Genomic DNA, 55,521 nt, shown 5'->3' with positions numbered 1-55,521 from the left:
CGTCGGCGTCGCGGATCGTCGACAGCCGGTGCGCGATCACGAAGGACGTACGGCCGTGCGCCAGGCGGGCCATCGCCTTCTGGATCAGCACCTCGGTCCGGGTGTCGACGGAGCTGGTCGCCTCGTCGAGGACCAGGATCACCGGGTCGGACAGGAACGCCCGCGCGATGGTGATCAGCTGCTTCTCGCCGGCGCTGACGCCCGTGCCCTCGTCGTCGATGACCGTGTCGTACCCGTCCGGCAGCGTCCGGACGAACCGGTCCGCGTGCGCGGCCCGGGCCGCCGCCTCGATCTCCGCCCGGCTCACCTCCCGCGAGGCGCCGTACGCGATGTTGTCGGCGATCGTGCCGCCGAACAGCCAGGTGTCCTGGAGCACCATGCCGATCCCGGCCCGCAGGTCCTCCCGCGACATCCGCGCGATGTCCACCCCGTCCAGGGTGATGCGGCCGCCCGTGACCTCGTAGAACCGCATCAGCAGGTTCACCAGGGTGGTCTTCCCGGCGCCGGTCGGACCGACGATCGCCACCGTCTGCCCGGGCTCCACCGTCAGCGACAGGTCCTCGATCAGCGGCTTGTCCGGCTCGTAGCGGAACGCCACCTTCTCCAGCGACACCCGGCCCTTGAGCTGCTCCGGCCGGTGCGACTCCGGGGCATCCGGCTCCTGCTCCTCCGCGTCGAGCAGTTCGAAGATCCGCTCGGCGGAAGCCACGCCCGACTGCACCAGATTCGCCATCGAGGCGACCTGCGTCAGCGGCATGGAGAACTGCCGGGAGTACATGATGAACGCCTGCACGTCGCCGATCGACAAGGCGCCCGAGGCGACCCGCAGACCGCCGACCACGGCGACCAGCACGTAGTTGATGTTCGAGACGAAGAACATCACCGGCTGCATCACACCGCTGTTGAACTGGGCCTTGAAGCCCGCCTCGTACAGCGCCTCGTTCTGCTCGGCGAAGTCCCGCGCGGACTCCTCCTGCCGGCCGAAGATCTTCACCAGGGAATGCCCGGTGTACATCTCCTCGACGTGCGCGTTCAGCTTGCCGGTGGACTTCCACTGCTGCACGAAGTGCGGCTGCGAGCGCTTGCCGATCCGCGCCGCCGCGACCACCGACAGCGGCACCGTCACCAGCGCGACCAGCGCGAGCAGCGGCGAGATCCAGAACATCATCACCAGCACGCCGACGATGGTCAGCAGCGAGTTGATCAGCTGGCCCATCGACTGCTGCATGGTCTGCGAGATGTTGTCGATGTCGTTGGTGGCCCGGCTCAGCACCTCGCCGCGCTTGGCCCGGTCGAAGTACGACAGCGGCAGCCGCGCCAGCTTCGCCTGGACGTCCTCGCGCAGCCGGTACACCGTCCGGTTGATCACCTTGATCGACATGCGGGTCGACACCAGCATCAGCAGACCGGCCGCCACGTAGATCACGAGGACCAGCAGCAGCACCTCGCCGACCGCGCCGAAGTCGATCCCCTGCCCGGGGGTGAAGTCGACGCCGGACAGCATGTCCGCCACGCCGTCGTCGCCCTGGGCGCGCAGCCCGGCGACGGCCTGCTCCTTGGTGACGCCCGCGTCCATCTCGCGGCCGATCACGCCCGCGAAGACCAGGTCCGTCGCCCTGCCGAGGATCATCGGGCCGACCACCGAGCCCGCCACGCTGAACACACCGGCGGCCAGCATCAGCCACAGCGCGCCCCGCTCCGGCGCCAGCTGCTTCAGCAGCCGCTTGCCGGAGCCCTTGAAGTCCATGGACCGCTCACCGGACTGGCCCATCATCATGCGTCCGCCAGGACCGGCCATCAGGCAGCCTCCGCCTCGGTCAGCTGGGAGAGCACGATCTCCCGGTACGTCTCGTTGTCCGCCATCAGTTCGTGGTGCCGTCCGGCGCCCACGACCCGGCCCTCGTCGAGGACCACGATCCGGTCGGCCTCACGGATGGTCGACACCCGCTGGGCGACGATCACCACGGTCGCGTCCGCGGTCTCCCGCGCCAGCGCCGCGCGCAGCAGCGCGTCCGTCTCGTAGTCGAGCGCCGAGAACGAGTCGTCGAAGAGGTAGATCTCCGGGCGCTGCACCAGCGTCCGCGCGATCGCGAGCCGCTGCCGCTGGCCGCCGGAGACGTTGGTGCCGCCCTGCGCGATCGGCGCGTTCAGGCCGTGCTCCAGCTTCCGTACGAAGTCCGCCGCCTGCGCCACCTCCAGCGCGTGCCACAGCTCCTCGTCGGTCGCGTCCGGCTTGCCGTAGCGCAGGTTCGTCGCCACCGTCCCGGAGAACAGGTACGGCTTCTGCGGCACCAGGCCCACCGTCCGGGCCATCAGCTCCGGGTCCAGCGTCCGCACGTCCACGCCGTCGACGAGGACCTGCCCGCCGGTCGCGTCGAACAGCCGCGGCACCAGGCCCAGCAGCGTGGACTTGCCGCTGCCGGTCGAGCCGATGATCGCGGTGGTCTCGCCCGGCCGGGCCACCAGCTCCACGTCCCGCAGCACCGGCTCCTCGGCGCCCGGGTAGCGGAAGTCCGCGCCCCGGATCTCCAGATGGCCGCGCCGTCCCAGCTCCCGCACCGGCTCGGCCGGCGGGACGACGCTGGACTCGGTGTCCAGCACCTCCTGGACGCGCTCGGCGCACACCTCCGCTCGCGGCACCATCATGAACATGAAGGTGGCCATCATCACGGCCATCACGATCTGCATGAGGTAGGCGAGGAAGGCGGTCAGCGCGCCGATCTCCATGGCGCCGCTGTCGATGCGGTGCGCGCCGAACCAGACCACGGCCACGCTGGAGACGTTCACCACCGTCATGACGGTCGGGAACATCAGCGCCATCAGCCGGCCCGTCGCCATCGAGACGTCGGTCAGCTCCTCGTTCGCGCCCCGGAAGCGCTCGCTCTCGTACGTGTCGCGGACGAAGGCGCGGATCACCCGGTTGCCGGTGATCTGCTCGCGCAGCACCCGGTTCACCGTGTCCAGCCGCTCCTGCATGGTCCGGAACAGCGGCCGCATCCGCTTCACGATCAGCGAGACCGCGATGCCCAGCACCGGCACCACCGCGAGCAGCACCGCCGACAGCGGCACGTCCAGCGAGAGCGCCATCACGATGCCGCCGACGCACATGATCGGCGCGGAGACCATCAGCGTGAACGCCATCAGCACCAGCATCTGCACCTGCTGGACGTCGTTCGTCGTGCGGGTGATCAGCGAGGGCGCGCCGAACTGCCCCACCTCGCGCGCCGAGAAGGACTGCACCCGCGCGAAGACCGCGGCGCGGACGTCGCGGCCGAGCGCGGAGGCGGTGCGAGCCCCGTAGTACACGGCGCCGACGTTGCAGGCGACCTGCACCACGGACACGGCGATCATCACCGCGCCGAAGCGCAGGATGTAGCCGGTGTCGCCCCGGACGACACCGCGGTCGATGATGTCGGCGTTGAGGGTGGGCAGGTAGAGGGTGGCGCAGGTCTGCAGGAACTGCAGCAGCACCAGCAGGGCGATGGGTTTTCGGTACGGGCCGAGGAAGGTCCGGAGGAGTCTTATGAGCACGGGTTCTACTATCGCCCGCGCCCCGGAGGCGTTACGACTCGGTTTTCCCCAGGCACGGCGGTAAGTCCTATGGTCCTACCGCCGTCGGGGCCCGCCCCGCCGTCCTACGCGAACGCCCCCGGATGGATCTGCTCCCGCGTCGCCGCGTACTGCTGCCGCACCGCCTGACCCACCGCCAGCTCCTCGCCCGGTTCGAGCACCTGCGCCGCCGCGCCCTGCCAGGCCGGCGGGGTCTGCGGCGACAGGGTGCCCTGCGCCACGCCCAGCGCCCACGCCGCCTGCCGGGCCGCGCCCAGCGCCGCGTAGTCCGCCGGCTGGGGGACGACCGCCTGCGCGCCGAAGACCGCCGGGGCGATCGCCTGGACGGCCGGCAGCTCGGCGGCCGGGCCGAGCAGGAACACCCGGCGCACCTCCACCCCCCGCCCGCGCAGCACGTCCATCGCGTCGGCGAGCGAGCACAGCATGCCCTCGAACGCGGCCCGCGCCAGGTGCTCCGGCTTCATCGACTCGCGCCGCAGCCCGCTCAGCGTGCCCGCGGTGTGCGGCAGCTGCGGGGTCCGCTCGCCCTCCAGGTAGGGGAGCAGCACCAGGCCGGAGGAGCCCGGGGTGGACTTCAGGGCCAGCGCCGACAGCTCCGCCAGGTCCTCGCAGCCGAGCAGGTCCGCGGTGCCTCGCAGCGCCCGCACCGCGTTGGAGGTGTGCACCACCGGCAGGTGCATGCCGGTCGCGTCGGCGAAGGAGGTGATCATGCCGCGCGGGTCGGCCAGCGCCTCGTGGTGCACGGCCATCACGGAGCCGGACGCGCCGAGCGAGACCACCGCGTCGCCGTGCCCGAGGCCGAGCCCCAGTGCGGCGGCCATGGTCTCCCCGGTGCCGGCGGAGATCAGCAGGCCCTCGGGCGTGGTGCCGGCCGCGTCGGCGGGGCCGAGCACCTCCGGCAGCGCCGCCTGGTGGCCGAGCGCCAGCTCGACCAGGTCCGGCCGGTACGCGCCCGTCGCCGCCGACCAGTAGCCGGTGGCCGAGGCCGCGCCCCGGTCCGTGGTGCGCCGCACCGGGCGGCCCAGGAGCTGCCAGACCAGCCAGTCGTGCGGCTGCATGAGGGCGGCGACCCGGGCCGCGGCCTCGGGCTCCGTCCGCGCCAGCCAGCGCAGCTTGGCGACCGGCTGCCCGGACTGCGGTACGCAGCCCACCGCCTCGGCCCAGGCATGGCGGCCGCCGAGCGCCTCGACGAGATCCGCCGCGGCGATCTGCGCCCGCTTGTCGTTGCCGACCATCGCGGGGCGCACCAGGCCGCCGGTGCGGTCCAGCGGCACGACCGCGTGCTGCTGCGCCGAGACGCCGATGGCCTGCACGCCCTCCAGGAGCCCGCCGCCCGCCGCCTCGCCGAGCGAGAGCAGCCAGGCCTGCGGATCGACGTCCGTGGCCTTGGGCTCGACGGGATGCGGGGCGTAGCCCTGGCGCAGTACGGCGCCCGTGTCGCTGTCGCAGACGACGATGCGCGTGAAGTCGGTAGAGCTGTCCAGACCGGCGACTATCCCCATGCTCACGATTCTGCCGCACGCGCGGCCGGTGCTGTGACGCGCGTGGACCCGGCCCGTCGCCGGACCGGGTCGTGAGCCGCCGGAGCCGCTAGGTGTTGCTGGTGCCCCAGTCGTCGTCCAGGTCCTCGCCGGAGCGGCGGCGCTGCGGCCGGAGCCGGTCGGTCACCGAGGCCGGCAGCCGGTCGCCGACCTTCTCGCTCACGGCGTGGTACGCCTTGCCCGCCGCCTGGCGGCCGGTGGTGGCGGCCGACTCGCAGGCGTTGCGCACCGCGGGGTTCGCGGCCAGGGCCTGTGCGGACTTCTTCATCTCCTCGTAGCGCTCGCGTCCGGCCCGGGAGCCGAGGACGTAACCGAGGGCCAGTCCCGCGACGAACGTCAGCTTGTACCGCATGGCTGCGACCTTCCCTGGAGCGTCGTGCGTCCCTGGGGGATACCGATTGGCGGAGCACCCCCCTGCTTGCGCTAATGTATGTGTCGCAGCGAGCGAGCGCCGCCCGGGAACACCCCAGGTGGGTGAGTTCGGTGCAACGCAGCAATCCCCTGTAGCTCAATTGGCAGAGCAGCCGGCTGTTAACCGGCAGGTTACTGGTTCGAGTCCAGTCGGGGGAGCGCGATCCCCTGTAGCTCAATTGGCAGAGCATTCGGCTGTTAACCGGAGGGTTGCTGGTTCGAGTCCAGCCGGGGGAGCCAACGGAAGAGGACCCTTCGGGGTCCTTTTTCGTTTCCCCGGGAACCGCGCGGCCCGGCCCGAAGTCCTCATGGTCGAGCATCGCCGAGCATCCGGAGCAGGAGATCGTATGAGCGGCTATGCTGCGGCAGACGGCGCGCACACATGTACGCGCCACGCCGTGGAGGGGCGGTAGCTCAGCCGGTTAGAGCAGCGGACTCATAATCCGTCGGCCGTGGGTTCGAGTCCCACCCGCCCCACCGAGCGGTTCGCCTACAGAACCGTTTCTATCTGCGGAAACATCAGGACCCCGGGCGCCGCGCCAGCGCGGCGCCCCTGGTTCATCCGTCCGGACGAGACCCGGGCCCGGGGCGTCGTGGGCGCGTAGGAATACTGGACCCGATCCGCCGAGCGCAGTGTCACCGGACGAGGTTCAGCATGCGAGACACCGTCTTAGCCCCCACCGTCCCGGCCCCCGCATGACGGGCATGGCCGACCTCGGGCTCACGCCCGAACAGGAACGTCTGTACCGCCGGCTGCTGCGCGAGCCGCGCACCCCGCCGGACCCCGCGGCCGACGGCCCGGTTCTCGTGCAGCTGCGGGAACTGGGGCTGGTGGACGCCGAGTCGACCCCCGTGGCCCCGGCGGCGGCCGTGGAACTCCTCGTCCGGCGGCGCGTCGAGCAGACCCGGCGCCAGCTCGCCCGGCTCACCTCGGCCTGGGAGGTCGTCGCGGAGCTGTCGGAGGAGCAGCGCCGGGGGCGGCCCCTGCAGATGATCGAGCACATCCAGGACGGGGCCGCCGTCACCCGGCGGCTCAGCGGGATGCTCGACGACGAGCCGCGCGAGTTCATGTACATGAAGTCGCACGCCCGCTTCCCCGACCCCGGGGACGACGGCGCCGGCGACGACCAGTCGCGGTTCGCCCGGGCCCTGACCCGGGGGCTGCGCAGCCGGACCCTGTTCTCCGCGTACGCGCTGCGCGACCCCCAGCAGGCGGACTGGGCGCGCTCCTGGCAGGCGCGGGGCGACCTGCACCGGGTCACGACGGAGCCGGTCCGGCACCTCGCGATCGTCAACCGCGAGGTCGCCTTCGTGCAGGCCGACCCCGCCGACCCCCGGGCCGGGGCGCTGCAGATCCGCCATCCGGGGGTCGTGGACCTGCTGGCCGAGTACTTCGACGGCCTGTGGAACCGGGCCCGGGAACTCGACGAGCTGCCGCTCACGCCCATCGAGCAGGAGGTGCTGCACGCCCTCGTCCACCACGGCATAGACGAGGCCGCCGCCCGCTCGCTGCACATCTCGGTGCGCAAGTTCCGCGCGCACGTCGCCGATCTCATGGCCCGGCTCGGGGCCGCCTCCCGCTTCCAGGCCGCCGTTCGCGCGAAGGAGCGGGGCTGGCTCTGACGGGAGGCGGCCACCGGCCCCCGCGTCAGTACGTGAGGATGCCCGGGTCCGAGACGCCCGCCGTGCCCGTCTCGACGTGGCCGGCCAGCCGGCGCAGGTACTCCGTGCTGGTCGAGGCGGTGACCGTGACGTCGTACCAGCGGGACGAGGCCGTCAGGTCCACCGTGTGGGCGATGGCGGCGCCGGGCGCGACGGTGACCGTCCGGGGCTCGCCCGCGTACGCGTTCCTGATCGTCAGCGTCGCCGCCGCGGTGGTGCCGTTGGTGAGCGTGAGATCCAGGTGGCCCGTGGTCGCGTTGTGGCGGGCCCGGACCTCGGGGACGGCCGTCCTGCCGGGGGAGCGGAAGCGGCGCAGGAAGCCGTTCGGCCCGTGGACGGTGAGGTCGGTGAGGCCCTTGGAGTACTTGGTGTTCCAGGTGTCCGAGAGCGACGCGCCGGCCGCGGTCGTGTACGTCCACGGCGCGTCGGTGCGGTTCGCCGAGGTCACGTAGAACTGGGCGCCGGCCTCGGGCCCGCCGCTGAAGGCGAGCCGGAAGGTGCCGGCCCCGGCGTCGGCGGAGCCGTCCACGTACGGGGCGTACTTCAGCGGCCGGGTGGGCTTGGCGCCCGGCTCCTGGCGGGGCATCGTGCCGACGGCCGGGGCGGTGGCCAGGAAGTCCGGGTGGCGTTCGCGGTCCGGCGGGTAGTAGCCGTCGGTCGGGGGCAGCGCGGCCGGCGCGGTCTGCGTACGGCCGAAGTCGAAGGCCGAGGTCAGATCGCCGCAGACGGCACGGCGCCAGGGCGAGATCTGCGGCTCGCGGACGCCGAAGCGGGCCTCCATGAAGCGGATGATCGACGTGTGGTCGAAGGTCTCCGAGCAGGTGTAGCCGCCGGTCGACCACGGCGAGACGACCAGCATCGGCACACGCGGCCCCAGGCCGTACGGACCGGCCACGTAGCCGGTCTTCCCCGGGAACCAGTCCAGCGTCGTGGGGGTCGTCGAGAGGCCCTGCGCGGCGGAGGCCGGGACGTACGGCGGGACGACGTGGTCGAAGAAGCCGTCGTTCTCGTCGTACGTGATGAACAGGGCCGTGCGGGCCCACACGTCCGGGTCGGAGGTCAGCGCGTCGAGGACCTGCGCGATGTACCAGGCGCCGTAGTTCGAGGGCCAGTTGGAGTGCTCGCTGAAGGCCTCGGGCGCGGCGATCCAGGAGATCTGGGGCAGCCGGCCGGCCTGCACGTCGGCGCGCAGGACGTCGAAGTATCCCTGGCCGTTCTTGTTGTCGGTGCCGGTGCGGGCCTTGTCGTACAGCGGGTTGCCGGGCTGCGCGTTGCGGTACGTGTTGAAGTACAGCAGCGAGTTGTCGCCGTAGTTGCCGCGGTACGCGTCGTTGATCCAGCCCCAGTGGCCCGCGGCGTCCAGGCCGTCGCCGATGTCCTGGTAGATCTTCCAGGAGACCCCGGCGGCCTCCAGGCGCTCGGGGTAGGTCGTCCAGCCGTAGCCCAGCTCGGCGTTGTTGAGGACGGGGCCGCCGCCCGTGCCGTCGTTGCCGGTGTGCCCGGTCCACATGTAGTACCGGTTCGGGTCGGTCGAGCCGATGAACGAGCAGTGGTACGCGTCGCAGATGGTGAACGCGTCGGCGAGCGCGTAGTGGAACGGGATGTCCTGGCGGGTGAGGTAGGCCATCGTGGCCTTGGTCTTGGCCGGGATCCACTGGTCGTACCGGCCGCCGTTGAAGGCCTTCTGGCCGCCGGCCCAGTCATGGTTGAGGCCCTGGAGGAACTCCATGCCCAGGTTGTCGCTCGACGGACGGAAGGGCAGCGTCACCTTGCTGCCGTCGGCCTGGTGCCAGACGGACTTGCCGCTCGGCAGCGTCACGGGGCGCGGGTCGCCGAAGCCCCGGACGCCCTTCATCGCCCCGAAGTAGTGGTCGAAGGAGCGATTCTCCTGCATCAGGACCACGATGTGCTCGATGTCCTGGATGGTGCCGGTCGAGCCCTGTGCCGGTATGGAGGCGGCGCGCGCGATGCTGTCCGACAGCATGCTCAGCGCGGCGGCTCCGCCCGCCAGTTGCAGGAACCGGCGGCGATTCAGTTCGGCCATGGGGGGTGCTCCTCCATCGGATGAGAGCGGACGGGGCGTGCGGGTGCGGACGCCGGCCGGGCCGGCGTCGGGCGCCCCAAGGAGAGCGCCCGTGGACCACCGCCGGGCGGCCGTCCCATGGCTTCCCGTCGTACGGCCGGAGAATCCCCCGTACTCGCACAGGATCGAGCATGCGCGAACGCCCTTTGTGCGCGGAAAGCGCACAAAGGGCGTCGGAACGTCTCGTGGTGAGGTGCCGTCAGGCCGCGGGCGTCACTCGATGACCAGGTCGACCTGGATGTTGCCGCGGGTGGCCTTGGAGTACGGGCAGAAGGCGTGGGTCTTCTCCAGGAGGGTGCGGCCCGGCTCGCCCTGGAGGTGGTCGGGGAACTCGGCGCGCATGACGACCGCGAGGCCGAAGCCGTTGTCCGCCGCGTCCTTGCCGATGCTGACCTCGGCGGTCACCGAGACGTCAGAGATGTCGATCTTCTCCTGGCGGGCGATGACGCCCATGGCGCTGGCGAAGCAGGCCGCGTAGCCGGCGGCGAAGAGCTGCTCGGGGTTGGTGCCCTGTCCGTTGCCGCCGAGGGCCTGGGGGTGGGCCAGCGGGAGGTCGATGTGGCCGTCGGAGCTGACGGCACGGCCCTCGCGGCCGCTGGCGGTGGCGACGGCGGTGTACAGCGCGTTCATGGAGGAATCCCCTCGTCGGAGTGCGTGGCGGTGCGGCGGTTCCCGTGGTGCGTCGGGCGGGTGTCGCCCTTCATTGATAGCGCACGATTAAGTTGTGCACAACTTAATCGTGCGTATGTGACGTACGCTGGGGTCATGGAGATGACGCCGGCTGCCGTGCGGGACGAGGACTTCCTCCGGCTCGACCACCAGATCTGCTTCTCGCTGCACGCGGCGACCCGCGCGTTCAACGGGATCTACCGCGACGCGCTCAAGGACCTCGGGCTCACCTACCCCCAGTACCTGGTGATGCTCGTGCTCTGGGAGCACGGCGAGCTGCCCGTGAAGGGCATCGGCGAGCGGCTGCGGCTGGACTCCGGCACGCTGTCGCCGCTGCTCAAGCGGCTGGAGGCGGCCGGCTACGTCGAGCGCCGGCGCAGCGCGGCGGACGAGCGCTCCGTCACCGCCCGCCCCACCGACGCGGGCCTCGCGCTGCGCGAGCGCGCCCTCGGGGTGCCGCGACGGATCGCCGCCGCGACGGGCCTGCCGCTGGAGGAGATCCGCGAGCTGCGCGACCGTCTCCACGCGCTGTCGGCGCGGCTGGACGCGGTCGACCCGGAGCTGCTGACGGCGGACGGGGACGCGATCTGCCGCTGAGGGTTCGCCCCCGGGTCGGTTTTCGGCCGAGCGGGCCCGGGCGGTACGGGGCGGTGTGCCAGACTCCGGCCGCATGGACCATGATCCCCATGCGGCCGGGCTCACCGTCGGCCACGGCGACGCCGAACTCGGCAAGCTCCTGGAGAAGGGGCTCGACGCCTACAACTTCCCCGCGACCGGCACCACGCCCGAGGACCAGGGCGAGCTGTCCGTGAAGGTGCTCGACGACTCGGGCGAGCTGATCGGCGGCCTCACCGCCTGGACCTGGGCGGGCCTGCTCGGCATCGACATGCTCTGGGTCCGCGAGGACAGCCGCCGCGACGGCTGGGGGAGCAGGCTGCTGCGCGCGGCCGAGGCGGAGGCCCGCAGGCGCGGCTGCGACCGCGCCTGCGTGTCGTCCTTCACCTTCCAGGCCCCCGACTTCTACCGCCGGCACGGCTACGTCGAGACCGGCCGCACCCTGGGGATCCCGGGCGGGGCCGAGGACGTGCACCTCTTCAAGCCCCTGCTGCCGGAGGCCGGGGAAGCCGAGGAGCAGAAAATGTAAGGAGCCATATCCGGGTCCAGTCCTATACTCGGCCCATGTCCTCGATCACCCTCCGGCGGGCGACCGCCGACGACGCGCGGCGTCTCACCCAACTCGTCCGCAAGTCCGGCGCCTACCGGGGCGACTACGCCGCGATGGTGGCCGGCTACGTGGTCGGAGGCACGTACATCGAGACCCACGCCGTCCACGTCGCCGTCGACGAGGACGACCGCGTCCTCGGCTTCTACGCGCTGCTGGTGGACGAGGCCGAGCTCGACCTCGCGTTCGTGGCCGACGAGGCCCAGGGCCGCGGCATAGGCAGGCGGCTGATGGACCACATGCGCGGCGAGGCCCGCGCGGCCGGGCTCGGCTCCGTGCGCGTCGTGGCGCATCCGCCCGCGGAGGACTTCTACCTCCGCACGGGCGCCCGCCGCACCGGCACCGTCGAGCCCTCCGGCCACGTCCACTGGGCCCGCCCCGAGCTCCGGTTCGACGTCGCGTGAGCGCCACGGAGCAGAGCCGGAAGGACGCGGGCGACGAGCGGCGGAGGATCTTCGCCGACCTCACGCCGCTGAGGACCTCCCCGGACTACCGCCGCCTGTGGTTCGGCAACACCGTCTCCTGGGTCGGCCAGGGCATGACCGCCCTCGCGATCTCCCTCCAGGTCTACGACATCACCCGCTCGCCCTTCGCGGTCGGGCTCGTCGGCGTGTTCTCCCTCGTCCCGCTGATCGTCTTCGGCCTGTACGGCGGGGCCATCGCCGACACCGTCGACCGCCGCAGGCTCGGCCTCGCCAGCGCCACCGGCTCCGCCGTGCTGTCCGTCGCCCTCGCCGCCGCCGCGTTCGCCGGTTTCGAACGGGTCTGGTTCCTCTACGGGATCGTCGCCCTGCAGTCCGTCTGCGCCGCGCTCAACGCCCCGGCCCGCTCGTCGATGATCCCCCGGCTGCTGCCCGCCGAGCAGTTGCGCGCCGCCAACGCGCTGAACTCGATGACGACGACGTTCGGCACGCTCGTCGGACCCAGCCTCGGCGGCCTGCTCGTCGGGTTCGGCGGCTACCAGACCGCGTACACCGTGGACGCCGTCGCGTTCACCGCCGCCCTGTACGCGATGTGGCGGCTGCCGGCCATGCTGCCGGAGCGGACCGGCGCCAAGCGGGCCTCCGTCCTGGACGGGCTGCGGTTCCTCGCCACCCGGCCCAACCTGCGCATGACGTTCCTCTCGGACTTCTGCGCGATGATCCTCGCCCACCCCCGGGCGCTCTTCCCGGCCGTCGCCGCGCTCTGGTACGACGGCGACGCGCGCGTCACCGGCCTGCTCGTCGCCGCGCCCGCCGCCGGCGCGCTGCTCGGCGGGGTGATCTCGGGCTGGCAGGGCCGCATCCGGCACCACGGGCAGGCCATCCTCGTCTCGGTCGCCTGCTGGGGCACCGCCATCGCGGCCTTCGGGCTGACCCGCAACCTCTGGCTCGGGCTGCTGCTGCTCGCCCTCGCCGGGTACTCCGACACCGTCTCGATGATCTTCCGCAACACGATGATGCAGGTCGCCGCCCCGGACGAGATGCGCGGACGGCTCCAGGGCGTGTTCATCGTGGTCGTCGCCGGCGGACCGCGGCTCGGCGACTTCCTGGCCGGCTCCGTCGCGGACCTGACCTCGCCGGCCGTCGCCATCACCGGCGGCGGCATCGCCTGCGTCCTCGCGGTCGGCCTGCTCGCCCTGTACGCGCGGGGCTTCCGCCGCTACGACGCGCTGCACCCGACGGCCTGAGCAGAGGGCTACGGCGGCCCGATCGGCGGGTCCGGGCGGCCGAAGCCCCCTCGAACGGGCCATCCTGTGCCCCCATCAGACGCGAGCGTTTGCCTTCGGCATGTGCCCGGACGAGGCTCCGAAGTGAGCAACCCCGCTCGTCAGGAGGATTTCATGCGCAAGATCATCGTCACGTTCGCCCTGGCCGCCGCCGCCACCCTGGCCGGCTCCGGCACCGCCCTCGCCGCCCACGACGACCCGTTCGCGGTCGAGGTCGAGGCCCCGGACGTGGTCGTCGCGGACCACACCGTCGTCGTCTGCGGCGACTTCAGCGTCTGCACGGGCGACGTCGGCTGACCGTTCCGCGCCACGGCCGGAAGCCCCCTCACACCGAGGGGGCTTCCGGCTGTCCGACGATCCCCCGCACCGTCCCCAGCTCCACCAGGTCCTGCGGGCGCAGGCGCAGTTGGTCCGCCGTCGCCGGGACCTGCCCGGGCGGGCGCTTCAGGATGGCGGCGGCGAGCTCGGGGGCGATGACGGAGAAATAACTGTCCGGCGCGGCCCAGGTGTTGCCCGGCGCGGCCAGGGCGAGCGCCCCGCCCGAGCCGCCCTCGCCGATCAGCAGCGAGGTGACCGGGACCCGGGCGGCGGCGATCGCGGCGAACGCCTCCGCGATCGCCGGGCCCGCGCCGGCCCGTTCCGCCTCGGCGTCGTTGGCGGCGCCGGGCGTGTCGATCAGCGTCAGGACCGGGATCCCGAGCCGGTCGGCGAGCCGGATCAGGCGCGCGGCGGTGCGGAATCCGGCCGGCCTCGTCGCCCCGCCGTTCTGCGCCGCGTACGCCACGACCCGGCCGTCGTGGATCCCGAAGCCGCACTCCACGCCGGGGTCCACCCCGCCGGCCCGGTCCCCGGACACGGCCGCCCGCACCTCGAAGTACGCGTCGAGATACGCCCCGGCCCGCGCCCGCGACCCGGCGCGCGCCCGCCGTACGGCCTCCCACCCGGTCCCGGGCGCGGAGCCGTGCCCGCCGAGCGCGTGCGGCGGGGGAGCGGGGGCGACCGGGGCCGTGCCCGGGGCGGACGCGGCCAGCAGGCGGAGCCACAGCGACAGGGTGGGACGGAGCGCCTCCGGCGGGACCACGGCGTCCACGTGGCCGTGCGCGAACTGCTCCTCGGCCGTGTAGGCCGCCGGGTCGGCGTCCGCCGGGCGGACCCGCGAGCCGGCGAAGGCCACCTGGGCGCCCGGCAGGGCGAGGGTCACATCGGCGCCGGCGCCCAGCGTGGCCCAGCCGCCACCGGTGGACGGGTCGCGCAGGACCGCCACGTGGGGGACGCCCGCCGCCCGCAGCCGTACCGTCTCCGCGGCGACCCGCTGCAACTGCGCGAGGGCCACCATCCCCTCCTGCATCCGGCTGCCGCCCGTCGCGACCAGCGACACCAGCGGAAGCCGGCGCTCCACCGCCGCGCGGTACGCGGCGACCAGCCGGTCGCCCGCCGCGCGCCCCAGCGAGCCGCCGAGGAAGCCGAACTCGAAGGCCAGCAGCACGCACCGCCGTCCGCCGACCGTCGCCGTGCCCCACAGCACCGACTCGTCCTCGCCCGTACGCCGGGCCGCCCCGGCGCGCGCCGCGCCGTAACCGGCCCACGCGAGGGGCCCGTCCACCGCATCCGCAGGTCGTGGCGCCGGTTCCTCCTCCGGCGTCCAGTCGTCCGTCACCAGGGCGATCACCGCGCGCGCGGACGGACGCTCAGTCACGGCCGAGCGCCTTCTTCAGGACCTTGCCCATGTCGTTGCGGGGCAGCGCCTCCAGGAACCGCACCGTCCGCGGCCGCTTGTGCGGGGCCAATTGGCCCGCCACGTGGGCCGCCAGCTCCTCCCCGGCCGGGTGCTTCTCCGGGTCCGCCGGCACCACCCAGGCGACGATCCGCTCGCCGAGGTCCGGGTCGGGCTCGCCGGTCACCGCGGCCTCCCGGACCCCCGGGTGGTCGAGCAGCGCGTTCTCTATCTCGCCCGCGCCGATCTTGTAACCGCCGCTCTTGATGAGGTCCGTGGCCCGCCGCCCCACGATCCGCACCCAGCCGTCCGCGTCCCGCACCGCCATGTCGCCGGTGCGGAACCAGTCCCCGTCGTACGCACCCGCCGTCGCGTCCGGCCGGTTGAGGTACTCGGTGAACAGGTTCGGTCCGCGCACCTGGATCTCGCCGACCGTCTCCCCGTCGCGGACGTCCAGGACCGTGCCGTCGTCGTCCACCAGCCGCAGGCCGACGCCGCCGAGCGGCAGCCCCACCGAACCCGGGCGCGGCTCCGCCTCCGGCCGGACGCTGCACAGCATGAGCGTCTCCGTCATCCCGTACCGCTCCACCACCTGACGGCCCGTCGCCGCCGCGATCCGCTCGTGGTCGTGCACCGGCAGCGCCGCCGAGCCGGACACCAGCAGCCGCGCGCCGGCGAGCGCCCGGACCAGCGCCGGGTCGTCGTCCAGGGCGTCCGCGAGACGGTGGTACATGGTCGGGACGCCGAACAGCATCGTGCCGCCGCCGTCCCCGAGCGCGCGGGCCACGCCCGCGGCCGAGAACGAGCCGAGGTGACGCACCGCGCCGCCGCGGCGCAACGGGCCCAGGACGCCCAGGATCAGGCCGTGCACGTGGAACAGCGGCAGTGCGTGGACCAGCACGTCCTCGCCCGTCCACGCCCACGCGTCGGCGAGCGCGTCGAGCGAGGCGGCGATCGCCCGCCGGGAGAGCACGACGCCCTTCGGCGGGCCGGTGGTGCCGGAGGTGTACACGATCAGCGCGGGGGCCTCGGCGTCGGCCGGCTCCGTGACGGGCCCGCCGCGTCCCCGCACGTCCACGTCCACCCGTGGCACGTCCGCCAGACCCTCGGGCAGCTCCTCGCCCGGCCCCGCGAGGACCAGGGCGGGCGCGCTGTCGCCGAGGATGTGAGCCAGTTCCCGTTCTCCGACACGGGGGTTGAGCGGTACGGCCGGCACGCCGGCCAGCAGGGCCCCCACGACCGCCACCGCGGTCGACGCGGTGGGCGTCGCCCACACCGCGACCCGGCCCGTGCCCCGGACCCGCGCGGCCACGGCGCCCGCCGCGGCGGCCAGTTCCTCGTACGAGAGTCCGTCGGCGCCGAAGCGCAGGGCGGGCCGGTCGGAGCCGGCCGCCAGGGCCGGGAAGAGCGCGCTCACGGTCGTCCTCCTCGCGTGGGGGTCCCCCTGGTCGAGCGAAGCCGAGAGCTCGGGGGAGGGATGCCGAGAGGAATTCTGCCCGGGCGCCGCCCGGGGCGTACTGCGACGTTCCTCACCTCCCGCACCTCACGGCCACGTCGTCGTGCGCGCCTCGGTCCCGGCGCCCGTCTCCGTCACCCGCAGCCGGACCGGCGGCGTGCCCTCCGGCGGTCGCGCGGGGGCCGTGACCACGACTTCGACGGCCGTCACCTCCGGCCGGCGGTGGGCGGCCGCGAGGGCCGAGCGCAGCGCGCCGAGCAGCCGGTCGGCGACCGGCTCGGTGACCACCGTGTCCACCGGGCCCGCGAAGTGCACCGACGGCGGGAAGCCCAGCAGGGTCGCCGCGCCCGCCGTCTCCCGCAGCACCCGGCCCCGGAAGGAGGCGGGCGCCTCCGCGGGCGGCTGCTGCAGGGCGAAGATCGCGGTGCGGACCTCCTGGATCGTGGAGTCCAGCTCGTCCACCGCCCGCCCGAGCAGGACGCCCTCCTCCGGCGACCCCTCCGCGGACTCCTCGGCCCGCCGCCGGGTCGACTCCAGCATCATCTCCGTGGCGAACAGCCGCTGGACGACGAGGTCGTGCAGATCGCGCGCGATCCGGTCGCGGTCCTCGAACACCGCGAGCCGCTCCCGGTCGTGCCGCGCGTCCGCGAGGACCAGCGCGAGCGCCGCCTGCGAGGCGAACTGCGCGGCGAGCAGCCGTTCCACGCCGGTGTACGGGCGGCCGCCGCGGCGACGGGGCAGGGCCAGCGTGCCGATCAGCTTCCCGCCGCTCTGCAGCGGCAGCATCATCGACGGCCCGAAGCGGGTGCGCACATGCGTGGTCATCCGCGGATCGGTCGCCGAGTCCTCGACGAACACCGGTTCGCCGCCGAGGAGTTGTTCCAGGACCGGGGAGCCGGGCCGGATCGTGGTGCCGATCAGGTCGTCCGGGTCGTCCACCGTCGAGGCCGCGACGATGGCCATGCCGCCCTCCGGGGTGGGCTGCAGCACCACCCCGGCGGAGGCGTCCGCGAGCAGCCGGGCGCGCTCGGCGACGACGGTGAGCGCGTCCCCGGCGGGCTCGCCGGCGAGCAGCGCCGTGGTCACCGCCGCCGCGCCCTCGATCCAGCGCTCGCGCTGCCGGGCGGTCTCGTACAGCCGGGCGTTGCCGATCGCGGTGCCGGCCCGGGACGCGAGCACCCGCAGCATGGCGAGGTCCCGGTCGGTGAAGGCGCCCGCGCGCTTCTCGGTGAGGTACAGGTTCCCGAAGACCTCGGTGTGGACGCGGACGGGGACGCCGAGGAAGGTGCGCATCCGGGGATGGTGCGGCGGGACGCCGCAGGAGCGGGGGTCCTCGGTCAGGTCGTCCAGGCGCAGCGGGCGCGGGTCGCGGATCAGGACGCCGAGCAGTCCGGTCCGGCCGTCGGGGAGCGCGCCGATCCGCTCGCGCTCGGCGTCGGTGAGCCCGGTGGTGAACAGCTCGGTGAGCAGGCCGCGCTCGGGGTCCAGGACCCCGAGCGCACCGTAGCGGGCGTCGGTGAGCTCGGCCGCGGTGTCCACGAGGTGCTGCAGCGTGGCCCGCAGTTCGAGCTCGGTCCCGACGTCGAGCACGGCCTCCAGCAGCCGGGGGAGCCCCGGCCGGGAGCCCGCGCCGGCGGTCGCGCGGGGCTCCGGGCGGGGCTCCGCGTCCGGCTCCGGGCGGGGCTCCGCGTCCGGCTCCGGGCGGGGCTCCGCGTCCGGCCCCGCGCCGGGCTCAGGTCCGGGCTCCCCGCGCGTCACTCGGCTTCGGCGAGCGGGCTGAAGGCCAGCGGCTGGATCCGGCCCTCCAGCATCGCGCCGAGGCCCAGGATGGCGCAGACGTCCGGGCGTTCGGCGATGTGCACGGGCATGCCCGTCGCGTCGCGGAGCATCTGGTCCAGGCCCGGCAGCAGCGCGCTGCCGCCCACCATCATGATCCCGCGGTCCGCGAGGTCGGCCACCAGGTCCGGCGGGCAGTCCCGCAGGATCTTGCCGATGCCGTCGAGCACCGCCGTCAGCGGCGTGTGGATCGCGTCCCGTACGGCCGCGGTGTCGACGAGGACGGAGCGGGCGAGCCCGGTCGCCACGTCGCGGCCGTGGATCTCCGTCGACGACGGGCCGTGCGGCGTCAGGCCGTTGCCGCTCAGGGCGAGCTGCAGCGGGCGCACGGACTGGCTCGGCAGCATCAGCTCGTGCTGGTGGCGCAGGTGCTGGATGACGGCGTGGTCGATCGCGTCGCCGCCGACCGGGATGCGCTCGGCGGTGACGATGGAGCCCAGCGAGAGCACCGCGACCTGCGTGGTCGCCGCCCCGCAGACCATGATCATGGTCGCGGTGGGCTGCTCCACCGGCAGTCCGCAGCCCACGGCCGCCGCGATCAGCGTGTCGACCAGCTCGACCCGGCGCGCGCCGAGCCCCACGAGCGTCTCGACGGCGGCGCGCTGCGCCAGCGGGTCGGCCTCGTGCGGGGTGCAGGCCGCGGCCCGCAGCCGGGGCTTGCGGCGCAGCTGGCGGCGGAGCTTCTCGCCGAGCAGGTGCCGCAGCATGCGCTGCGCCATCTCGATGTCGACGACGGTGCCGCCGGACACCGGGCGCATCACGCGGATGTAGTCGGGCGTCCGTCCCGTCATCTTCTCGGCCAGCGCGCCGACGGCGATCAGCGCTCCGGTTCTGGTGTTCACGGCGGCGACGCTGGGCTCGTCGACGACGAGGCCCGCGCCCTTGACGAAGACCCGGGTCCTGGCGGCCCCCAGGTCGACGGCCACATGGCAACGGCGCAACTGATCGAGACTGACGGACATGACCGACCCTCCGAAGTGCGGTGCTGGCACGAGCGCGGCGAGCGCTGGGCGAGTGTGCGAGTGGTGGTGCTCCTGGCATCGTGCGGCCGCGCGGGCTCCGGCGCGCGCTGAGAGCCGCCGGCCGGGGGTGCGCTGGGCTGATGGAGGGTCAGCGGACGCGTCCGGACGGGGGCAAGTGACCGCTCGGCGGACGCGGGAGACCGCTGGGCGGACGCCCGACAGCACCTGTGGGCGCAGGTGCAGGGCCCCGTCACGGCAGGGGCCCGGGCCCCCTCACCGCAGCCGCTGGAACAGGCCCCAGGTGAACTCGGCGGCGCACGCGGCCCCGTCCGGCCCGGTGAAGTCCAGCCGCGAGCGCGTCGGCGCGTCGCCCTCGCGCGGGACCGCCTCCGGGAACGCCCGCAGCACCTCCCCGAACGTGCAGCCCCAGGGCCGCAGATCGGCGGCGGTGCGCAGCACGGGGGAGGGGACGCCGGGCGTACGGGTCAGGCCGCGGCCCCACACCTGCGCGGGCCCCCCGGGGCCGCCGGGGCGGCCGGTCAGGACCTCCCAGCGCAGGTCCGGCCAGAGCGGCAGCTCCCACTGGAGGACCTCCGCGCCGGCCTCGGGGCCGATCCCCGGGCCGAGCCGGGGGACCGGACGGCGGAGCGCCGGCTCGCCGAGGGCCTGCCGGTAGCGGTGGAGCTCGCCGGGGCCTCTTCGCGCATGGGCCCAGGACTGCCAGACGCGGTTGGCCTCGCGCATCTCGCCGCGGCTCGCGCCCAGCTCCCGCAGCGCCTCCTCCACCAGGCCGGGCTGGTGGTCGGCCATCCGGCGCAGCAGCACCAGCTGGAAGGAACGCGGCCCGAACGGGGCGGCCTGCTCGCGGCGGGTCATGCGGGTCATCCTGCCCGAAGGGTCCGAAGAAGGAGATAGACCCGAAGAAGGAGATACACGACGGCGCGCCGGTGATCCGTGCGTTCCACACAGGACCTTCACGATTTCGGCTGTCTGTGCGATCGGACGGCCGCGTAGCCTGCGGGCGCCATGGACTTTTGCCATCAGTGCCGACGGCATCTCAACGGGGCCCTCGCCTGCGCCGGGTGCGGAACCCCCGTCGACGAGCTGAGGTACTACGCCCCCCAGGTGCCCGCGCCCGGGCCGGTCTTCCTGCCGCCGCAGCCGCCGCAGGGGCCGGCGCAGCCGCAGGCCGCCTCGTCCTGGCCGGGGCCGTCCACGGAGCCGCCGGTGCCCGCCGGCGAGGAGCCGCTCGCGGCCGGGGAGCACGTCTACGAGCTCGACCCCCTGGAGCCGCCCGCCACGGACGCGTCCGAAGGCCGGGCCGCGGCCCGTCGTGCCCGCTCGCGCCGCGCGGCCGGCCGGCCCAGTCGCCGGGCCCGCGGCCGTCACCGCGGCCGGGCCGCGCTGGCGGGCGGCATCGGGCTGGTCCTCGCCGCCGGCGGCATCGGCCTGGTCCAGATGCTCGACCAGCCCGAGGGCGGTTCCGCGACCGCCGTGGAGCAGGAGGACGTGCCCGAGGCCGAGCTTCCGGCCGAGCCCTCCTCCGCCCCGCCCCCCGAGGCGGACGACGGCCCCTCGCCCGTGGACGTCCCCGTCTCCGCCACCTCGGGCGCCCCGCGCTCCTCCGACGGGGACGGCGAGGGCGCCGCGGAGGGCGACGGCACGGGGGGAACGGGTACGGGTACGGCGCCGGGCGCGGGCACCGGCGACGGGCCGCCGCGCGGCTCCGCGGGCCCCACCGAGCGCCCCACGGCCTCCACGTCCCCCACGGCGGCGCCCTCCGGTGCGCCGCGTCCGGGCCCGTCCGGGACGGGTACGCCGCCGCGCGCCCCGAGCGACGGCGCCCCGCCCGCCTCGCAGCCGCCGTCGCCGAGTCCGTCCCCGACGTCCTCGTGCACGCCGTTCCTGTGGTGGTGCGTGTAGAGCCTGTGCGGCCGGAAGGCCCTGCAGCCTTGTCGCCCTGCGGCCCTACAGCTCGACGCTCTCGCCGAGCATCCGCTTCAGCAGGTCGCGCAGCATCGTCCGCTCGCCGTCGCTGAGCCGGCCCAGCGGCTCGCGCGCGAAGTCCAGCGACTCGCGCAGGGCGCGGGCGGTCCGCCGGCCCTCGTCCGTGGCCGCGGCCAGCTTCACCCGCCGGTCGGCCGGGTCGGGACGGCGCTCCACCAGGCCGCGCGCCTCCAGGCGGTCGACGATCCCGGTGATGTTGGACGGCTCGCACTTCAGCTTGAGGGCGATCTTCCGCATCGGCACCGGGTCCAGCGAGATCAGCCCGAGCACCCGGGCCTGCGCCCCGGTCAGCGCGTGCTGCGCGGCCGCCTGCTCGTACTCCGCGTAGTAGCGCGCCACGACCGTCCCGATGAGTTCGACGACTTCGAGGGTCAGCGGGTCGATGGGCGGGGTCGTGCGTGAGGTGGCCATGGGAACCATCGTACCCATTTACTTGACATGCTGAAATATTCAGGCGCATGGTTGTTTCAGTACCTGAAACTTTTCCAGGAGGCTCCCGCCATGTCCGTCCTTCCCGCAACCAGCCGTGAGTGGCACCTCGTCGCCCGCCCCCACGGGTGGCCGACCCCCGCCGACTTCGCGCTGCGCGAGGTCCCGGTGCCCGCTCCCGCCGAGGGCCGGATCCTGGTCCGCAACCTGCACTTCTCCGTCGACCCGTACATGCGCGGCCGGATGAACGACGTGAAGTCCTACGTCCCGCCCTTCCAGCTGGACCGCCCCATGGACGGCGGCGCGGTCGGCGAGGTCGTCGCCTCGAACGCCGAGGGCTTCGCGGTCGGCGACCACGTGCTGCACGGCCTCGGCTGGCGCGAGTACGCCCACGTCCCCGCCCAGCACGCCACCAAGGTCGACCCGGACCTCGCCCCGCTCTCCGCCTACCTCGGCGTCCTCGGCATGACCGGTCTGACCGCCTACGCGGGCCTGTTCGAGACCGCCTCCTTCAAGGAGGGCGACGCGGTCTTCGTCTCCGGCGCGGCCGGCGCCGTCGGCATGCAGGTCGGCCAGATGGCGAAGCTCAAGGGCGCCTCCCGGGTCATCGGCTCGGCCGGCTCCGACGAGAAGGTGAAGTACCTCGTCGAGGAGCTCGGCTTCGACGCCGCCTTCAACTACAAGAACGGCCCGGTCAAGGACCAGCTGCGCGAGGCCGCCCCGGACGGCATCGACGTGTACTTCGACAACGTCGGCGGCGACCACCTGGAAGCCGCGATCTCCTCGCTCAACGTGCACGGCCGCGCCACCATCTGCGGCATGATCGCCCAGTACAACGACACCGAGCCGGTCCCCGGCCCGCGCAACATGGCCATGATCATCGGCAAGCGGCTGCGTCTCCAGGGCGTCCTCGTGGGCGACCACTACGGACTGCAGCAGCAGTTCGTCCAGGAGGTCGGCGGCTGGCTGCGCTCCGGCGAGCTGAAGTACCGGGAGACCTTCGCCGAGGGCATCGAGAACGGCGTGGACGCCTTCCTCGGTCTGCTCCGCGGCGAGAACACCGGAAAGATGATCGTCTCGGCGACCCGCTAGTCTTCCCTCAGCCGTCGCGATCGTGGGCGCGAGTCGCGACGAACGAAAAAGGGAAGACAGCATGACCATCACGCAGTCCGACGTCCTGTACACCGCCGTCGCCACCGCCGAGAACGGGCGCGACGGCCGGGTGGCCACCGACGACGGTCAGCTCGACGTCGTCGTCAACCCGCCCAAGGCCATGGGCGGCTCCGGCGCCGGCACCAACCCCGAGCAGCTCTTCGCCGCCGGCTACAGCGCCTGCTTCCAGGGCGCGCTGGGCGTCGTCGCGCGCAACGAGAACGCCGACGTCTCCGGCTCGACGGTCACCGCCGAGGTCGGCATCGGCAAGAACGACGACGGCTTCGGCCTGATCGTCAAGATCTCCGCGACCATCCCGAACGTGGACGTGGAGACCGCGAAGAGCCTCATCGAGAAGGCCCACCAGGTCTGCCCGTACTCCAAGGCGACCCGGGGCAACATCACCGTCGAGCTCGCGGTCTGAGCCCCGGCTCGGCCGACCGCTCGTACGACCGAAGGGCCGTACCCCGACCGACCGGGGTGCGGCCCTTCGCGCTGCTGCGGCATCATGTCCGTCATCGTGGGGGACGGGGGAGCGGTGGCGCAGCAGCAGGTGCCGGGTGACGGCGGGGGCAGGATCATCGGCGGGCGGTACCGCCTGGGCGAGTCGCTCGGCAGGGGCGGCATGGGCCTCGTGCACCGCGCCACCGACGAACTGCTCGGCCGCGCGGTCGCCGTCAAGGAGCTGACCCTCGACGGGGACGCGGACCCGGCGCGGGCGCTGCGCGAGGCGCGGGCCGTCGCCCGGATCAAGCATCCGCACGTGGTCGTGGTGCACGACGTCGTCGCGCACGAGGGCCGGCCCGCCATCGTGATGGAACTGGTCGACGGCGGCTCGCTGGGCGACCGCCTCGCCCGGCCCGGCGGGACGCTCGGCCCCCAGGAGGCCGCCCGCGTCGGGCTCGCGCTGCTCGACGCGTTGTGCGCCGCCCACGACCACGGCGTGCTGCACCGCGACGTGAAACCCGCGAACGTGCTGATCGAGGCCGGGACCGGACGCGTCGTCCTGACCGACTTCGGCATCGCCAGCCTGCCCGGCACGGCGACCACCCTCAGCGGCACCGGCGCCTTCGTCGGCACCCCCGAGTACACCGCGCCCGAGCGGATGCAGGGCGCCCCCGCCGACCCGGCCTCCGACCTGTGGTCCCTCGGCGTCCTGCTGTGCGCGGCGGTGGCCGGCGAGTCGCCGTTCCGCCGCAACTCCATCGCCGCCGTCCTGCACGCCGTCGTCTTCGAGGAGATCAGGCCCTCGCCGAAGCTGGGCCCGCTGCTTCCGGTCGTCACCGGCCTGCTGGAGCGCGACCCGCTCCGGCGGCTGGGCGCCGCGGAGGCGCGCCGGATGCTCGCGGAGTGCGCGGCCGGGACGGCGCCGGCCGACAGCCCGCCGGGGCGTTCGTACACGCCGACGCGGCGCGCCGTCGCCCCGCCGACCCCGCCCACGACGCCGCCGAGCCCGCCGGCACCCCTCGGTGCCCCCGCCGGCGGGCCGCGCCGGGGCGCGCGGGCCGCCCTGGTCGCGGCGGGCGCCGTCGCCGCCTGCGCCGGCGCGGTGACCGCGGTGCTGCTGCTGGGCGACCGCTGGACCGGGACGGGCCCCGTGGCCTCCGGAGGCCCGACCACCGCCACGGCGACCACGACGGCCACGGCCACCACGCACGTCACCGCGGCCCCGCACCGCACCCCCGACTCCGGCGGGGGCACCGAAGTCGCCCCCGGACCGACCGCCGCGCCGCCCGGCTACCGGCGGGTCTCCGACGAGCGCGGCTTCAGCCTGGTCGTGCCCGCCGACGCCGAGCGCTCCGAACAGGGCGTGCGCACCTTCTACATCACCCCCGGCGGTGCGTTCCGGGTCGGCATCAAGACCGGCCCGGTCCCGCCCGGCGGCCCGGCGGCCTCGATGCGGGCCGCCGACGCCGCGGGACCGGAGAACAACCCCGGGTTCCGCGACAACTCGGTCACCCCGATCACGCACCGCGGCAACCCCGCCGCGCTCTGGCAGTTCACCTGGAACGGCTTCGACCCGGCGGAGGGCGCCCGGCACACCTACGACCTGTGCTGGGAGCAGGACGGACGGCTCTACGACGTCTGGGTCTCGGGCCCCGCGGCCCGCGCCGGGGAGACCCGCGCACACTTCGACAAGGCCGTGGAGTCCTTCGTTCCGAGCGCCCACTAGGGTGAATCCATGCGTGAATTCGGGGTGGGTTTCCGGCATCTGGTGAACGGCCAGAAATGGGTTCTGCGGCACGGGCGGTGGTTCGGCTTCGGGCTGCTCCCGGGCCTCGTCACGCTCGTGCTGTACGCCGGCGCGCTCGTCGGACTCGGTTACGGCGCCGACGACCTGACGGCCTGGGCCACGCCCTTCGCGGACGACTGGACCTCCCCGTGGCAGAGCATCCTCCGCGGCGTGCTGACCGGCCTCGTCTTCGCCTTCGGGCTGTTCCTCGCGGTGATCACCTTCACCGCCGTGACCCTGCTGGTCGGCCAGCCGTTCTACGAGTCGCTGTCGGAGGCGGTGGACCGCAGCGAGGGCGGCGAGGTCCCCGAGTCCGGTCTTCCGCTCTGGCGCGAGCTGTGGATCTCCGCCCGGGACAGCCTCAGGATCCTGGTGCGGGTGGCGTTCTACGGGGTGCTGCTCTTCGTCTGCGGTTTCGTTCCGGTGCTCGGACAGACGGTCGTGCCGGTGATCGGCTTCTGCGTCTCCGGCTTCTTCCTGGCCCAGGAACTGACCTCCGTGGCGCTCCAGCGGCGGGGCATCGAGCTCGAGGACCGGCTGCCGATGCTGCGGGCCCGGCGGAAGACCGCCCTCGGCTTCGGCGTGCCGCTGGTGCTGTCGTTCCTCGTGCCGTTCGTCGCGGTGTTCCTGATGCCCGGCGCGGTGGCCGGCGCGACGCTGTTCGCCCGCGAGCTGACGGGCCCGGAGCCGGACGCCAAGCATCTGGAGCCGGCCGCCGTGGACGAGCCGTCCGCCGCGCCGCGGCAGCACCGGCCCGTGCCGGGCAATCCGTACGCGTCGTAGGACGGACAGGGGCTCGCAAAGCGACCGCCCACCCGCTGCCGGGGGCAGCGGGTGGGCGGTCGGGTACCGGGGCTCAGACGGAGGGCTGCGCCGCCTTGTCCGGGCTCGTTTCGCCCTCGGCCTCCGCCGCGGGCTCCTGCGGCGCGGGCGGGGTGCGGACCAGCAGCGCGATCAGCACGGTCAGTCCGGCGAGCGCGGCGCCGACGCCGAAGCCCCACTGGACGCCCGTGGCCAGCGCGCCGGTCTTCTCGGCGCCCTCCGCCGCCGCGGCGGCCGCCCGCCCGGACATCACGCTGATGACCACGGCGGTGCCGGCGGCGGCCGCGACCTGCTGCAGCGAGCCGAGGATCGCGGAGCCGTGCGGGTACAGGTGCGGCGGCAGCACCGCCAGGCCGGAGGTGAAGATCGGCGTGAACACGAACGCCATGCCCGCGCTGAGCGCCACGTGCAGGGCGAGCACCAGCCACGGCGAGGTCTCCTCGCCGACGAGCGTGAACAGCGCCAGGCACAGCGCGGTCAGCACGGCTCCGGGGACGACCAGGCGCGGCGCGCCGAGCCGGTCGTAGAGCTTGCCGACCTGCGGGCCGAGCAGACCCATGGTCAGGCCGCCCGGGATGAGCAGCAGACCCGTCTGCAGCGAGGTCAGCCCGACCACGTCCTGCAGGTAGATCGGCAGCAGGATGAACGCGCCCATGAGCGCCATGAACGACAGGCACATCACGCCGAGGGCCACGGAGAAGTGCCGGAACGTGAGGGTGCGCAGGTCCAGCAGGGGCGTGGAGGAGCGCTGCAGCGCCAGCTGACGCCACGCGAACAGGCCCACCAGCACCGCGCCGGCGGCGGTGAGGACCGGCGCGGCGGTGGCCTGGGCCCCCTCCGGGGCGCCGAGTCCGCTCAGGCCGTAGACCAGGGCGCCGAAGCCCGTCGCGGCCAGGAGGACGGACAGGACGTCGATCGGGCCGGCCTGCGGCTCGCCGATGTTGACCAGCCGGCGCAGGCCGAAGACGGCCATGGCGCCCGCGATCGGCAGCACGGCCAGGAACAGCAGCCGCCACGTGCCGAGCTGCAGCAGCACGCCGGAGACCGCCGGGCCCAGGGCGGGCGCGACGGAGATGACGAGGGTGATGTTGCCCATGACCCGGCCGCGGTCGTGCGGGGGCACGAGGGTCATCAGCGTGGTCATGAGCAGCGGCATCATGACGGCGGTGCCGCCGGCCTGGATGACGCGCGCGCCGAGCAGCACCGGGAAGGCCGGCGCGGCGGCGGCCAGGAGCGTGCCGCTGAGGAACAGGGCCATGGCCACGCCGAAGGCGGTCCGGGTGGTCACGCGCTGGAGGAACCAGCCGGTCACCGGGATGACGACGGCCATGGTGAGCATGAAGGCCGTCGACAGCCACCCCGCGGCCGCCGCGGTGACCTCGAACTCGCGCATGAGCCGGGGGATCGCGTTGACCATGATCGTCTCGTTGAGGAGGACGACGAACGTGGACAGCACGAGGATCCGCAGCACGACGGTGACGCGGGCGGGTGACAGCTCGGGCGCTGGATGCGAGGGGAGCATGGTGCCTTCCGTGAGGTGAGCGCCCTCCGCGGGTGGAGGGTCACACGGACAGACCACGGCGGCGGGGAGAACTCATCGGTGAACCCCACGATCCTGTCGGAACCTCCGACGAGCCTCAAACCATTTTTCCGGACGGCTCCTGCCCGCCCACGGGCAGTTCCGCGAGGGCGTAACCGTGCTTCGTGCCCGCGTCGGCGAGCCGCCCGCCGTCCGGGCCCCAGGCGCCGCTGCGGCCCTCGCAGGCGCCCGCCTCGTTGGTGCCGAGGGTGTTGCCGAGCACCACGTACAGCCCGAAGTCGCGGGCGCGTACCGGATAGACGGCCTCGAACGAGTCGTTGGCGGTGTCCAGCACCGAACTGGCCAGGTACACCGGGCAGCCGTCGGCGGCGGCCCGCTCGGCGAGTTCGGGGAAGCGGTTGTCGTAGCAGGTGGCCAGGGCGAACCGGACGCCGTCCAGCATGAAGCGGCCGTCCCGTTCGCCGGGCCTGAAGACCTCGCGCTCGTAGCCGTACAGGTGCTGCTTGTCGTACCGGGTGAGCAGCGTGCCGTCCGGGCCGAACACCAGCGAGGCGAGCCGGGGCCGCTCGTCGTCCCCGGTCCGCACCGGCCCGCCGACGACGGCCGCCGCGCGGACCGCGCGGCAGGCGTCCCGTACCGGGTCGAGCCGCGGGTCGTCCTCGGTCAGGACCAGCGCCGGGTCGGCGTGGATCAGGCTGGGCTCGTAGCCGGTGAGGGCCAGTTCCGCGAGGACGACGAGCCGGGCGCCGTCGGTGCCGGCCGCGCGGACCAGCCCGGCGATCGTACGGACGTTGGCGTCGATGTCCCCGGGGACCGGGGCGAATTGGGCTGCTGCGACGATCATGGCCTTCATCATCGCCCCCGCCGGCCCTCCGGGGAAACCCGTGGGCCCGGCCCGGGGACCTTCAGGACCCTCCGGACCCCGGTCCCCGGCGCTGTTCGCCCGTCAGCAGTTTCAGGAAGTCGCGGAACGCGGCCGGCATGTCCACCGAGGCCGGGTCGAGCAGCCACTGGTACTGCAGCCCGTCCATCACCGCCGTCAGCAGCGGCGCCGCCTGCTCGGGGGTGAGGCCGCCCGGGAGGCGCTCGCCGTACTCCAGGCGCAGCACCCGCGCCATGTTCTCCCGCACCTGCGCGTACCGCTCCGTGAAGAAGGCGCGCGCCGGATGGCCGTCCGTCACGCTCTCGCCGAGCAGCGCGGAGAAGGTCTGCACGATGCCCGGCCGCATCGCGTTGTACTCGACCAGCGAGTCGAGGAGGTCCAGCCGCCAGCCCTCGCGGTCCCCGGCGCCGCTGGTGTCCCAGCGGTCGCGCTCCTGGAGCACCGCCACGAGCAGCGCGTCCTTCGTCGGGAAGTAGTGCAGCAGTCCCTGCTGGCTCAGGCCCACCCGCTCGGCCACCGCGCCGAGCGTCGCGCCCCGGTAACCGCGCTCGGCGATCACCTCCAGGGCGGCGCGCACGATGTCCCCGCGCCGTTCCTCGCTTCTGGCCCGCGCCATCGCCGTGGCCCCCTCTCCCGGTGTGTTCCGTGGAGAGGAAGGTACGCCATCCCCACGAGCACTGCATAACGAAAGCATCACATCACCTACCGATCTACCGGTAGGCGGGTGCACCATGTCGGCCATCGTCACGTCACCAAGGAGGCAGGGCCATGGCGGAGACCGCACCGAACCCACGCGACGGCGAGGACCTGAGGGAGGCGGCCGTCGAGGCGGCCCTGAGCCGGCTCGGCCTCGACGCCAAGGCGCGGCTGCTCGCCGGCCGGGACATGTGGTCCCTGCCGGCCCTGCCGGAGATCGGCCTGGCCTCCATCGTCATGTCCGACGGCCCGATCGGGGTGCGCGGCGTCCGCTGGACCGCCGACGACCCGTCCGTCGCACTGCCCTCGCCGACCGCGCTCGCCGCCGCCTGGGACCCGGAGCTGGCCCGCCGGGCCGGCCGGCTGCTCGCGCAGGAGGCCCGCCGCAAGGGCGTCCACGTCCTGCTCGCGCCCACGGTGAACCTGCACCGCTCGCCGCTGGGCGGCCGCCACTTCGAGGCGTACAGCGAGGACCCGTACCTCACCGGCGCCGTCGCGAGCGGCTACGTCACCGGCGTCCAGGAGGGCGGGGTCGGCACGACCGTGAAGCACTTCGTCGTCAACGACGCCGAGACCGACCGCTTCACCGTCGACAACCGCATCGCCCCGCGCCCGCTGCGCGAGCTGTACCTCGCGCCCTTCGAGGCGATCGTCGCGAACGCCCGCCCCTGGGGCGTCATGACCGCGTACAACCAGGTCAACGGCACCACCATGACCGAGCACCGCCACCTCGTGAACGAAGTCCTGCGCGGCACATGGGGCTTCGACGGGATCAACGTCTCCGACTGGATGGCCGCCCGCTCCACCGCCGGCGGCATCGAGGGCGGCCTCGACATCGCCATGCCCGGCCCGCGGACCGTGTACGGCGAGGCGCTCGCGGAGGCCGTCCGGGCCGGGGAGGTCCCCGAGTCCGCCGTCGACGCGGCCGTGCGCAACGTGCTGCGGCTCGCCGCCCGCGTCGGGGCCCTGGAGGGCGCCCCGCCGGCCGTCGCCGCACCGCCGGCCGCCCTCGACGGCGACGCGCTCGCCCGCGAGATCGCCCGCCGCGGCTTCGTCCTCGTCCGCAACGAGGGCGGCGCACTGCCCCTGAGGCCCGGCGCGACCGTCGCCCTGTCCGGCGCCGCCGCCCGCGACGCCCGCGTCCTCGGCGGCGGCTCCGCCCAGGTCTTCCCCGACCATGTCGTCTCCCCGCTGGACGGGCTCGCCGCGGTCCTGCCCGAGGGGGCCCTCACGTACTGCGTCGGCGCCGACCCCAGCGACGAACTGGCCCCCGCCGGGCAGGGGTTCACCCTGCGCGCCGTCTGCCGGGACGCCGCCGGGAACGTGCTCGGCGAGGGCTCGCTGCCCAGCGGCCAGGTCCAGTGGATCGGCGGCGACCTGCCCGCCGGCGTCACCCACGAGGAGCTCGCCTCCGTCGAGGTCACCGGCACCTTCACCCCGCGCGAGAGCGGCGCGCACGCCTTCGGCACGCGCGGCCTCGGCGCGTACCGGCTCACCGTCGCCGGACGGACCCTGTTCGACGGCGTGCAGCACATGGGCCCCGAGACCGACCCGTTCGAGGCGTTCTTCGGCGCGCCCGTCGAGCGCGGCACGGTCGAACTGACCGCCGGCGAGACCGTCGAGGTGTCGCTGCTGCACACCCTCGCGAAGGAGTTCGCCGCCCCGCTGCCCGCGGTCATGTTCTCCTTCGTCCACCTCGGTCCGCGCCGGGACCCCGGCGAACTGATCGCCGAAGCCGTCGCGGCGGCCCGCGCCGCCGACACCGCGGTCGTCGTCGTGGCCACCACCGAGCGCGTCGAGTCCGAGGGCTTCGACCGCACCGACCTCGCGCTGCCCGGCCGCCAGGACGACCTGGTCCGCGCCGTCGCCGCCGCCAACCCGAACACGGTCGTGGTCGTCAACGCCGGCTCCCCCGTGGAGCTGCCGTGGCGCGACGAGGTCGCCGCGGTGCTGCTGAGCTGGTTCCCCGGCCAGGAGGGCGGCGCGGCGCTCGCCGACGTCCTCACCGGCGCCGAGGAGCCCGGCGGCCGGCTGCCCACCACCTGGCCCGCCGCCCTCGCCGACGCCCCGGTCACCCGGGTCACCCCGATGGACGGCCAACTGCCCTACGACGAGGGTCTGTTCATCGGCTACCGCGCCTGGGACAAGGCCGGTGCGGTCCCCGCGTACCCCTTCGGCCACGGCCTCGGCTACACCACCTGGTCGTACGACTCCCTGGAGGCCGGCCCGGAGCGGGCCACCGTCCGGATCACCAACACCGGGGCGCGCACCGGCCGCGAGACCGTCCAGCTCTACCTCGCCCCGGTCCTCGACGCCGTCGAGCGCCCGGCGCGCTGGCTGGCCGCCTTCGCGAGCGTCGAGGCCGCCGCCGGACAGTCCGTGGACGTCGAACTGACGCTGCCGCGGCGGGCCTTCGAGATCTGGGACGAGGAGAAGGGCGACTGGGTGTTCGTGCCCGGCACCTACCGGGTCGTCGCCGCCCACTCGCTCGCCGACGAACGCCTCTCCGTGACGCTGGACCTCTGACCGGCGCGGCCCCCCGGCCGGCCCCGGGGCGGAACCCGACGCCGCCCCGGGGTCTAGGGGGTGTCCGGAAAGTCCCGCCTGGCTCGCGACGCCCGGCACGCGCCCTCGCGGCGTTGTCGTCGGTCGTCATGGCGAGCCATGACTCCCTCCTCCGCCTTGCGATGACACGCACCGGACGCCGCGAGCCCTGCCCTTCGGGCAGACGACGCTACTTTCCGGACACCCCCTAGGGCGAGACCCGTGTGACCTGCCGGTAGGCCAGCTCCGCGAGCCGGGCCTGGCCGTCCCTGCTGGGGTGGAAGAAGTCCCAGGGGCTGAGCTGCGCCTCGCCGAACGGGTAGCCGAACACCGCCCCGCCGTCGTACCGGCAGCGGGTGTCCTTCGCGCAGACCTCGCGCAGCACCTCGTTGTACGCCACCACCCGCGCCCGCACCAGGTTCCGGCGCTCCTCGGCGCCGGGCGACAGGTCCTCGGCGTCGGCGAGCATCGCGCCGCAGATGCCGAGCTTCCATATCTGACGGCTCATGGGATTGCTCCGGCCGGTCGACCACAGCCGCTTCAGGTCCGGCACGCTCGTCACGTACACCTGCGCCTTCGGCGCGCCGGAACGCAGCTTCGCCAGCGCGGCGGTGAACGAGGCGCGGAAGTCCTCGACCGGGGTCATCAGCTCCGGGCGCTCCCGGCAGGCGTCGTTGGCGCCGGCCATCACGGTCACCAGCTCCGGCCGCAGGGCGGCCGCCCGGCCCATCTGCTCCGGCAGTTCGGCCATCCGCGCGCCGGTCCGGGCGAGGTTCCAGCTGCGGGCCGTCGCGCCGGACGGGCCGAGCAGCCGCAGCGCGAGGCTGTCGACCGTCGCGTCCGTGCCGGTGGACCAGGACGCCTCGGGGCAGTCGGCGAGCACCTGGCACGCGTCGAAACCGCGGGTGATGGAGTCGCCGACCGCGGCGATCGAGGCGGGGCTGGCGTCCCAGACCGGGGTGGGTCTCGGCGCGGGCCGGGCCGGGCCCGCCGCGGCGGCGTCGCCTCCGTCCGGTCCGCAGCCGGAGAGCGCCGCCGCGCACAGCAGTGCGGCCACCCCTCCGACGACAGCGGTACGCCATCGTCGCCCCGCGCGCATCCTCCGGTCCCCCTCCGTCGCGTCCTGGCGAGTGAAAGCTTGGTGTCCACCCGCACCAGGACCGACCGTACGTCACCCCAAGGAGGGTGCGGCACGGTAGTTTTTCCCCCGTCGAACCAGAGGCGTCTCTGCCGACCGGCTCCGGTAAATTACATCACGTCACATGCTGTCCCTTTTTCGGGGGTTTGCGAAGTTCCACTCCCGATGCTGTTTACTGAGGCCGCTGGGAAAAGGCGAACCTCGTCCCACACTGGAGGTCCCGGTGACGACACGTGGAGTTCTGTACGTGCACTCCGCACCGCGCGCGCTGTGCCCGCACGTCGAATGGGCGGTGGCGGGCGTCCTCGGTGCGAGGGTCCAGCTCGACTGGATCCGCCAGCCCGCGGCCCCCGGGACGTGGAGAGCCGAGTTCTCCTGGCAGGGTGAGACCGGCACGGCGGCCAAGCTCGCCTCCGCGCTCCGCGGCTGGCAGATGCTCCGCTTCGAGGTCACCGCCGAGCCCTGCCCGACCGCCGAGGGCGAGCGCTACAGCGCCACGCCCGAACTCGGCATCTTCCACGCCGTCACCGGCCTGCACGGCGACATCCTCGTGCCCGAGGACCGGCTGCGGGCGGCGCTCGCGCGGTCCACGCGCGGAGAGTCCGAGCTGGAAGCGGAGATCGCCAAGCTGCTCGGCAAGCCCTGGGACGACGAACTGGAGCCCTTCCGTTACGCGGGCGAGGGCGCGCCGGTGCGCTGGCTCCACCAAGTCGTCTGACCGCCGCCTTCCTCCTCCGCTGACGCCGAAGGCCCCGCCGGCAGGAGCCGACGGGGCCTTCGTCAGTACAGCGACGGCAAAAACGTCACACCGTGCGGAACGCCAGCACCACGTTGTGGCCGCCGAAGCCGAAGGAGTTGTTGATCGCGGCGATCGTGCCCTCGGGGAGGGCGCGGGGCTCGTCGCGGACGATGTCCGCCTCGACCGACTCGTCCAGCTCGTCGATGTTGATCGTCGGCGGGGCCGTGCGGTGGTGCAGGGCGAGGACCGTCGCGACGGTCTCGATGCCGCCCGCGCCGCCCAGCAGGTGACCGGTCATGGACTTCGTGGCGGAGACCGCCACGTGGTCCAGGTCGTCGCCGAGGACCTTGCGCAGCGCCTTGATCTCGGCGACGTCGCCCTGCGGCGTCGACGTGGCGTGCGCGTTGAGGTGCACGACCTCCGAGGCCTTCAGGTCCGTCGAGTCCAGCAGGTTCTGCAGCGCGGTCGCGATGCCCCGGCCGGTCGGCTCGGGCTGCGCGATGTGGTGGCTGTCGGCCGACAGGCCCTGCCCCAGCACCTCGCAGTAGATCTTCGCGCCACGGGCCTTCGCGTGCTCCTCGGACTCGAGGACCACGACGCCCGCGCCCTCGCCGAGCACGAAGCCGTCCCGGGCCGTGTCGTACGGACGCGAGGCCTTCGTCGGCTCGTCGTTGTTCTTGGACATCGCCATCATGTTGGCGAAGGCCGCGATCGGCAGCGGGTGGATCGCCGCCTCGGTGCCGCCGGCCACGACCACGTCGGCCCGGCCGGTACGGATCATCTCGACGGCGTAGCCGATCGCCTCGGCGCCGGACGCGCACGCGGACACCGGGGTGTGCACGCCCGCCCGGGCGTTCACCTCCAGGCCGACGTTCGCGGACGGGCCGTTCGGCATCAGCATCGGCACGGTGTGCGGGGAGACGCGGCGGACGCCCTTCTCCTTCAGCACGTCGTACTGGTCGAGCAGCGTCGTGACACCGCCGATGCCGGAGGCGATGACGGAACCGAGCCGCTCGGGGTCGATGGTCGCGTCCTCGCCGGCCGGGGCGGTGTAGCCCGCGTCGGCCCACGCCTCACGGGCCGCGATCAGCGCGAACTGCGCCGAGCGGTCCAGCTTGCGGGCGAGCGGACGGGGCAGGACCTCCTCCGGGTCCACCGCGGCGGGCGCGGCGATCCGGACGGGCAGTTCGGCGAAGCGTTCGCCCTCCAGCGGCCGGACGCCGGAGCGACCCGCCAGCAGACCTTCCCAGGTCGAGGCCGAGTCGCCACCCAGCGGTGTGGTTGCGCCGATACCGGTGACGACCACGGTGCGATTGGTCGAGCTCACAGGAATTCTTTCTCCACGTGTGTGATGGTCGAAATACGGCGCCACCGCCGGGTGGCTGACCGAGTCAGCAGGGGCCGAATCAGCCCTGGTGCTTCAGGATGTAATCGGCGGCGTCGCCGACGGTCTTGAGGTTCTTGACGTCCTCGTCCGGGATCTTGACGTCGAAGCGCTCTTCGGCGGCGACGACGACCTCGACCATGGACAGCGAGTCGACGTCCAGGTCGTCGGTGAAGGACTTGTCCAGCTGGACGTCCTCGGTCGGGATGCCGGCGATCTCGTTGACGATCTCGGCGAGACCCTCGACGATCTGCTCCTGGGTGTGGGCCATGCTGGGCGCTCCTTGGATGTTGTTCAGGTTGTTCAGACTGCTGCGGCTCCGGCCGGAGTGGACCGGACGGCGCCTAGGGGAGGGTAACGACCGTCGCGGCGTAGACGAGACCCGCCCCGAAGCCGATGACGAGCGCGGTGTCGCCGCTCTTCGCCTTCCCGGTCGCCAGGAGCCGCTCCATCGCGAGCGGGATCGAGGCGGCCGAGGTGTTGCCGGTGGTCTCCACGTCACGGGCGACCGTGACGTGCTCCGGCAGCTTCAGCGTCTTCACCATCGAGTCGATGATCCGCATGTTGGCCTGGTGCGGAATGAAGACGTCCAGGTCGGCCGCCGAGATGCCGGCGGCGTCCAGCGCCTGCTGGGCGACCTTCGCCATCTCGAAGACGGCCCAGCGGAAGACCGCCTGACCCTCCTGCGTGATGGCCGGGAACTTGATCTCCCCCTGCTCGTTCAGGGGCAGTTTGGCGACGTCGCCGGTGGGGGTCCCCCCGCTCGAGCGAAGCCGAGAGTGGGGGAGGAAGTCGTCCCACGGCACCGTCTGCTTGATCGTCTCGGACTTGTCGCCCTCCGAGCCCCAGACCGTGGGGCCGATGTGCGGCTCGTCCGACGGGCCGACGACCACGGCGCCCGCGCCGTCGCCGAACAGGAAGGCCGTCGCGCGGTCCTCCAGGTCGGTCAGGTCGCTGAGCCGCTCCACGCCGATGACGAGGACGTACTCGGCCGAGCCCTCGACGATCAGGCCCTTGGCCAGGGTCAGCCCGTAGCCGAAGCCCGCGCAGCCGGCGGAGATGTCGAACGCGGCAGGCTTGCCCGCGCCGATCTTGTCGGCGATCTCGGTGGCGACGGCCGGGGTCTGCTTGAAGTGCGAGACCGTGGAGACGATCACGGCGCCGATCTGCCCGGGATCGATGCCCGCGTCGGCGATCGCCTTGCCCGACGCCTCCACCGACATCGCGGTCACGGTCTCCTCCGGGGAGGCCCAGTGACGCGTGGCGATGCCGGAACGCGAGCGGATCCACTCGTCGGACGAGTCGATCCTCTCGAGGATCACCTCGTTGGGCACCACACGGGTCGGGCGGTAGCCGCCGACCCCGAGGATGCGCGCGTACGGGGCGCCCTTGCTGGGCTTGATCTTCGACATGCCGGTCGGCTCCTTCTCAGGCAGTGTGCTCGGAAAGCAGCGTGCGGGCCGCGTCGAGGTCGTCGGGGGTCTTCAGGGCGAGGGTCTCCACGCCGGGCAGCGCGCGCTTGGCCAGACCGGTCAGCGTGCCGCCGGGGCACACCTCGATCAGCGCGGTGACGCCGAGCGCCTTGAACGTCTCCATGCACAGGTCCCAGCGGACCGGGTTGGCGACCTGGCCGACCAGACGCGAGACGACCTCGGCGCCCGTGGCGACCTGCGCGCCGTCCTTGTTGGAGACGTACGGCAGCGTGGGGTCGGCGACGGTGAGCTCACCGGCCGCCTCCGCCAGCTTCGCCACCGCGGGCTCCATGTGCAGCGTGTGGAACGCGCCGGCCACCTTCAGCGGGACGACCCGGCGGACGCCCTCGGGCTTGTCCGCCTCCAGCGCGGCGAGCTGCTCCAGCGTGCCGGCGGCGACGATCTGCCCGGCGCCGTTCACGTTCGCGGGAGTCAGGCCCAGCTTCTCCAGGTGCGGAAGCGTTACGTCGGGCTCGCCGCCGAGCAGCGCGGACATGCCCGTCTCCACGATCGCGGCGGCCTCGGCCATCGCCAGACCGCGGGTGCGCACGAAGCGCAGCGCGGCGGTGTCGTCGAGGACGCCCGCGAGGGCGGCGGCGGTGATCTCACCGACGCTGTGGCCGGCGACCGCGGACGGCGTGCCGCCCAGGGCCTCGGCGGACAGCAGACCGGCGGCCACCAGCAGCGGCTGCGCCACCGCGGTGTCGCGGATCTCGTCCGCGTCGGCCTTGGTGCCGTAGTGGGCGAGGTCGAGCTCGATGGCGTCCGACCAGGCCGCGATGCGGTCGGCCGCGCCGGGGAGGTCGAGCCAGGGAGTCAGGAAGCCGGGCGTCTGAGCGCCTTGGCCGGGAGCGACGAGTACGAGCACCCTCACACTCTCTCTTGTGGGCGGTTCCGGACGCCCGTGGGGACAGGGACCAAGAACCGTCGGGGGAATTGTGGACGTCCGACAAAAGTCTAGGACTGCGGATCTCCGTCGGCCAGACGCCCCAGGATCAGGGCGATCCGCAGCGTGAACGCGGACCGGACATCGGAGGGTGACCAGCCGGTGACGTCGGTCACACGTCGGAGCCGGTAGCGCACGGTGTTGGGGTGGACGAACAACATCCGCGCCGCGCCCTCCAGGCTGCTGGCCTGCTCCAGATAGACACTCAGAGTTTCCAGCAGCGCCGAGCCCGCTTCCTCCAGCGGTCTGTAGATCTCCTCCACCAGCTGCTCGCGCGCCGCAGGGTCGGAGGCGATCGCGCGTTCCGGCAGCAGATCGTCCGCCAGTACGGGGCGCGGCGCGTCCTGCCAGGCCGAGCAGGCCTTGAGCCCGGCGGCCGCGGCCTGCGCGGACCGGGTCGCGGCGAGCAGGTCCGGGACGACGGGACCGGCGACGACCGGGCCGGCCGCGTACGGGCCGATCAGCGCCTTCGCCACGCCCAGCGGGTTGTCGCTGCCGCCGGCGATGACGACCAGCCGGTCGCCGAGGACGCCGGTCAGCACCTGGAGCTTGGCGTGCCGGGCGGCGCGCCGGATCGCCTCCACGGTCAGTTCGCTGTCGCCGTCGGGGGCGGTGCCGAGCACCACGCACACGTGCTCCGGCGAGTTCCAGCCCAGCGCGGCGGCGCGGGACACGGCGCCCTCGTCGGCCTCGCCGGACAGGACGGCGTTGACGACGAGGGACTCGAGCCGGGCGTCCCACGCGCCGCGCGCCTCGGCGGCCTGCGCGTACACCTGGGCCGTGGCGAAGGCGATCTCCCGCGCGTACACGAGCAGCGCCTCGCGCAGGACGGACTCGTCGCCGGGCGCGGCGACCTCCTCGATCGCCGACTCCATGACCTCGATGGTCGTGCGGACCATCTCCACGGTCTGGCGCAGTGTGATCGCGCGGGTCAGCTCGCGGGGCGCGGTGCCGAAGACGTCGGTGGAGATCGCCTGCGGGGTCTCGGGGTGCCGGAACCACTCGGTGAACGCGGCGATGCCCGCCTGGGCGACGAGGCCGATCCACGACCGGTTCTCGGGCGGCATCGCCCGGTACCACGGCAGCGTCTCGTCCATGCGGGCGATCGCGTGGGCGGCGAGCCGCCCCGACGACTGCTCGAGGCGCTTCAGGGTCGCGGAGTGGGGATGACCGGCGTTCGTGGGTTCAGGCACGGACTAAGGGTGCCTTATCCAGGCCCTGGGGTGCGGCGTCGGGGGGTTTATGCCGCATGCGGCATTCGCCCGCGGCCGCCCCCGCCCGTCCGCTTCCGGTGCCGCCGGCGCTACCGTGGGCCCCGTGATTCGCATTCAGCGCGCCGCCGAGCGCTATGCCGGCGGCGATCCCTCCGCCGGGATCGAGACGGCGCACGCGTTCTCGTTCGGGGCCCACTACGACCCGGACAACCTCCGCTTCGGCGCGCTCCTCGCCTGCAACGAGGAACGGCTCGCCCCGGGCGCCGGGTTCGACGAGCACCCGCACAGCCACACCGAGATCGTCACCTGGGTCGTCGAGGGCGAGCTGACGCACCGCGACTCCGCCGGGCACGCCACCACGGTCCGCCCCGGCGATCTCCAGCGGCTCGGCTCCGCCGCCGGCGTCCGGCACGTGGAGCGCAACGACGGCGCCGGCCCGCTGGTGTTCGTGCAGATGTGGCTGGCCCCGCTGGACCCCGGCGGCGAGCCCGCGTACGAGGTCGTGCGGGGGATCGCCGACTCCACCCCGTACGCGCTGCCCGAGGCCGCCGCGATGCTGCACGTGCGCCGCCTGGAGCCGGGCGAGCGGACCGCCGTGCCGGACGCCGACCACGTGTACGTCCACGTCGTCCGCGGCACCGTCCGGCTCGCCGGCGAGGAACTGGCCGCCGGCGACGCGGCCCGGATCGGCGACGCGCGGGACCTGGCGCTGATGGCGACGGACGACGCCGAGGTGCTGCTCTGGGAGATGAAGGACCCCTGGCGTGCGGCGCGTTGAGCCGCACGGCGGCCGTGCGGGGTCGGCCGGCTAGGCCGCGCGCAGCTCCGCGAGCACGGCGTCCGTGAACGGCGGCCAGGCCTGGATCGCCCACGGGCCGAAGGCCCGGTCCGTCAGGGCCACGCACGCCGCGCCCGCGTCCGGGTCGATCCACAGGAACGTGCCCGACTGCCCGAAGTGCCCGAAGGTCCGCGGCGAGGACGAAGCGCCCGTCCAGTGCGGCGACTTGGCGCCCCGGATCTCGAAGCCGAGCCCCCAGTCGTTCGGCCGCTGGTGCCCGTAGCCGGGCAGGATCCCGGTCAGGCCCGGGTACTGCACGGTCATCGCGTCCAGCACCGTGCGCGGGTCGAGGAGCCGCGGGGCCTGCACCTCGGCGGCGAACCGCACCAGGTCGTCGACCGTGGACACGCCGTCCTTGGCCGGCGAGCCCTCCAGCGCCGTCGCCGTCATGCCGAGCGGCTCCAGGACCGCCTGGCGCAGGTACTCGGCGAACGGGATGTCGGTCGCCTTCGCGACCAGGTCGCCCAGCACCTCGAAGCCGGTGTTGGAGTAGATCCGCTTCGTGCCGGGCGCGGCCATGACGCGGTTCTCGTCGAAGGCGAGGCCGGAAGTGTGCGCGAGGAGGTGCCGTACGGTCGCGCCCTCGGGCCCGGCCGGCTCGTCGAGGTCGACCGCTCCCTCCTCGTACGCGACGAGGACCGCGTACGCGGCGAGCGGCTTGGTCACCGAGGCGAGCGGGAACCGCCGGTCCGTCGGTCCGTGCGCCCCGGCCACGGCACCGTCCGCGCGGACGACCGCGGAAGCCGCGGCGGGGACGGGCCAGTTCTCGATCAGTGCCAGGCTCTGCATGCGCCCGAGCCTACTTGCTTCGAGTGCACTCCAGGGTTCTAGCGTGGTGGCCATGAGCGTGACCGAGACCACGGCGGGCGTTTCCGGCAAGGACCGTTACACGATCAGCGAGGTGGCCGCCCTGACCGGGCTCACGGCGCACACCCTGCGCTGGTACGAGCGGATCGGACTGATGCCGCACGTCGACCGCTCGCACACCGGCCAGCGCCGCTTCACCCGCCGCGACCTGGACTGGCTGGCCTTCGTGGGCAAGCTGCGGCTGACCGGCATGCCGGTCGCCGACATGGTCCGGTACGCCGAGCTGGTGCGGGCGGGCGACCACACCCACGCGGAGCGGCAGGCGCTGCTGGAGGCCACCCGGCGCGACGTGCTGCACCGGATCGCCGAGCTGCAGGACACGCTCGCCGTCCTCGACTTCAAGATCACCCACTACGGGAATCTCACGGGAATCCCAGCGGAGGCATCCACCACATGACCACCAGGATCGACACCGTCCGGCTCGGGGAGAACGGACCGGAGGTCGGCGTCCAGGGCTTCGGCGCCATGGGCATCAGCGAGTTCTACGGCGAGACGGACGAGGCCGCGGCCCGCGACACCCTGGACGCGGCCCTGGCGGCCGGGGTCACCCTGATCGACACGGCCGACTCGTACGGGCGCGGGGCGAACGAGAAGTTCCTCGCGCCGTTCGTCGCCGCGCACCGCGACGAGATCACCCTCGCCACCAAGTTCGCCATCGAGCGCAGCGACGACCCCGCGTACCGGGGCATCCGCAACGACCCGGCGTACATCAGGCAGGCGGTGGAGGGCAGTCTGCGCCGCCTCGGCGTCGAGACGATCGACCTCTACTACATGCACCGCCGCGACCCGGCCGTGCCGCTCGCCGAGTCCGTCGGCACGATGGCGGAGCTGGTGCGGGAGGGGAAGGTGAAGCACCTGGGGCTGAGCGAGGTGACCGGCGCGGAGCTGCGCGAGGCGCACGCCGTGCACCCGATCGCCGCGCTGCAGTCGGAGTGGTCGCTGTTCTCCCGGGACGTGGAGCGCAGCGCGGTCGGCGCGGCGGCGGAGCTGGGCGTGGCGTTCGTGCCGTACTCGCCGCTGGGCCGGGGCTTCCTGACGGGCGCGTTCGCGAACGCGGCCGAGGACCTGTCGGAAGGCGACTTCCGCCGCGTCCAGCCGCGCTTCAGCGGCGCGAACGCGCAGCGGAACGCGGAACTCCTGGCGCCGGTCCACAAGATCGCCGCGTCCCACGGGGCGACGGCGGCGCAGGTGGCCCTGGCGTGGGTGCAGCAGCGGTCCCGGGTGCACGGCCTGACGGTCGTCCCCATCCCCGGCACCCGCAAGCGTGCCCGCCTGCAGGAGAACGCGGCGGCGACCCGGATCACGCTGACGGACGCCGAACTGGCGGAGCTGGAGCCGCTCGCGGAGCAGGTGGCGGGGGACCGCTACCCGGACATGTCGTTCACGGCGGTGGGCCGGGAGTAGGGGCCGTCGGGCGTCGGGGATCGGGCGTCGGGGACCGGCGTGGGGCTGAGGCATGGGCTCGCGCCGGGGTCCTCGGCGGTCGGGGGCTCACGCCAGGGCGAACACCGCGAATCCGGCCGCCAGGACGCCCGCGGTGGCGCGCAGGGCCGTTCCGGTGTTCGCCCAGGGGGTCTCGAACCGGCGCGCGTACCGGCCGATCAGGACCAGCAGCACGGCGAACACCGGCATCCAGGCCAGCCGGGCGAGGACCCAGCCGGCCGTGTCGGGCGCGCCGATCAGACCGGTGAGCTCACCGCCGTACGAGGCCGGGATCGCGGCGGCGAGCATCGCCGTCTGGTGCCAGCACAGGATGGTCATGGCGGACAGGTTCACCACCACGACCGGCGCCCACAGCGCGGGCCGGCGCAGCAGCCGCCCCAGCCGCTCCCGCAGCAGGACGGCCGCGCCGCTCTGCGCCGCGGCCAGCGCGAGCACCAGCAGCGAGGGCGGGTGGGAGTTGGTGCGGGCCTCGCCCGGGACGCCGACCATGGACGCCGGGTAGTGGAGCACGAGCAGCAGGACGGCGAACAGCGCGCCGCCGCCGAGCAGCAGCCCCCAGGCGTGCCGCCGGGTCACCCGGCCCTGCGCCCAGGAGACGCCGAGCTGGTACGCGAACATCCAGCCCGGCAGGATGTTGACCAGGCTCAGCCAGCCGGGCATCGCCTCGCCGTACGGCCCGTACCGCAGCGCGTCGACGACGGCGACCACGGCGAGCAGCGGGGCCGCGGCCCACACGCCGAGCCGGCGGGCGGCGCGCACGCAGTACGGGGTGAGCGCGGTGATCACCGTGTACACGCCGACGAACCACAGCGGCTGCACGACCAGCGTCGACGCGGTCCGCAGGGTGCCCTCGGGCACCCCGAGCCCGTAGTGCAGCAGCGCGAGCAGCGCCGCCCAGACGGCGGTGACCCCGAGCACGGGCCGGCCGAGCCGGGCGAGCCGTCCCTTGAGCCAGTCGCGGACGGGGCCGGTGTGCCGCGCGTACGACAGGGCGGAGGCGAACCCGCCGACCAGGAAGAAGATCCCCAGCATCTGCAGCACCCAGCTGACGGGGGCCAGGCCGCCGAGCGCGGTGAGCGGGCTGGCGTTGCGGATCGCTCCGTCGGGCGTGAGCGCGAACCCGCCGAGCAGCCAGTGCCCGGTGGGCACGGCGAGCAGGGCGAGGGCGCGCAGCCCGTCGACGGCGCGGTCGCGGTGGGCGGGCGTACGGGCGTCGATCGAGGCGGCGAGCGTCATCGGACGTCCTCCCTGGCGATGGCGGCGAAGGCGCGCAGGGACTGGGTGCCGGGCGCGAAGTACCCGTCGTGGCCGCGGGCGTCGGCGGCGGGGACGGGCCGCGCGCCGAACGCGGCGGCGGTGGGGTCGGCGCCGTGGCCGAGCCCCAGGAGCCGGACGTTCGGGACCTTGGAGATCCAGTCGTCGGGGTCCTTGGCGGCCCAGACGCGGGCGGACGTGCGCAGTTCGCCGACGTTCGCGGCGCGCATGCCGGGGGAGCCGTGGACGACGAGGTCGCGGGCCTTGAGCCGGTGGGCGGCGAGACCGCAGACGACGGAGCCGTAGCTGTGGCAGAACACGGCGGGCTCGGGCGCGCCGGTGGCGACGAGCCCGTCCACGAACCGGATCAGCTGCGCGGCCCCGGCCTCGGCGAGGCCCCCGGTCGCGGCGTCCACGCCGACGCCGACGGGCGTGGTGTACCCGGCCCAGGCGACGACGGCCGTCCCCGGCCCGGCGGCGGCGCGCAGCGCCTCGGCCTTGGCCAGCAGGGACGCGCTGTTGCCGGCGTCGACGTCGGAGCCGGGGACGACGACGGCCACGTGCGCGGCGCGCTCCAGGTCCCCCTCGACCACCGCGACCTGACCCCGGCCGCGCGGGTCGTAGGCGAGCACCTGCCGGCCGCGGAACCGCGGATCGCCGTGCAGGGAGCGGGCGTTGGCGGCGTACCGCAGCGCGACGGGCACGCCGTCGAGGTTGCCGACGACGAGGGGGTGGCGCCGTACGAGCTCCTGCCGCCGGGCGTCGCTCAGCCCGCGGACGTACGCGCCGGCCCGCTCGGAGGTGAGCGCCGCCGGATCGGGCAGCCCGTCGGCCATCCAGTCCGCCCGCGCCCGCTCGGGCAGCCCGACGACGGCCCGCTGGCTCCCGGCCGAGGCCCACCCTGTGGTCCCGGCGACGACGCCGGCCACGAGCACGCCGGTGACGACGGCCTTCCTGAACCGCCGCCGCCACTGATCTCCCCGCATCCCGAGCCCCTCCCGGTCCCTCACCCACGCCGTTGACGGGAGGAAGGTAGGAAGGGGACGGGTGACGCGACGTCACACCGAGAAGCCAATCACCGGCTCATACCGGGGTACCCCCGGAACGACTGGCAGCCCTCAGGCCGTTCCGGGGGCTAACCCCCCTCTGCGATCCCCTCGCTCGCCCCTTCGGTGATGCCGAGGTCGCGCCGCATCGCCTCGCGCATGTCCTTGATGAGCGGCCAGAGAGCACGCTGCGCCTCGGCCGCCGAGGCCGCGGTCTCGCCCGGCTCGGCGTTGCCCTGTTCGAGGCGCTTGACCTGCCCGTAGACCCGGGTGAGGGCGCGGTTGACGACCGAGCCGGGCTCGATCACGGAGTCGGGCGCGATCATCAGCGTCTCGGACCACCGGTTGCGATGGGTGTCCTTGGCCTCTTCGAGCGCCCGGACGTCCTCCTCGCCGGGGGCGCGGTTCGCCATGACGAACAGGTGCCGGCTCAGGGCGGTGGCGAACTGCCGGGCGTCCCGGTGCAGTTCCGAGTAGCACCGGCGACGCAGGTCGCGGTACTCGCGCGCCTCCTGCAAGGCCCGCGACAGCTCCAACTCCCGCCGCTTGGTCCGGTCGGCGCCCCGCTGCGTCAACACCGCAGCCCCCAGAGTCCCCGCCACACCGACGATCGCGATCACCACGGCCCCTATGCTCATGCGCCCAGCGTAGGCGGGGGCGCGGGGCGGCGGGGGCGTGAATTCGCCAGGCTGTGACGGGCGTTGGCCGATCTCGGGCGGAGTGCGTGACGCGCGGCGGGGGGCGGTGTGCGTGACGCCGGGGGTGGGTGGTGACACGCGGCGAGGGCGGCGCGTGTGACGCCGGGCGGGCGGCGTGCGTGGTGGCGGGGGCGGCTGGTGTGACGCCGGGCGGGGCGGTGCGCGTGACGCGGGGCGGGCGGCCCGCGGCTCGCGGCCGAGGTAGGCCGACCGGAGGGCGGGGCCGTGCTGCCAGGCCGTGGCGCTTCGGCGCCTCGGCGACTCCCTCGGCCTAGGTCACGGCCTGGGCGACGGCCTCGGCCCGGCCTGGGTCACGGCCTCGGCCCGGCCTCGGTCACGGCCCCGGCCTGGGTCACGGCCTCGGCCACGGCCTCGGTTCCGTCCCGGTCCGTGCTCAGGCCGCCCCGTCCCCCGGGCGCACCAGCCCCGACTCGTACGCGAAGATCACCGCCTGCGCCCGGTCCCGCAGATCCAGCTTGGCCAGGACGCGCCCGATGTGCGTCTTCACCGTCTGCTCCGCCAGGACCAGCCGTTCCGCGATCTCCTGGTTCGACAGCCCCCGCGCGATCAGCTCCAGGACCTCCGTCTCGCGCGGCGTCAGCCCGTTCAGCCGCAGCGCGGCGCGGTCCCGCCGCGGGGCCGGCCGCTGCGCCGCGAAGTCGGCGATCAGGCGGCGCGTGACCGAGGGCGCGAGCAGCGCCTCGCCCGCCGCGACCACCCGCACCGCCGCGATGAGGTCCGCCGGCGGCGCGTCCTTCAGCAGGAAGCCCGACGCCCCGGCGCGCAGCGCCTCGTAGACGTAGTCGTCCACGTCGAACGTCGTCAGCATCAGCACCCGCGGCCGGTGCACGGCGCCGACCCCGCCCGTGAGGATCTCCCGCGCCGCCGCGAGCCCGTCCATCTCCGGCATCCGCACGTCCATCAGCACCACGTCCGGATGCGCGGTCCGCGCGACCTCCACCCCGGCCCGCCCGTCCGGCGCCTCGCCGACCACGTCGATGTCGGCCTGCGCCGACAGCAGCGCGGCGAAACCCGCCCGCACCATGGCCTGGTCGTCGACGATGATCACGCGGATGGTCACGAGAGGGAGCCCTTCACCGAGGTGGCCGTGCCGGACGCCGCCGGATCCGTACGCAGCGGCAGACGCGCCGCGACCCGGAAGCCGCCGTCCGGCAGCGGCCCGGTGTCGAGCGAGCCGCCGGTCAACCGTACGCGTTCCCGCATCCCGACCAGCCCGTGCCCGGTCCCGGTGCTCTCCAGCGGCGAACGACGCGCATCGCGTTCCGGGGAGGGCCCGTTGACCACCAGGACGGTCAGCCACGCCCCGTCCTCGTCCGGCCGCACCGACACCCGGGTGGGCGCGCCCGGCGCGTGCCGGACCACGTTCGCGAGGGCCTCCTGCACGATGCGGTACGCGGAGAGGTCCACTGTCTGCGGCACGTCACCGAGCTCCGTCGCCAGCGACAACTCCGCCGGCACGCCCGCCCGTACCGTCGCCTCGACGAGCTGCTGCACGCGGTCGAGGCCCGGCTGCGGGGCCCGTTCCCCCTCCGTGCCGTCGCTGCGCAGCACGGCCAGCAGCCGCCGCATCTCCGCGAGGGACTCCCGCGCGGAGGCGGCGATGGAGCCGAACTCCTCGCGGGCGGCGTCCGGCAGGCCGGGGATCCGGTACGGGGCCGAATCGGCCTGGACGGTGATCACCGACATGTGGTGGGCGACCACGTCGTGCAGCTCGCGGGCGATGCGGGCGCGCTCCTCCAGGAGCGTGCGGCGCGCCCGTTCCGCCTCGCTGATGGTCTCCTGCTCGACGAGCCGCCGCTGTGCGTCGCCGCGTTCGCGCAGGGTTCCGGTGACGAGCAGCACGACGCCGCTGAGCACGAACAGCAGGACGTGCACGGGCTGGCTCAGGTTGGGCGCGATCAGCCCGCACAGCCAGCCGGCGGCGCCGGTGACGAGCCAGACGCCGATGAGCGTCCGGCGGGGCTCGCGCAGCCCGACGGCGAGCATCAGCGCGAGGTACCCGACGACGACCATGGGGGTCCAGGGCCACTGCCGCCCCGCGGTCCCGTCCGCCGCGATCAGCAGGAGCGCTCCGGCGACGTCGGCGGACAGGATGATCCACCAGGACTGGAGCGGCCGGGTCACGGCGAGCAGGAGCGGCGCGGTCTGCGCGGTGGCGAGCGCGCCGGCGAGCGCGCCGTCGAGGCGGTAGTCCTGGGTGAGGACGGTGATGGTGACGGGCAGCAGCGTGGCGACGAACGCGAACGCCACGACGTACGGCAGGTGGCGCAGCCACACGTACCGGGCGTCCGCGAGGAGCGGCGCGGCGGGCCGCGGCGTGGCGAGGGCGAGCCCGAGGGCGTGCAGGGGCCGGCGCGCGCCCGCGGGCACGCCGCGCCGCACAAGCGCCCGCAACCGCGCCAGGCGCCTCGCTCGGGGTGTGGATGATCCATTGCTCATGACCCGCCCACCCTAGGCACCCGCACCCCGACCGCACGTCATACCGAGGACTGGCCCTGAACACCCCCACCCCTGCTACCGAGGTATGACCCGCCCGAGCCCCTCGTCACGGCCCCATGCCGAGCCCCCGCGCCATGCTCCACGCCCAGCGGGGCCGACGGGCGCAGGCCCGCGCGGGCCGCGGCGCGCAGGGCGTGCGCGTCTCCGGCCCCGCGCCGAGCCCACGCCCCGCCGGAGCGCCGTCCTACAGCTCCGCCAGCAGCTCGCGCTTCTTGGTCGTGAATTCCTCGTCCGTCACGAGGCCCGCCCGGTGCAGGTCGCCCAGGTGCCGGATCCTTTCGGCGATGTCCGCGGGATCGCGTCGCGCCCCCGCCGTCACCTCCGCCGGGACCGGCTCCTCCGTGCCCGCCTCGCGGATCGCCGCGAGGACCGCCGCCGCGAACGGCAGCGACTCGTGGACCGGCCCGTACCCGAGGCCGAAGACGACCGCCGCCGGGTCGAGATCGGCCTGCGCCGGCTGCGTACCGGCCTCGCGGTCGCGCCGCAGCAGCCGCAGGTAGCCGTCCAGCACGTCCGGCGAGCGCCACTCAACCCCGCTCAGCTCGCGCACCGCGAACGCCTGGTCCCCGGCCTTCCACTTCGCCGACGACGCCCCCGTCCACGACCAGCGGAACGCGACCTCGCCCTCCCCGTCGAAGCTGGCGCGGCCGTCGTACGCCTTGAAGGACTGCGGCCCCTCGGGCGCAGCCACCAGATAGCCGTCCGAGGGCTCCGCGCCCGCCGCGACCAGCGGACGCAGTTCGTCCGCGTAGTACTCCGCCAGCGTCTCCCGGTCCGCCGGCAGCACCAGGCGGTACGGATCGCACCCCTCCTTCAGCTGCCCCGCCGCCGCCTCCATCAAAGGATCGGCCCCGGGGCGCGGCACGGCGTGCAGCACCACGGTCCCGCGTTTGCCCGGCGTGAGCGTCACCCCGCTCAACGCCTCGTGCGGCACGCGCCGTTCGCGCAGTGCCTGGAACAGCCTGGGCGTACGAATCCCCCGTTCGAAGCGGATGAGCACGGCGTCGGTCTCGAACTCCCAGGTGGCATGAATTCCGGCCAGCACATCACCCATGCGCCTCATCGTATGCGGCACCGGCCACGGAGTCGCCCCTGCCGGCCCCGCCGTCCCCCCGGCGAACTCCCGTGCTCTCCCGCGCTCTACGCGCGTCAGGCCCCCGCCGCACCGGAAATTCCACGGCGACAGGCGCTGTCGGCGCTCGCGCACCTCAGTTCCTGGTACGCCCCGACCCCTATGTCGGCGAAGTTGTCGAGGCTCTCCGTGCCCGGCTCGAAATAGCCCGTGTGACCGTCGGCGCCCGCCGAAGAGAGCAGCCGCGCCCCGAACGCCGGCTCCGCCGGATCCGCCCCGTGTCCGACGCCGCCGATCTCCAGGTTCGGCACCCGCTGGATCCAGTCGTCCGCGTCCCGCATCGCCCACACCCGCGCCCGCGTGGCCAGTTCGGCCGCGCTGTCCACCCGCATGCCCGGACTGCCCGCCACCGCGACGTCCGTGACGCGCTCCGGCAGCCGGCCCGCGGCGACCCCGCAGAGCACGGAGCCGTAGCTGTGGCAGAAGAGGGTGACCCGCGACGTCCCCGGCAGGGCGTTCGTCATGTTCACGAGCCGCACCGCCCCGCTCTCCGCGAGCCGCCCGATCGCCGCGTCGATGCCGACGCCGACCGGCGAGGTGTAGTCGGCCCAGGCGATGACCGCGACGCGCGCCCCGGGCGCGGCCCGCCGCTCGGCGTCGTACAGCGAGCGCGCCATGCCCGCCGGGGCGGTGTAGCGGCCGCGAGTCCGCTGGAACGTGAGCAGGTTGGTGTCGACGCCGGGCACGATCACCGACACCCGCTGCGCCCGGTCCAGGTCCCCGAGGACCTCGGCGGTGCGACCGCTCCCGGTCGGGTCGAACGCGAGGATCTGCCGCTTCCGCTCCATCAGCGAGGCGAACCGGTGCGCCCGGCGCGTCGCGTCCCGCCGGCCGTCCCGGCTGAGCCGCGCCTCGGCGAGGCGGCGCCGCTCGGCGTCCAGGGCGCGGCGCAGCGAGAGCCGGTTCGCGCGGTAGCGGAGGGTGACCGGCGCGCCGTCGAGATTGCCCACGATCAGCGGGTGCTCGTCGGCGAGCCGCGCCCCCCGTTTCGCTCCGATCGCCTGGAAGAACGCGGCGACGGTACGGGCGGGGGAGGCCGGATCGGGCAGCCGCCGGTCGGCGGCCGAACCGTGCGTCCAGGCGGCGAGCGCGGCCCGGTACGGGTCCTCCGACCCGGGCTGACGTCGGATGGTCGTCCATCCGGTCGTCGCGAGGAGGACGAACACGACGGCCAGCGCGAGCAGCATGCGCCAGGCGGCGAGGGTGGGGGAGGAGTCGAAGGAAGTCACTGCGGAACACCCTAGGAGACGCCCGCGGGGGGCCGGGCGGAGGGTGACGCGGATCACGGAGGGGCGCGGGAATACCGCCGGTTACGGTGACGGTGGGTACACACTTGCTCCCGTGTGGGCGGTGTGCGGCCCTTGCTTCACGGCGCGACGTCTGTACGGTGTGCGGCCCAAGGTTCGGGCAGGGGCCGGGGGTTCGGGTCTGCGGTACAGGGTCGGGCAATGCCCCGGGGTTCGGGTCTGCGGGCCCGGAGTTCGGGCGGGGCCCGGAGGTCAGGTCTGCGGCCCGGGTCCTCCCGGCGCGGCCGCGTCGCTAGGAGCGCCAGTCCTCCGTCAACGACGGCCCCAGATGGTCGAGGTACCGCTCCGTCAGCGCGCGGATCGCCTCCAGCGTGGTGTCCGTGCCCCGGCCCCACAACTGGCCGGTCACCCGCATCACGCCGCTGAACGCGGCGACCGCCACCCGCGGCCGCGGGTCCTCGTCCACGTCCAGTCCCTCGCGCTCGGCGATCAGGCGCGCGACGCGCTCCTCCATCTCGGCGGACCGCCGCAGATGCACCGCGAGCAGCGCCGGCGTGGACTCGATGATCTGGTACGTGCGCAGATAGAGCTCCACCGGCACGACCTCCTCGATCGCCTCGCCGATCCGATCCCAGGAGCTCAGGACCGCGTTGCGCATCGCGTCGAACGGGCCCTCCTGCGCGGGCCGTTCGGCCAGGGCGCTCACGAAGCGCTCCTCGACCATCTGCTGCACCGCGAAGGCCACGTCCTCCTTGCTGGCGAAGTAGCGGAAGAACGTGCGCTGGGAGACCTCGACCGAGTCGGCGATCTCGTCGACGGTCGTCTGCTCGTAGCCCTGCGTGGTGAAGAACTCCAGCGCGGACCGCAGCAGGGCGTCGCGCGTGCGTTGCTTCTTGCGCTCGCGCAAGCCCGTCGGGGGTCCGGATACGGAGCGGGTCGCGGCACCGCTGGGCGTCACTTGATGGTCCTCTTTCTGCCACTCGGACCGGATCAGCGTACCTGTGAGCAACATGACAGTTACCGGCGTATGAACTGCTTTGTCAATTGTCAGCGACTGACACTAGCCTCGTTCCCATGACTAGTCAGACCATCGACAAGGCGCCTCAGCCGAAGGAGCCGAGTTCCGTACCGGAGCAGAACCAGGGCCTGCGCGGCCACCCCTGGCTGACGCTCTTCGCCGTGGCCGTCGGCGTGATGATGGTCGCGCTGGACGGCACCATCGTCGCCATCGCCAACCCGGCCATCCAGAAGGATCTGAAGGCGTCGATGGCCGACGTCCAGTGGATCACCAACGGCTATCTGCTCGCCCTCGCCGTCGCGCTCATCACCGCCGGCAAGCTCGGTGACCGCTTCGGCCACCGGCAGACCTTCCTCATCGGCATCGCCGGCTTCGCGGCGGCCTCCGGCGCCATCGGCCTGTCCGACTCGATCGCGCTCGTCATCGGCTTCCGCGTCCTGCAGGGCCTCTTCGGCGCGCTGCTGATGCCGGCCGCGCTGGGCCTGCTGCGCGCCACCTTCCCCGCCGAGAAGCTCAACATGGCGATCGGCATCTGGGGCATGGTCATCGGCGCCTCCACCGCCGGCGGCCCGATCGTCGGCGGTCTGCTCGTCGAGCACGTCAACTGGCAGTCCGTGTTCTTCATCAACGTGCCGGTCGGCATACTCGCGCTGGTCCTCGGCCTGGTGATCCTGAAGGACCACCGCGCCGAGAACGCGCCGCGCTCCTTCGACCTGCTCGGCATCCTGCTGCTCTCCGGCGCGATGGGCTCCCTCATCTGGGGCATCATCAAGGCCGGCGAGTCCTGGGGCTGGTCCAGCGGCAACACCTGGGGCTTCCTCGGCGGCGCGATCGCCCTCTTCGTGCTCTTCGCCCTCTGGGAGACCAAGGTCAAGGAGCCGCTCATCCCGCTGGGTATGTTCCGGTCCGTCCCGCTGTCGGCCGGCGTGGTGCTGATGGTCCTGATGGCCTTCGCCTTCATGGGCGGTCTGTTCTTCGTCACCTTCTATCTGCAGGGCGTGAAGGGGCTGAGCCCGGTCGACAGCGGTCTGCACCTGCTGCCGCTGACCGCGATGATGATCGTCTCCTCGCCGCTGGCGGGCGCGCTGATCACGAAGTTCGGCCCGCGCATCCCGCTGGTCGGAGGCATGGTCTGCACCGCGACCGCGATGTTCGGCATGATCAGCCTGACCCCGGAGACCGGGACGCTCGCGATGTCGCTGTGGTTCGCCCTGCTCGGCCTGGGGCTCGCCCCGGTCATGGTGGGCGCCACCGAGGTCATCGTCGGCAACGCGCCGCTGGAGCTGTCCGGCGTGGCCGGCGGTCTGCAGCAGGCCGCCATGCAGGTCGGCGGCGCGCTCGGCACGGCCGTCCTCGGTGCGGTGATGTCCTCCAAGGTCAGCAGCGTGTTCGAGGAGAACTGGAAGGACGCCGGCATCCCCGTCCCGCCGGACCCGCGGCTGGAGCAGGCCGCCGAGTTCGGCGTGGTGCCCGCGGAGCTGGGCAAGGCGCCGGGGATGACCCCGGACCTGCTGGCCTCGATCGGCAAGGTCATCCACGACACGTTCATGTCGGGCATGGGGCTCGCGTTCACCGTCGCCGGTGTCGTCGCGGTCGCCGCGGCGCTGGTCGCCATGTTGACGAAGCGCGGCGAGAACGCGGAGGCGGGTGCGGGCGCGGCCCACATCTGACCTCGGTCTTCTCCGAGCCGACCCGGTCCTCCGGGTCAGGCCCCGCCGGATCCGTCCGGCGGGGCCTTTCCCCTGTTCGGGTGAAGTGGGCTCTGGCCTCTTCCCAACGCTGCGTGACACCTCCAAGATTCTGATTACGGAGAGTGATGAACGAGCGAACGGGGGTTCCTGTGATGCATACGCGTACGAGGACGGCGGCGGCCGTCGTGCCGGTCGTCCTGCTGGGGCTGGCCGCACTGCCGGCGGGCGCGCCGGCGACCGCCCGGCCCGCGGCTTCCGCGACGGCGGCGGGGGCGGCGGCGCCCGCGACGGCACCCGGGGCGGTGCCTGCGATGGCGCCCGCGGCGGCCGGGCAGCCCAGGCTCGGGGCCTGCGGGGCGGGGCAGCTGTGTCTGTGGCCGAAGTCCGACTTCAGGGGCCGGGCGAGCACCCACGAGCTGGCCGACACCGACATCGAGAGCTGCGTGGCGCTGCCGGCCGGGACGAGCGCCCAGGCGCTGGCCAACCGGACGGGGCGGCCGGTGACGACCTACCAGTCCGCGGAGTGCGCGGAGACCGGCCAGTTCGAGACGTACCCGGGGACGGGCACGTGGGTGCCGCAGAGCCCCTACCAGGTCAGAGCCTTCAAGCTCTGGGAGCGGTAGGGGCGGGCACGGCCTCGGCCGGGCCGCCTGCCGGGGCCGGGACCTCGGTGACTGGCGCGGGCGGCGCGGCCTGGAGCCGGGCCACCTCGGCGCGCAGCTCCCGCACCTCGTGGGTGAGCGCCTCCAGGAGCTCGGTCTGCCGGCGCTCCTGGGCGTCGTCCCGGTCGAAGCGGGCGATGAACCAGGCCGCGATGTTCGCGGTGACCACACCGAGCAGGGCGATGCCCGAGAGCATCAGGCCCACCGCGAGGACGCGGCCGAGGCCCGTGGTCGGGGCGTGATCCCCGTACCCGACGGTGGTCATCGTGGTGAACGACCACCAGACCGCGTCGCCCAGCGTCTTGATGTTGCCGTCGGGGGCCGAGCGCTCCACGTGCAGCACGGCCAGCGAGCCGAACATCATCAGCCCGACCACGGCGCCCGCCACATAGGTGGTGAGCGTGATCTGCGGGGCCATCCGGGCCCGCCGGCCGACGAGGAGGAGCGTGGAGACCACCCGCAGCAGCCGCAGGGGCTGCACGAGAGGAAGGAGCACCGCGAGGAGGTCCAGCGGATGACTGCGGACGAAGCGCCACCTGGCGGGCGCGAGCGCCAGACGTACGGCGTAGTCGACGGCGAAGGCGCCCCAGACCACCCACTCCACGGTCAGGCACAGCTCGTGGACCCAGCGGTCGGCGTCCGGCGCGACGATCGGCACCGCGTAGGCGATGCCGAAGGCCACGGCCAGAGCCAGCAGCGGTGTTTGGGTGTATTGCTCCCAGCGTTCCTTCATGCCGGGCATCGTAGGCAGGGCGCGGGGGCGCGTTCAGCCCGCGCCCGTGCCGGCGTGCGCGCGGCCGGGCGATCCCGGCCCCGCGCACGGCACGACGTACGTCTACGCGTCGCCGCCCGCGGCGCCCGGGTCCGCCGCCGCCACGTCGAGCAGCTGGTAGCGGTCCACGGCCTGCTTCAGCGCCGAGCGGTCCACCTTGCCGTCCTTGGCCAGCTCGGTCAGCACCGCGAGCACGATCGACTGGGCGTCGATGTGGAAGTAGCGGCGTGCCGCTCCCCGGGTGTCGGCGAAACCGAAACCGTCCGCGCCCAGCGAGGTGTACCGGCCGGGCACCCAGCGGGCGATCTGGTCCGGCACCGAGCGCATCCAGTCGGAGACGGCCACGAACGGGCCCTCGGCGCCCTGGAGCTTGCGGGTCACGTACGGGACGCGCTGCTCCTCGTCCGGGTGGAGCAGGTTGTGCTCGTCGACCTCGACGGCCTCGCGGCGCAGCTCGTTCCACGAGGTCGCGGACCAGACGTCGGCGCGGACGTTCCACTCCTCGGCGAGGATCTTCTGTGCCTCCAGGGCCCACGGCACGGCGACGCCCGAGGCCATGATCTGCGCCGGGATCGTGCCGGCCTCGCCCGCCTTGAAGCGGTGGACGCCCTTGAGGATGCCCTCGACGTCCACACCGGCCGGCTCCTGCGGGTGCTGGATCGGCTCGTTGTAGACGGTCAGGTAGTAGAAGACGTCCTCGGCGTCGGGGCCGTACATGCGGCGCAGACCGTCCTTGACGATGTGCGCGATCTCGAAGCCGTACGCCGGGTCGTACGCGACGCAGCCCGGGTTCGTCGAGGCGAGCAGCTGCGAGTGGCCGTCGGCGTGCTGCAGGCCCTCGCCTGTCAGCGTCGTCCGGCCGGCCGTCGCGCCCAGCACGAAGCCGCGCGCCAGCTGGTCCGCCATCTGCCAGAACTGGTCGCCGGTCCGCTGGAAACCGAACATCGAGTAGAAGACGTACACCGGGATCAGCGGCTCGCCGTGGGTGGCGTACGCGGAACCGGCGGCGATCAGCGAGGCGGTGCAGCCCGCCTCGGAGATGCCGTCGTGCAGCATCTGCCCGGTCGGGGACTCCTTGTACGCGAGCAGCAGCTCGCGGTCGACGGCCTCGTACTGCTGGCCCAGCGGGTTGTAGATCTTGGCGCTCGGGAAGAAGGAGTCCATGCCGAACGTGCGGTACTCGTCCGGCGCGATCAGCACGAACCGCTTGCCGATCTCCTTGTCCCGCATCAGGTCCTTCAGCAGCCGCACGAACGCCATCGTGGTGGCGATCGACTGCTGGCCGGAGCCCTTCTTCACCGCCGCGTAGGCCTTGTCGTCCGGCAGGACGAGCGGCTTGGAGCGCACCACACGCGTGGGCACGTACCCGCCGAGCTGCTTGCGGCGGTCGTGCATGTACTGGATCTCCTCGGAGTCCCGCCCCGGGTGGTAGTACGGCGGCAGGCCGCTCTCCAGCTGCTGGTCCGTGATCGGGATGTGCAGCCGGTCGCGGAAGCCCTTGAGGTCGTCGACCGTCAGCTTCTTCATCTGGTGGGTCGCGTTGCGGCCCTCGAAGTTGGGGCCGAGGGTCCAGCCCTTGATCGTCTTGGCGAGGATCACCGTCGGCTGGCCCTTGTGCGCCTTGGCCGCGGAGAACGCCGCGAAGATCTTCTTGTGGTCGTGACCGCCGCGGCCCAGGTGCAGGATCTGGTCGTCGGTCATGTTCTCGACCATGGCGCGCAGCCGGTGGTCGTCGCCGAAGAAGTGGTCGCGGATGTACGCGCCGGTCTCCGTCGCGTACGTCTGGAACTGGCCGTCCGGCGTGGTGTTCATCTTGTTGACGAGCACCCCGTCGCGGTCCTGCGCGAGCAGCGGGTCCCAGGAGCGGTCCCAGACCAGCTTGATCACGTTCCAGCCGGCGCCCCGGAAGACCGACTCCAGCTCCTGGATGATCTTGCCGTTGCCGCGCACCGGGCCGTCGAGGCGCTGCAGGTTGCAGTTGACCACGAAGGTCAGGTTGTCCAGGCCCTCCCGGGCCGCGAGGGTCAGCTGGCCGAGCGACTCCGGCTCGTCCATCTCGCCGTCCCCGAGGAACGCCCAGACGTGCGACTTGGAGGTGTCGGCGATGCCGCGCGCCTCCATGTAGCGGTTCATCCGCGCCTGGTAGATCGCGCCGAGCGGACCCAGGCCCATGGAGACGGTCGGGAACTCCCAGAAGTCCGGCATCAGCCGCGGATGCGGATACGACGACAGTCCGTTGGGGAACTTCGACTTCTCCTGGCGGAACGCGTCGAGCTGCGTCTCGTTCAGCCGGTCCAGCA

Annotated in this window: 50 protein-coding genes and 3 tRNA genes (2 of these 53 only partly in view); 21 read left to right on the top strand and 32 right to left on the bottom strand. The window is 73.5% G+C overall.

Going from position 1 to position 55,521, the window contains the following annotated elements:
• The 4 genes from ACNJ93_RS09440 to ACNJ93_RS09425 form a co-directional block, all read right to left on the bottom strand.
• On the bottom strand, positions 1–1,798 hold the 5' portion of the coding sequence (locus tag ACNJ93_RS09440; protein ID WP_418956914.1) for an ABC transporter ATP-binding protein. The gene continues 128 nt to the left of window position 1, outside the view; the window shows 1,798 of its 1,926 coding nt (coding positions 1–1,798); its start codon is at positions 1,796–1,798; its stop codon lies beyond the left edge, outside the window.
• Entirely contained in the window at positions 1,798–3,531 is a 1,734-nt protein-coding gene (locus ACNJ93_RS09435; protein ID WP_418956913.1) for an ABC transporter ATP-binding protein, read from the bottom strand. The genes ACNJ93_RS09440 and ACNJ93_RS09435 overlap by 1 nt, the downstream gene beginning before the upstream one ends.
• A 104-nt stretch (positions 3,532–3,635) precedes the next feature.
• Positions 3,636–5,072: a xylulokinase gene (locus ACNJ93_RS09430; RefSeq protein WP_418956912.1), complete on the bottom strand. Its 1,437-nt coding sequence runs from the start codon at positions 5,070–5,072 to the stop codon at positions 3,636–3,638.
• 88 nt (positions 5,073–5,160) lie between these two features.
• A complete protein-coding gene (locus ACNJ93_RS09425) occupies positions 5,161–5,463 on the bottom strand; it encodes a YtxH domain-containing protein (RefSeq protein WP_418956911.1) in 303 nt (100 codons plus the stop codon).
• A 145-nt stretch (positions 5,464–5,608) separates the two neighbouring features.
• Between ACNJ93_RS09425 and ACNJ93_RS09420 the strand changes: the two genes are divergently transcribed.
• From ACNJ93_RS09420 to ACNJ93_RS09405, 4 genes are all read left to right on the top strand, one after another.
• Positions 5,609–5,681, top strand: a tRNA-Asn gene (locus ACNJ93_RS09420).
• Between the two features lie 5 nt (positions 5,682–5,686).
• Positions 5,687–5,762: transfer RNA gene (locus tag ACNJ93_RS09415), tRNA-Asn, on the top strand.
• Positions 5,763–5,925: 163 nt separating this feature from the next.
• Positions 5,926–5,999, top strand: a tRNA-Ile gene (locus ACNJ93_RS09410).
• A gap of 219 nt (positions 6,000–6,218) precedes the next feature.
• Complete coding sequence (locus tag ACNJ93_RS09405; protein ID WP_418956910.1) at positions 6,219–7,145, top strand: hypothetical protein; 927 nt, start codon at positions 6,219–6,221, stop codon at positions 7,143–7,145.
• A 25-nt stretch (positions 7,146–7,170) separates the two neighbouring features.
• On the opposite strand, the gene ACNJ93_RS09400 is transcribed toward ACNJ93_RS09405, so the two are convergent.
• Complete coding sequence (locus ACNJ93_RS09400) at positions 7,171–9,228, bottom strand: phosphocholine-specific phospholipase C (RefSeq protein WP_418956909.1); 2,058 nt, start codon at positions 9,226–9,228, stop codon at positions 7,171–7,173.
• A gap of 252 nt (positions 9,229–9,480) precedes the next feature.
• On the bottom strand, positions 9,481–9,897 hold the full coding sequence (locus tag ACNJ93_RS09395) for an organic hydroperoxide resistance protein (RefSeq protein WP_418956908.1): 417 nt from the start codon (positions 9,895–9,897) through the stop codon (positions 9,481–9,483).
• Between the two features lie 135 nt (positions 9,898–10,032).
• On the opposite strand from ACNJ93_RS09395, the gene ACNJ93_RS09390 reads away from it, so the two are divergent.
• From ACNJ93_RS09390 to ACNJ93_RS09370, 5 genes are all read left to right on the top strand, one after another.
• Entirely contained in the window at positions 10,033–10,533 is a 501-nt protein-coding gene (locus tag ACNJ93_RS09390) for a MarR family winged helix-turn-helix transcriptional regulator (RefSeq protein WP_418956907.1), read from the top strand.
• Positions 10,534–10,606: 73 nt separating this feature from the next.
• Positions 10,607–11,080 (top strand): GNAT family N-acetyltransferase, encoded by a 474-nt coding sequence (locus tag ACNJ93_RS09385; RefSeq protein WP_418956906.1) that lies wholly within the window; start codon positions 10,607–10,609, stop codon positions 11,078–11,080.
• Between the two features lie 35 nt (positions 11,081–11,115).
• Positions 11,116–11,562 carry a GNAT family N-acetyltransferase gene (locus ACNJ93_RS09380; protein WP_418956905.1) on the top strand — a complete coding sequence of 149 codons (447 nt, stop codon included), beginning with the start codon at positions 11,116–11,118 and terminating at the stop codon, positions 11,560–11,562.
• On the top strand, positions 11,559–12,827 hold the full coding sequence (locus tag ACNJ93_RS09375; RefSeq protein WP_418956904.1) for an MFS transporter: 1,269 nt from the start codon (positions 11,559–11,561) through the stop codon (positions 12,825–12,827). The genes ACNJ93_RS09380 and ACNJ93_RS09375 overlap by 4 nt, the downstream gene beginning before the upstream one ends.
• A gap of 153 nt (positions 12,828–12,980) precedes the next feature.
• Positions 12,981–13,163 (top strand): hypothetical protein, encoded by a 183-nt coding sequence (locus ACNJ93_RS09370; protein ID WP_418956903.1) that lies wholly within the window; start codon positions 12,981–12,983, stop codon positions 13,161–13,163.
• Positions 13,164–13,191: 28 nt separating this feature from the next.
• Here ACNJ93_RS09370 and ACNJ93_RS09365 read toward each other — a convergent pair whose 3' ends face one another.
• The 5 genes from ACNJ93_RS09365 to ACNJ93_RS09345 form a co-directional block, all read right to left on the bottom strand.
• On the bottom strand, positions 13,192–14,562 hold the full coding sequence (locus ACNJ93_RS09365; RefSeq protein ID WP_418956902.1) for a carboxyl transferase domain-containing protein: 1,371 nt from the start codon (positions 14,560–14,562) through the stop codon (positions 13,192–13,194).
• Positions 14,555–15,997: an acyl-CoA synthetase gene (locus ACNJ93_RS09360; RefSeq protein ID WP_418956901.1), complete on the bottom strand. Its 1,443-nt coding sequence runs from the start codon at positions 15,995–15,997 to the stop codon at positions 14,555–14,557. The genes ACNJ93_RS09365 and ACNJ93_RS09360 overlap by 8 nt, the downstream gene beginning before the upstream one ends.
• Before the next feature lie 126 nt (positions 15,998–16,123).
• Complete coding sequence (locus ACNJ93_RS09355) at positions 16,124–17,638, bottom strand: GAF domain-containing protein (RefSeq protein ID WP_418961354.1); 1,515 nt, start codon at positions 17,636–17,638, stop codon at positions 16,124–16,126.
• 152 nt (positions 17,639–17,790) lie between these two features.
• Complete coding sequence (locus tag ACNJ93_RS09350; RefSeq protein ID WP_418956900.1) at positions 17,791–18,834, bottom strand: rod shape-determining protein; 1,044 nt, start codon at positions 18,832–18,834, stop codon at positions 17,791–17,793.
• 273 nt (positions 18,835–19,107) lie between these two features.
• The gene (locus ACNJ93_RS09345; RefSeq protein WP_418956899.1) at positions 19,108–19,710 is read right to left on the bottom strand and encodes a hypothetical protein; all 603 of its coding nucleotides are present in this window, start codon (positions 19,708–19,710) and stop codon (positions 19,108–19,110) included.
• Positions 19,711–19,860: 150 nt separating this feature from the next.
• Here ACNJ93_RS09345 and ACNJ93_RS09340 point away from each other — a divergent pair, with 150 nt between their 5' ends.
• Positions 19,861–20,757: an SCO2400 family protein gene (locus ACNJ93_RS09340; RefSeq protein ID WP_418956898.1), complete on the top strand. Its 897-nt coding sequence runs from the start codon at positions 19,861–19,863 to the stop codon at positions 20,755–20,757.
• A 45-nt stretch (positions 20,758–20,802) separates the two neighbouring features.
• On the opposite strand, the gene ACNJ93_RS09335 is transcribed toward ACNJ93_RS09340, so the two are convergent.
• Positions 20,803–21,252 (bottom strand): MarR family winged helix-turn-helix transcriptional regulator, encoded by a 450-nt coding sequence (locus ACNJ93_RS09335; protein ID WP_418956897.1) that lies wholly within the window; start codon positions 21,250–21,252, stop codon positions 20,803–20,805.
• A gap of 90 nt (positions 21,253–21,342) precedes the next feature.
• Here ACNJ93_RS09335 and ACNJ93_RS09330 point away from each other — a divergent pair, with 90 nt between their 5' ends.
• The 4 genes from ACNJ93_RS09330 (at position 21,343) to ACNJ93_RS09315 (ending at position 25,438) form a co-directional block, all read left to right on the top strand.
• On the top strand, positions 21,343–22,362 hold the full coding sequence (locus ACNJ93_RS09330; protein ID WP_418956896.1) for an NADP-dependent oxidoreductase: 1,020 nt from the start codon (positions 21,343–21,345) through the stop codon (positions 22,360–22,362).
• Positions 22,363–22,423: 61 nt separating this feature from the next.
• Positions 22,424–22,846 carry an organic hydroperoxide resistance protein gene (locus ACNJ93_RS09325; protein WP_418956895.1) on the top strand — a complete coding sequence of 141 codons (423 nt, stop codon included), beginning with the start codon at positions 22,424–22,426 and terminating at the stop codon, positions 22,844–22,846.
• A gap of 84 nt (positions 22,847–22,930) precedes the next feature.
• Positions 22,931–24,595 carry a serine/threonine-protein kinase gene (locus ACNJ93_RS09320; protein ID WP_418956894.1) on the top strand — a complete coding sequence of 555 codons (1,665 nt, stop codon included), beginning with the start codon at positions 22,931–22,933 and terminating at the stop codon, positions 24,593–24,595.
• Positions 24,596–24,604: 9 nt separating this feature from the next.
• A complete protein-coding gene (locus ACNJ93_RS09315) occupies positions 24,605–25,438 on the top strand; it encodes an EI24 domain-containing protein (protein ID WP_418956893.1) in 834 nt (277 codons plus the stop codon).
• 73 nt (positions 25,439–25,511) lie between these two features.
• On the opposite strand, the gene ACNJ93_RS09310 is transcribed toward ACNJ93_RS09315, so the two are convergent.
• From ACNJ93_RS09310 to ACNJ93_RS09300, 3 genes are all read right to left on the bottom strand, one after another.
• Positions 25,512–26,999: a DHA2 family efflux MFS transporter permease subunit gene (locus tag ACNJ93_RS09310; protein ID WP_418956892.1), complete on the bottom strand. Its 1,488-nt coding sequence runs from the start codon at positions 26,997–26,999 to the stop codon at positions 25,512–25,514.
• A gap of 115 nt (positions 27,000–27,114) precedes the next feature.
• Positions 27,115–27,861 carry a carbon-nitrogen hydrolase family protein gene (locus ACNJ93_RS09305; RefSeq protein WP_418956891.1) on the bottom strand — a complete coding sequence of 249 codons (747 nt, stop codon included), beginning with the start codon at positions 27,859–27,861 and terminating at the stop codon, positions 27,115–27,117.
• Positions 27,862–27,922: 61 nt separating this feature from the next.
• Positions 27,923–28,516: a TetR/AcrR family transcriptional regulator gene (locus ACNJ93_RS09300; RefSeq protein WP_418956890.1), complete on the bottom strand. Its 594-nt coding sequence runs from the start codon at positions 28,514–28,516 to the stop codon at positions 27,923–27,925.
• A 152-nt stretch (positions 28,517–28,668) separates the two neighbouring features.
• Here ACNJ93_RS09300 and ACNJ93_RS09295 point away from each other — a divergent pair, with 152 nt between their 5' ends.
• Positions 28,669–31,122 (top strand): glycoside hydrolase family 3 protein, encoded by a 2,454-nt coding sequence (locus ACNJ93_RS09295; protein ID WP_418956889.1) that lies wholly within the window; start codon positions 28,669–28,671, stop codon positions 31,120–31,122.
• A gap of 226 nt (positions 31,123–31,348) precedes the next feature.
• On the opposite strand, the gene ACNJ93_RS09290 is transcribed toward ACNJ93_RS09295, so the two are convergent.
• Positions 31,349–32,239 (bottom strand): SGNH/GDSL hydrolase family protein, encoded by an 891-nt coding sequence (locus ACNJ93_RS09290; protein WP_418956888.1) that lies wholly within the window; start codon positions 32,237–32,239, stop codon positions 31,349–31,351.
• Positions 32,240–32,501: 262 nt separating this feature from the next.
• Between ACNJ93_RS09290 and ACNJ93_RS09285 the strand changes: the two genes are divergently transcribed.
• Entirely contained in the window at positions 32,502–32,996 is a 495-nt protein-coding gene (locus ACNJ93_RS09285; RefSeq protein WP_418956887.1) for a DUF3145 domain-containing protein, read from the top strand.
• An 85-nt stretch (positions 32,997–33,081) separates the two neighbouring features.
• On the opposite strand, the gene fabF is transcribed toward ACNJ93_RS09285, so the two are convergent.
• The 5 genes from fabF to fasR form a co-directional block, all read right to left on the bottom strand.
• Positions 33,082–34,344: a beta-ketoacyl-ACP synthase II gene (gene fabF, locus ACNJ93_RS09280; protein ID WP_418956886.1), complete on the bottom strand. Its 1,263-nt coding sequence runs from the start codon at positions 34,342–34,344 to the stop codon at positions 33,082–33,084.
• Between the two features lie 79 nt (positions 34,345–34,423).
• Positions 34,424–34,672 carry an acyl carrier protein gene (locus ACNJ93_RS09275; protein ID WP_418956885.1) on the bottom strand — a complete coding sequence of 83 codons (249 nt, stop codon included), beginning with the start codon at positions 34,670–34,672 and terminating at the stop codon, positions 34,424–34,426.
• Between the two features lie 73 nt (positions 34,673–34,745).
• Positions 34,746–35,813, bottom strand: a complete 1,068-nt coding sequence (locus ACNJ93_RS09270; RefSeq protein ID WP_418956884.1) for a ketoacyl-ACP synthase III — start codon at positions 35,811–35,813, stop codon at positions 34,746–34,748.
• A gap of 16 nt (positions 35,814–35,829) precedes the next feature.
• Positions 35,830–36,741, bottom strand: coding sequence for an ACP S-malonyltransferase (locus ACNJ93_RS09265; RefSeq protein ID WP_418956883.1), 912 nt, complete (start codon positions 36,739–36,741; stop codon positions 35,830–35,832).
• 89 nt (positions 36,742–36,830) lie between these two features.
• Positions 36,831–38,012 (bottom strand): fatty acid biosynthesis transcriptional regulator FasR, encoded by a 1,182-nt coding sequence (gene fasR, locus ACNJ93_RS09260; RefSeq protein ID WP_418956882.1) that lies wholly within the window; start codon positions 38,010–38,012, stop codon positions 36,831–36,833.
• A 124-nt stretch (positions 38,013–38,136) separates the two neighbouring features.
• Between fasR and ACNJ93_RS09255 the strand changes: the two genes are divergently transcribed.
• Complete coding sequence (locus ACNJ93_RS09255; protein WP_418956881.1) at positions 38,137–38,811, top strand: pirin family protein; 675 nt, start codon at positions 38,137–38,139, stop codon at positions 38,809–38,811.
• 30 nt (positions 38,812–38,841) lie between these two features.
• On the opposite strand, the gene ACNJ93_RS09250 is transcribed toward ACNJ93_RS09255, so the two are convergent.
• On the bottom strand, positions 38,842–39,660 hold the full coding sequence (locus ACNJ93_RS09250) for a serine hydrolase domain-containing protein (protein ID WP_418956880.1): 819 nt from the start codon (positions 39,658–39,660) through the stop codon (positions 38,842–38,844).
• Between the two features lie 52 nt (positions 39,661–39,712).
• On the opposite strand from ACNJ93_RS09250, the gene ACNJ93_RS09245 reads away from it, so the two are divergent.
• Both ACNJ93_RS09245 and ACNJ93_RS09240 read left to right on the top strand, forming a co-directional pair.
• Positions 39,713–40,135 carry a MerR family transcriptional regulator gene (locus ACNJ93_RS09245; protein ID WP_418956879.1) on the top strand — a complete coding sequence of 141 codons (423 nt, stop codon included), beginning with the start codon at positions 39,713–39,715 and terminating at the stop codon, positions 40,133–40,135.
• Entirely contained in the window at positions 40,132–41,142 is a 1,011-nt protein-coding gene (locus ACNJ93_RS09240; RefSeq protein ID WP_418956878.1) for an aldo/keto reductase, read from the top strand. Before ACNJ93_RS09245 ends, ACNJ93_RS09240 begins: the two co-directional genes overlap by 4 nt.
• Before the next feature lie 87 nt (positions 41,143–41,229).
• On the opposite strand, the gene ACNJ93_RS09235 is transcribed toward ACNJ93_RS09240, so the two are convergent.
• The 8 genes from ACNJ93_RS09235 to ACNJ93_RS09200 form a co-directional block, all read right to left on the bottom strand.
• Positions 41,230–42,417: an acyltransferase family protein gene (locus tag ACNJ93_RS09235; RefSeq protein ID WP_418956877.1), complete on the bottom strand. Its 1,188-nt coding sequence runs from the start codon at positions 42,415–42,417 to the stop codon at positions 41,230–41,232.
• Positions 42,414–43,421: an alpha/beta hydrolase gene (locus tag ACNJ93_RS09230; RefSeq protein ID WP_418956876.1), complete on the bottom strand. Its 1,008-nt coding sequence runs from the start codon at positions 43,419–43,421 to the stop codon at positions 42,414–42,416. Before ACNJ93_RS09230 ends, ACNJ93_RS09235 begins: the two co-directional genes overlap by 4 nt.
• Before the next feature lie 149 nt (positions 43,422–43,570).
• The gene (locus ACNJ93_RS09225; protein WP_418956875.1) at positions 43,571–44,119 is read right to left on the bottom strand and encodes a hypothetical protein; all 549 of its coding nucleotides are present in this window, start codon (positions 44,117–44,119) and stop codon (positions 43,571–43,573) included.
• A 454-nt stretch (positions 44,120–44,573) separates the two neighbouring features.
• The gene (locus ACNJ93_RS09220) at positions 44,574–45,260 is read right to left on the bottom strand and encodes a response regulator (RefSeq protein ID WP_418956874.1); all 687 of its coding nucleotides are present in this window, start codon (positions 45,258–45,260) and stop codon (positions 44,574–44,576) included.
• Positions 45,257–46,639, bottom strand: a complete 1,383-nt coding sequence (locus ACNJ93_RS09215; protein WP_418956873.1) for a sensor histidine kinase — start codon at positions 46,637–46,639, stop codon at positions 45,257–45,259. The genes ACNJ93_RS09220 and ACNJ93_RS09215 overlap by 4 nt, the downstream gene beginning before the upstream one ends.
• A gap of 244 nt (positions 46,640–46,883) precedes the next feature.
• Positions 46,884–47,753, bottom strand: coding sequence for a DUF4429 domain-containing protein (locus ACNJ93_RS09210; protein WP_418956872.1), 870 nt, complete (start codon positions 47,751–47,753; stop codon positions 46,884–46,886).
• Between the two features lie 95 nt (positions 47,754–47,848).
• Positions 47,849–49,060 carry an alpha/beta hydrolase gene (locus tag ACNJ93_RS09205; RefSeq protein WP_418956871.1) on the bottom strand — a complete coding sequence of 404 codons (1,212 nt, stop codon included), beginning with the start codon at positions 49,058–49,060 and terminating at the stop codon, positions 47,849–47,851.
• A gap of 310 nt (positions 49,061–49,370) precedes the next feature.
• Positions 49,371–49,985 carry a TetR/AcrR family transcriptional regulator gene (locus ACNJ93_RS09200; protein WP_418956870.1) on the bottom strand — a complete coding sequence of 205 codons (615 nt, stop codon included), beginning with the start codon at positions 49,983–49,985 and terminating at the stop codon, positions 49,371–49,373.
• A gap of 167 nt (positions 49,986–50,152) precedes the next feature.
• On the opposite strand from ACNJ93_RS09200, the gene ACNJ93_RS09195 reads away from it, so the two are divergent.
• On the top strand, positions 50,153–51,766 hold the full coding sequence (locus ACNJ93_RS09195; RefSeq protein ID WP_418956869.1) for an MFS transporter: 1,614 nt from the start codon (positions 50,153–50,155) through the stop codon (positions 51,764–51,766).
• Between the two features lie 173 nt (positions 51,767–51,939).
• Entirely contained in the window at positions 51,940–52,410 is a 471-nt protein-coding gene (locus tag ACNJ93_RS09190) for a peptidase inhibitor family I36 protein (protein WP_418956868.1), read from the top strand.
• Here the strand turns inward: ACNJ93_RS09190 and ACNJ93_RS09185 are convergent.
• Together ACNJ93_RS09185 and aceE are read right to left on the bottom strand one after the other, a co-directional pair.
• Positions 52,391–53,191, bottom strand: coding sequence for a potassium channel family protein (locus ACNJ93_RS09185; RefSeq protein ID WP_418956867.1), 801 nt, complete (start codon positions 53,189–53,191; stop codon positions 52,391–52,393). The genes ACNJ93_RS09190 and ACNJ93_RS09185 overlap by 20 nt on opposite strands.
• Before the next feature lie 93 nt (positions 53,192–53,284).
• Positions 53,285–55,521, bottom strand: the 3' portion of a protein-coding gene (aceE, locus tag ACNJ93_RS09180) for a pyruvate dehydrogenase (acetyl-transferring), homodimeric type (protein ID WP_418956866.1). It continues 496 nt past the right edge of the window; the window shows 2,237 of its 2,733 coding nt (coding positions 497–2,733); its start codon lies off the right edge, out of view; it ends in the stop codon at positions 53,285–53,287.

This window comes from Streptomyces tritici (assembly GCF_048500665.1).
In the GTDB taxonomy this organism is placed as follows: domain Bacteria; phylum Actinomycetota; class Actinomycetes; order Streptomycetales; family Streptomycetaceae; genus Streptomyces; species Streptomyces tritici.
The sequence above is the reverse complement of the archived record's forward strand: the minus strand, read 5'-3'. Positions and strand labels throughout refer to the sequence as shown.

Coding starts and splice junctions, on each gene's coding strand:
- ACNJ93_RS09230 (WP_418956876.1), bottom strand. CDS start 43,421: ATGCGGGGAGATCAGTGGCGGCGGCGGTTCAGGAAGGCCGTCGTCACC.
- ACNJ93_RS09310 (WP_418956892.1), bottom strand. CDS start 26,999: ATGCTCCCCTCGCATCCAGCGCCCGAGCTGTCACCCGCCCGCGTCACC.
- ACNJ93_RS09300 (WP_418956890.1), bottom strand. CDS start 28,516: ATGGCGCGGGCCAGAAGCGAGGAACGGCGCGGGGACATCGTGCGCGCC.
- ACNJ93_RS09290 (WP_418956888.1), bottom strand. CDS start 32,239: ATGCGCGCGGGGCGACGATGGCGTACCGCTGTCGTCGGAGGGGTGGCC.
- ACNJ93_RS09195 (WP_418956869.1), top strand. CDS start 50,153: ATGACTAGTCAGACCATCGACAAGGCGCCTCAGCCGAAGGAGCCGAGT.
- ACNJ93_RS09405 (WP_418956910.1), top strand. CDS start 6,219: ATGACGGGCATGGCCGACCTCGGGCTCACGCCCGAACAGGAACGTCTG.
- ACNJ93_RS09350 (WP_418956900.1), bottom strand. CDS start 18,834: ATGTCCGTCAGTCTCGATCAGTTGCGCCGTTGCCATGTGGCCGTCGAC.
- ACNJ93_RS09320 (WP_418956894.1), top strand. CDS start 22,931: ATGTCCGTCATCGTGGGGGACGGGGGAGCGGTGGCGCAGCAGCAGGTG.
- ACNJ93_RS09340 (WP_418956898.1), top strand. CDS start 19,861: ATGGACTTTTGCCATCAGTGCCGACGGCATCTCAACGGGGCCCTCGCC.
- ACNJ93_RS09275 (WP_418956885.1), bottom strand. CDS start 34,672: ATGGCCCACACCCAGGAGCAGATCGTCGAGGGTCTCGCCGAGATCGTC.
- ACNJ93_RS09425 (WP_418956911.1), bottom strand. CDS start 5,463: ATGCGGTACAAGCTGACGTTCGTCGCGGGACTGGCCCTCGGTTACGTC.
- ACNJ93_RS09370 (WP_418956903.1), top strand. CDS start 12,981: ATGCGCAAGATCATCGTCACGTTCGCCCTGGCCGCCGCCGCCACCCTG.
- ACNJ93_RS09295 (WP_418956889.1), top strand. CDS start 28,669: ATGGCGGAGACCGCACCGAACCCACGCGACGGCGAGGACCTGAGGGAG.
- ACNJ93_RS09305 (WP_418956891.1), bottom strand. CDS start 27,861: ATGATCGTCGCAGCAGCCCAATTCGCCCCGGTCCCCGGGGACATCGAC.
- ACNJ93_RS09240 (WP_418956878.1), top strand. CDS start 40,132: ATGACCACCAGGATCGACACCGTCCGGCTCGGGGAGAACGGACCGGAG.
- ACNJ93_RS09270 (WP_418956884.1), bottom strand. CDS start 35,813: ATGTCGAAGATCAAGCCCAGCAAGGGCGCCCCGTACGCGCGCATCCTC.
- ACNJ93_RS09225 (WP_418956875.1), bottom strand. CDS start 44,119: ATGAGCATAGGGGCCGTGGTGATCGCGATCGTCGGTGTGGCGGGGACT.
- ACNJ93_RS09345 (WP_418956899.1), bottom strand. CDS start 19,710: ATGACCCGCCGCGAGCAGGCCGCCCCGTTCGGGCCGCGTTCCTTCCAG.
- ACNJ93_RS09430 (WP_418956912.1), bottom strand. CDS start 5,072: ATGGGGATAGTCGCCGGTCTGGACAGCTCTACCGACTTCACGCGCATC.
- ACNJ93_RS09390 (WP_418956907.1), top strand. CDS start 10,033: ATGGAGATGACGCCGGCTGCCGTGCGGGACGAGGACTTCCTCCGGCTC.
- ACNJ93_RS09315 (WP_418956893.1), top strand. CDS start 24,605: ATGCGTGAATTCGGGGTGGGTTTCCGGCATCTGGTGAACGGCCAGAAA.
- ACNJ93_RS09190 (WP_418956868.1), top strand. CDS start 51,940: ATGCATACGCGTACGAGGACGGCGGCGGCCGTCGTGCCGGTCGTCCTG.
- ACNJ93_RS09185 (WP_418956867.1), bottom strand. CDS start 53,191: ATGCCCGGCATGAAGGAACGCTGGGAGCAATACACCCAAACACCGCTG.
- ACNJ93_RS09235 (WP_418956877.1), bottom strand. CDS start 42,417: ATGACGCTCGCCGCCTCGATCGACGCCCGTACGCCCGCCCACCGCGAC.
- ACNJ93_RS09210 (WP_418956872.1), bottom strand. CDS start 47,753: ATGGGTGATGTGCTGGCCGGAATTCATGCCACCTGGGAGTTCGAGACC.
- ACNJ93_RS09250 (WP_418956880.1), bottom strand. CDS start 39,660: ATGCAGAGCCTGGCACTGATCGAGAACTGGCCCGTCCCCGCCGCGGCT.
- ACNJ93_RS09215 (WP_418956873.1), bottom strand. CDS start 46,639: ATGAGCAATGGATCATCCACACCCCGAGCGAGGCGCCTGGCGCGGTTG.
- ACNJ93_RS09325 (WP_418956895.1), top strand. CDS start 22,424: ATGACCATCACGCAGTCCGACGTCCTGTACACCGCCGTCGCCACCGCC.
- ACNJ93_RS09335 (WP_418956897.1), bottom strand. CDS start 21,252: ATGGCCACCTCACGCACGACCCCGCCCATCGACCCGCTGACCCTCGAA.
- ACNJ93_RS09245 (WP_418956879.1), top strand. CDS start 39,713: ATGAGCGTGACCGAGACCACGGCGGGCGTTTCCGGCAAGGACCGTTAC.
- ACNJ93_RS09400 (WP_418956909.1), bottom strand. CDS start 9,228: ATGGCCGAACTGAATCGCCGCCGGTTCCTGCAACTGGCGGGCGGAGCC.
- ACNJ93_RS09385 (WP_418956906.1), top strand. CDS start 10,607: ATGGACCATGATCCCCATGCGGCCGGGCTCACCGTCGGCCACGGCGAC.
- ACNJ93_RS09380 (WP_418956905.1), top strand. CDS start 11,116: ATGTCCTCGATCACCCTCCGGCGGGCGACCGCCGACGACGCGCGGCGT.
- ACNJ93_RS09330 (WP_418956896.1), top strand. CDS start 21,343: ATGTCCGTCCTTCCCGCAACCAGCCGTGAGTGGCACCTCGTCGCCCGC.
- ACNJ93_RS09395 (WP_418956908.1), bottom strand. CDS start 9,897: ATGAACGCGCTGTACACCGCCGTCGCCACCGCCAGCGGCCGCGAGGGC.